The 57671-nt window shown below is 43.1% G+C and carries 38 protein-coding genes and 1 tRNA gene (2 of these 39 running past the window's edge); 33 read left to right on the top strand and 6 right to left on the bottom strand.

Annotation, left to right across the window (positions count from 1 at the left end):
• The 3 genes from KEM09_RS11220 to KEM09_RS11210 all read left to right on the top strand — a co-directional run.
• A protein-coding gene (locus KEM09_RS11220; RefSeq protein ID WP_212228358.1) for a DUF2490 domain-containing protein crosses the window boundary here: on the top strand, positions 1-726 show its 3' portion. It extends 87 nt beyond the left edge of the window; only the last 726 of its 813 coding nucleotides appear in the window; the start codon falls outside the window, past its left edge; the stop codon is at positions 724-726.
• A gap of 52 nt (positions 727-778) precedes the next feature.
• Positions 779-1675, top strand: a complete 897-nt coding sequence (locus KEM09_RS11215) for an MORN repeat-containing protein (protein ID WP_212228356.1) — start codon at positions 779-781, stop codon at positions 1673-1675.
• A gap of 289 nt (positions 1676-1964) precedes the next feature.
• Positions 1965-2420, top strand: coding sequence for a nuclear transport factor 2 family protein (locus KEM09_RS11210; RefSeq protein ID WP_212228354.1), 456 nt, complete (start codon positions 1965-1967; stop codon positions 2418-2420).
• A 106-nt stretch (positions 2421-2526) separates the two neighbouring features.
• On the opposite strand, the gene KEM09_RS11205 is transcribed toward KEM09_RS11210, so the two are convergent.
• On the bottom strand, positions 2527-3513 hold the full coding sequence (locus tag KEM09_RS11205; RefSeq protein ID WP_212228353.1) for a helix-turn-helix domain-containing protein: 987 nt from the start codon (positions 3511-3513) through the stop codon (positions 2527-2529).
• 238 nt (positions 3514-3751) lie between these two features.
• Here KEM09_RS11205 and KEM09_RS11200 point away from each other — a divergent pair, with 238 nt between their 5' ends.
• Positions 3752-5116, top strand: coding sequence for an amidohydrolase (locus KEM09_RS11200; RefSeq protein ID WP_212228352.1), 1365 nt, complete (start codon positions 3752-3754; stop codon positions 5114-5116).
• A 199-nt stretch (positions 5117-5315) separates the two neighbouring features.
• Here the strand turns inward: KEM09_RS11200 and KEM09_RS11195 are convergent, their stop codons facing one another.
• Positions 5316-6302 carry a helix-turn-helix domain-containing protein gene (locus KEM09_RS11195; RefSeq protein ID WP_212228351.1) on the bottom strand — a complete coding sequence of 329 codons (987 nt, stop codon included), beginning with the start codon at positions 6300-6302 and terminating at the stop codon, positions 5316-5318.
• Between the two features lie 479 nt (positions 6303-6781).
• Here KEM09_RS11195 and KEM09_RS11190 point away from each other — a divergent pair, with 479 nt between their 5' ends.
• Positions 6782-8089 carry a serine hydrolase domain-containing protein gene (locus KEM09_RS11190; protein ID WP_212228350.1) on the top strand — a complete coding sequence of 436 codons (1308 nt, stop codon included), beginning with the start codon at positions 6782-6784 and terminating at the stop codon, positions 8087-8089.
• Between the two features lie 65 nt (positions 8090-8154).
• Here KEM09_RS11190 and KEM09_RS11185 read toward each other — a convergent pair whose 3' ends face one another.
• Entirely contained in the window at positions 8155-9138 is a 984-nt protein-coding gene (locus KEM09_RS11185) for a helix-turn-helix domain-containing protein (protein ID WP_212228349.1), read from the bottom strand.
• 178 nt (positions 9139-9316) lie between these two features.
• Here KEM09_RS11185 and KEM09_RS11180 point away from each other — a divergent pair, with 178 nt between their 5' ends.
• A complete protein-coding gene (locus KEM09_RS11180; RefSeq protein WP_212228348.1) occupies positions 9317-11029 on the top strand; it encodes an amidohydrolase in 1713 nt (570 codons plus the stop codon).
• A gap of 204 nt (positions 11030-11233) precedes the next feature.
• On the opposite strand, the gene KEM09_RS11175 is transcribed toward KEM09_RS11180, so the two are convergent.
• Entirely contained in the window at positions 11234-12238 is a 1005-nt protein-coding gene (locus KEM09_RS11175; protein WP_212228346.1) for a helix-turn-helix domain-containing protein, read from the bottom strand.
• Between the two features lie 145 nt (positions 12239-12383).
• Between KEM09_RS11175 and KEM09_RS11170 the strand changes: the two genes are divergently transcribed.
• The 9 genes from KEM09_RS11170 to KEM09_RS11130 all read left to right on the top strand — a co-directional run bounded on the left by KEM09_RS11170 (position 12384) and on the right by KEM09_RS11130 (position 30028).
• On the top strand, positions 12384-13664 hold the full coding sequence (locus KEM09_RS11170; RefSeq protein WP_212228344.1) for a serine hydrolase domain-containing protein: 1281 nt from the start codon (positions 12384-12386) through the stop codon (positions 13662-13664).
• Positions 13665-13854: 190 nt separating this feature from the next.
• Positions 13855-14685, top strand: coding sequence for a hypothetical protein (locus tag KEM09_RS11165; protein ID WP_212228342.1), 831 nt, complete (start codon positions 13855-13857; stop codon positions 14683-14685).
• A gap of 366 nt (positions 14686-15051) precedes the next feature.
• Positions 15052-17913 (top strand): TIM-barrel domain-containing protein, encoded by a 2862-nt coding sequence (locus tag KEM09_RS11160; protein ID WP_212228340.1) that lies wholly within the window; start codon positions 15052-15054, stop codon positions 17911-17913.
• A gap of 118 nt (positions 17914-18031) precedes the next feature.
• Entirely contained in the window at positions 18032-20212 is a 2181-nt protein-coding gene (locus KEM09_RS11155; RefSeq protein ID WP_212228339.1) for a beta-glucosidase, read from the top strand.
• Positions 20213-20263: 51 nt separating this feature from the next.
• A complete protein-coding gene (locus KEM09_RS11150) occupies positions 20264-24358 on the top strand; it encodes a hybrid sensor histidine kinase/response regulator transcription factor (RefSeq protein ID WP_212228337.1) in 4095 nt (1364 codons plus the stop codon).
• Between the two features lie 143 nt (positions 24359-24501).
• Positions 24502-27318, top strand: coding sequence for a beta-galactosidase GalA (gene galA / locus KEM09_RS11145; protein ID WP_212228336.1), 2817 nt, complete (start codon positions 24502-24504; stop codon positions 27316-27318).
• A gap of 86 nt (positions 27319-27404) precedes the next feature.
• Positions 27405-28913: a family 43 glycosylhydrolase gene (locus KEM09_RS11140; protein ID WP_212228334.1), complete on the top strand. Its 1509-nt coding sequence runs from the start codon at positions 27405-27407 to the stop codon at positions 28911-28913.
• Between the two features lie 28 nt (positions 28914-28941).
• Positions 28942-29562, top strand: a complete 621-nt coding sequence (locus KEM09_RS11135; protein ID WP_212228333.1) for an SGNH/GDSL hydrolase family protein — start codon at positions 28942-28944, stop codon at positions 29560-29562.
• Positions 29516-30028: an SGNH/GDSL hydrolase family protein gene (locus KEM09_RS11130; protein WP_212228331.1), complete on the top strand. Its 513-nt coding sequence runs from the start codon at positions 29516-29518 to the stop codon at positions 30026-30028. Before KEM09_RS11135 ends, KEM09_RS11130 begins: the two co-directional genes overlap by 47 nt.
• Positions 30029-30101: 73 nt before the next feature.
• Here KEM09_RS11130 and KEM09_RS11125 read toward each other — a convergent pair whose 3' ends face one another.
• Positions 30102-30980 carry an AraC family transcriptional regulator gene (locus KEM09_RS11125; protein ID WP_212228329.1) on the bottom strand — a complete coding sequence of 293 codons (879 nt, stop codon included), beginning with the start codon at positions 30978-30980 and terminating at the stop codon, positions 30102-30104.
• A gap of 288 nt (positions 30981-31268) precedes the next feature.
• On the opposite strand from KEM09_RS11125, the gene KEM09_RS11120 reads away from it, so the two are divergent.
• From KEM09_RS11120 to KEM09_RS11055, 14 genes are all read left to right on the top strand, one after another.
• Positions 31269-32366 carry a glycoside hydrolase family 26 protein gene (locus KEM09_RS11120; RefSeq protein ID WP_212228327.1) on the top strand — a complete coding sequence of 366 codons (1098 nt, stop codon included), beginning with the start codon at positions 31269-31271 and terminating at the stop codon, positions 32364-32366.
• 35 nt (positions 32367-32401) lie between these two features.
• On the top strand, positions 32402-33592 hold the full coding sequence (locus KEM09_RS11115; RefSeq protein ID WP_212228325.1) for a glycoside hydrolase family 130 protein: 1191 nt from the start codon (positions 32402-32404) through the stop codon (positions 33590-33592).
• Between the two features lie 24 nt (positions 33593-33616).
• Entirely contained in the window at positions 33617-34993 is a 1377-nt protein-coding gene (locus KEM09_RS11110) for an MFS transporter (protein ID WP_212228323.1), read from the top strand.
• 23 nt (positions 34994-35016) lie between these two features.
• The gene (locus KEM09_RS11105) at positions 35017-37593 is read left to right on the top strand and encodes a beta-mannosidase (protein WP_212228321.1); all 2577 of its coding nucleotides are present in this window, start codon (positions 35017-35019) and stop codon (positions 37591-37593) included.
• Positions 37594-37865: 272 nt separating this feature from the next.
• Positions 37866-41030 carry a SusC/RagA family TonB-linked outer membrane protein gene (locus KEM09_RS11100; RefSeq protein WP_212228319.1) on the top strand — a complete coding sequence of 1055 codons (3165 nt, stop codon included), beginning with the start codon at positions 37866-37868 and terminating at the stop codon, positions 41028-41030.
• Between the two features lie 38 nt (positions 41031-41068).
• The gene (locus KEM09_RS11095; RefSeq protein ID WP_212228317.1) at positions 41069-42724 is read left to right on the top strand and encodes a RagB/SusD family nutrient uptake outer membrane protein; all 1656 of its coding nucleotides are present in this window, start codon (positions 41069-41071) and stop codon (positions 42722-42724) included.
• Between the two features lie 34 nt (positions 42725-42758).
• Positions 42759-43637 (top strand): hypothetical protein, encoded by an 879-nt coding sequence (locus KEM09_RS11090; protein ID WP_212228315.1) that lies wholly within the window; start codon positions 42759-42761, stop codon positions 43635-43637.
• A gap of 96 nt (positions 43638-43733) precedes the next feature.
• Positions 43734-45131, top strand: a complete 1398-nt coding sequence (locus KEM09_RS11085) for a sialate O-acetylesterase (protein WP_212228313.1) — start codon at positions 43734-43736, stop codon at positions 45129-45131.
• Between the two features lie 19 nt (positions 45132-45150).
• On the top strand, positions 45151-46359 hold the full coding sequence (locus KEM09_RS11080) for an AGE family epimerase/isomerase (protein WP_212228311.1): 1209 nt from the start codon (positions 45151-45153) through the stop codon (positions 46357-46359).
• Between the two features lie 4 nt (positions 46360-46363).
• Positions 46364-47575 (top strand): glycoside hydrolase family 27 protein, encoded by a 1212-nt coding sequence (locus KEM09_RS11075; protein ID WP_212228308.1) that lies wholly within the window; start codon positions 46364-46366, stop codon positions 47573-47575.
• A gap of 2 nt (positions 47576-47577) precedes the next feature.
• Positions 47578-48576 (top strand): cellulase family glycosylhydrolase, encoded by a 999-nt coding sequence (locus KEM09_RS11070; protein ID WP_212228306.1) that lies wholly within the window; start codon positions 47578-47580, stop codon positions 48574-48576.
• Between the two features lie 29 nt (positions 48577-48605).
• Positions 48606-49679 (top strand): glycoside hydrolase family 5 protein, encoded by a 1074-nt coding sequence (locus KEM09_RS11065; RefSeq protein WP_212228305.1) that lies wholly within the window; start codon positions 48606-48608, stop codon positions 49677-49679.
• Between the two features lie 26 nt (positions 49680-49705).
• On the top strand, positions 49706-51127 hold the full coding sequence (locus KEM09_RS11060; protein WP_212228304.1) for a DUF1593 domain-containing protein: 1422 nt from the start codon (positions 49706-49708) through the stop codon (positions 51125-51127).
• Positions 51128-51324: 197 nt separating this feature from the next.
• Positions 51325-52923: a glycoside hydrolase family 43 protein gene (locus tag KEM09_RS11055; RefSeq protein WP_212228303.1), complete on the top strand. Its 1599-nt coding sequence runs from the start codon at positions 51325-51327 to the stop codon at positions 52921-52923.
• Positions 52924-53265: 342 nt separating this feature from the next.
• On the opposite strand, the gene KEM09_RS11050 is transcribed toward KEM09_RS11055, so the two are convergent.
• Positions 53266-53340: transfer RNA gene (locus KEM09_RS11050), tRNA-Pro, on the bottom strand.
• A 174-nt stretch (positions 53341-53514) separates the two neighbouring features.
• Here KEM09_RS11050 and KEM09_RS11045 point away from each other — a divergent pair.
• The 4 genes from KEM09_RS11045 to KEM09_RS11030 form a co-directional block, all read left to right on the top strand.
• Positions 53515-54087: an RNA polymerase sigma-70 factor gene (locus tag KEM09_RS11045; protein ID WP_212228302.1), complete on the top strand. Its 573-nt coding sequence runs from the start codon at positions 53515-53517 to the stop codon at positions 54085-54087.
• 87 nt (positions 54088-54174) lie between these two features.
• Positions 54175-54348, top strand: coding sequence for a hypothetical protein (locus KEM09_RS11040; RefSeq protein ID WP_212228301.1), 174 nt, complete (start codon positions 54175-54177; stop codon positions 54346-54348).
• A 57-nt stretch (positions 54349-54405) separates the two neighbouring features.
• Positions 54406-55383: a FecR family protein gene (locus KEM09_RS11035; protein WP_212228300.1), complete on the top strand. Its 978-nt coding sequence runs from the start codon at positions 54406-54408 to the stop codon at positions 55381-55383.
• A 22-nt stretch (positions 55384-55405) separates the two neighbouring features.
• Positions 55406-57671, top strand: the 5' portion of a protein-coding gene (locus KEM09_RS11030; protein WP_212228299.1) for a TonB-dependent receptor. The gene runs 398 nt beyond the window's last position; 2266 of the gene's 2664 nt are visible here — the first part of the coding sequence; the start codon lies at positions 55406-55408; the stop codon falls past the right edge of the window.

Below are 57671 nucleotides of genomic sequence, written 5' to 3'. Positions count from 1 at the left end.
AACCTGGAAGAAACCGGTATATGGAATGGCTTGTACTTAAAGGTGCGCCTGAGTGATAAAATTGGCTACTATGGCGAGCACCACTACCGCGTGCGCAACTCCCTTGATAATGTCACATCGTTTTACGGGCGTACCAGGCAGATCTACAACCGGGCAGGTATCAACATCTTTTTCAATAAAAACTTTGAGGCGGTTATTGGGCCGACACTGGTACTTAACTATACCCCCGAGCCAGGTAACGACCAGTACGAAAAAATTACCTATGAGCCACGTATATGGCATCAGTGGCTGTTTAAAACACCTGACATGGGACGATTTAATTTATACCATCAATTCAGGTTTGAGCACCGCTGGAAACGTAATAACAACGTGGGTGATGTGCATGACTACACCAATCGCTACCGTTATAAGTTTTTTGCATATATCCCCTTAAACAAATCAACCATCACCGAAAAAACCTTGTACTTCTCGCCCAGTGCCGAAATATTTATGCATACCGGTAGTTCCATTGTATATAATCCATTGGAGGATTTCAGAACCTACAATGGCTTTGGCTATGTGCTCAATAATAATGTCACCTTTTTTGTGGGGCACATGTGGACGCTCGGACAAAAAAGTGATGGGGCCTCTTATCGATCATCGCATATCCTGCGCTTCAATATTCAGCTGGGCTTTGACCTGAGAAAGTTGGAGAAGAAATTACCACGTCCTAACCTGGGCTATTAAACCAGGCAATGTGAAGGCATTACCAAACTGTCAAAATGATAAAACTAAAAGCATGAAACAATCCCTTAAAAATATTATTGCTGGCTTTGTAATACTGGTATTTGTGGCTTTATGGCTCAATAGCCATATACAATTAAATGGACTAAACACCACCCTGATGCAGTACCGGGATGAACTGTCATTTTATCAATTGAAATCACTGGCCGATTCCTTACTGAACAGTAATGAGGATGCAAGGGCACTGGAGTTGTTCGCCGTTATCGACAGTATGGGCAGTAGTGACCATTATTCAAACAGAGCCCGTGAGATAATTGAGGCACGAAAGATGGATAATACCAGTTACACAGAGCTCGCTGATAAATTGCGCCGAAGAAGCAATGCCATCAGGCAACTGCTGGCCAATAAACATGAGCTGAACGATAGCCTGGAGAGCGTCAAATCAAGTTTGGGTACCCTGCAGCATGAGAACGATTCTATGCGGGTGTCGAATCGTTATATCAGCCAGAAAGTGAATGAGCTGAGTGATAGTATAGGAGCCATTACTCCCATGGATGCCCTGGTATTGCAAAATGCCGATGGAGTGACCATACGCTATATAGGCGGTACTAACGATGGGCAGGCCGAGGGCTTTGGCTATGCCATATTCGACAGTAAAAGTTTTTATGAGGGGTATTGGCATAGCAACCAACGGTGGGGCACTGGTAAATACCACTGGCCCAATGGCGATTTCTATGAGGGGGAGTATGCCAACGATTTACGAAATGGCTATGGTATCTACCACTTCAGCAGTGGTGAACTATACAAAGGTCATTGGAAAAATGACCTGAGGCATGGCCATGGTATTTTACTAAGTAAAGACGGCAAGGTGTTGTTTAGAGGTAAGTGGAAGGATAATGAGCCAGTCAAAAAAACAACTAACCATTTATTAAACATCAGCCTGCTTGAGTAGGATTACATCTAATTGTGTTTTGACCGGAACGGACAAGCAATTGAGTGAAAAGGGTTAAAGCTTAAAAGTAATATATCGGTTCTTTGTATTAGAAAGAAAGTAATTCATCCGATTTTTTTTAGCCACAAAAGGAAGGTGGTCTTTTAAAATGAAGTACCGTCAGCTTTTTAATAAAACAATAGCGTATATGAAACGAACATGTAAATTTTAATCTTAAAAATTGCACACAGGGTAATGATTAAAATTTCTTGAGAGTTCCATGTGGCAAATGAAAGAAAATTATAAACACATGAAAAAGTATATTTTACTAATTACAACAGCCCTGATAGGATTTACTGCTTTTGCGCAGTCAGACATCAAAGAAGAAATGGCCATTAAACGGGTCATTGAATCGGCTTACCTCGACGGCGTGCAGAATATTGGTGATATGGCAAAGATTGATGCCGGCTTTCATACCGATTTTAGGATGCAGGTGCTGGAGGAGAATGGGCGATTGAGTAATGTATCACTGGCCCAGTTTAAGCAGCGCGTGAAAAGCAACATGGTGAATGGTGTTTTGCCACGCAGGGTAGGCAAGCATGTGAGTGTAGATTACCTTAGTATTGATGTGACCGACAATGCGGCCAGTGTAAAAATGGACTATATACTCGACGGAAAATCGGTGTATATCGACTACATGCAACTATACAAATTCGCCGATGGCTGGAAGATAGTTAATAAAATATACCACACAGTGACTGATTAATACTGTTTGTACAAAGAAACTTGTTTTCATAGGCACTATGCTGCACTTCGTTGGACTAATACACGGGTGTGGTTAGTGCCATTTTTTTGCTGTATGCACAGAGGTGTTACAGCGGTATTACATCCTTCGGACTGATGCCTTTTATTTTTTTAAACATGGTGGAGAATTTCGACACATTCTGGTAGCCCAAATCATAGCCAACGGCTGTAACCGAGTAATTGCCCGATTGTAATCTGCGATAAGCCTCATCCATTTTGGCATGGGTGTAAAACTGGCTGACCGAGCAGTTATACAATGTCTGAAAATCGCGTTTAAGCTTAGAGGGGCTGATGGCAAAACGCTGTGCAATATCTTCCATATTTATCTTTCCCTCCAGTTGGGTCAATACAAAGTTTTTGATGTCAATCACACGCTGATAATCATCTTTATGCAAGCCATTCAGATCATCTTGCTTTAGTTGATTACTTAAAGCACTCATCAGCAAAACAAACAGCTCTAAGCCGCGAGCCATTACCAGCCCTTTACTTCCAAAGCTGGCGTCCTCCAGGTAAAACACATCTTCCGATAATTTTTGAAGTTCAGGGCTGACATAGGTATGATACCATTTGGGCTCATCATCAGGAAAAAGAGAATGTAACAAGCCTTTGGCATCGGGTAATATGGTTTCAAAAGCAGCCTTGGAAAACTTAACTGAAACCGAATGAAGATCGGTATGGGCCGGATAGCTGGTATTGAGCTTAAACAATCCGTTGTGGAGAAACAAGCCTGTGGCGCCGCCTGCGTCAGCCTGTTGCGTATTATTAACGTAATGGCGATCGTACTGACCTTCTTTAATGAGCGTAAGGTGAAAATAATCGGCACGTTCATCAGGCAATCGATTAACATTTAAATCTTTCTGCACATACGATCGCAGAAGTAATAATTCAAAATCAGGTAACAAGTGGTAAATTGATACTTTAATCCGGTTACCGGCCGAGTTGACTTCATAACTGTTTTCGTTACGATGGCCTCCAAATTTTTCTTCCAGGACATCCAGGTAATTTGCTACAGCTCCTTCTTTAACAAGTATGTCGTAGGTCGATTTTTTATTCATTGTCTGTAGTTCAATATATGCTTGTGAATGTAATATAAAGATACAGTATATCCAATAATTAATAAGCAGAGTACGAAGTTGCAGGAGGAACCCTGGTTAATAGCTCTATAAAACTAAATGGGAGGTCTTGTTGGTCTATTCGGGCTTCTGCCTGCGCAGGAGTAGTGCCATCTTTGCATTGTAGTTACGAATTAACGCATTATAAACATTAAATAGTAATAAATAAAAACGGAAAGTTATGAAACGATTAATTGACAAATTGATGCTCCTTAGCGTTTATGTTACTGTACTTGGATTGTTAACAACAACAGTACAGGCACAGGAAAGTACCTTACCACAGTCCATCATCGATCAGATGGAAAAAGTAGTTGATAATAAAGCGGAGTATATTCAGGAGATATACAAAGACTTGCATGCCAATCCTGAGTTACCTTTTCAGGAAGTTCGTACTGCCGGTGTTGTAGCTCGCGAGTTAGAGCAGCTGGGTTTTGAAGTACACACAGGTATTGGTATTACCGGTGTAGCAGGTGTTTTAAGAAATGGAGACGGACCTGTATTAATGTACCGTGGCGATATGGATGCCCTGGCCGTAAAAGAAGAAACCGGATTGCCTTATGCCAGTACAAAAACAGCCATTGATATGGATGGTAATGAGTCGCCAGTGATGCATGCCTGTGGTCATGATGCGAACACAACTTATGTAATTTCATTGGCCCATACCATGGTTGAAATGAAGGATCAATGGTCGGGAACATTGGTATTGATTGCCCAACCGGCTGAAGAACCTGTTACGGGTGCCCAGGCTATGGTGGACGATGGTTTGTATACCAAGTATAATGTGCCTCAGCCTGATTATTTCCTGGCACAACACACCTCACCATTTCCTGTTGGTGCATACCTGGCAACCGACGGACGATTAACAACAGGTACCACACACATCGATGTTATTTTCCATGGCATTGGTGGTCACGGGTCGTCACCGCATCATGCCATCGATCCGGTGGTGATGGCGGGTATGGCCATCGTACAATTGCAAACAGTGGTGTCGCGCTATACCGATCCGGAAGAGGTGGCAGTATTAACCATTGGAAGTGTGCAGGCTGGTGTGGAGCACAATGTGATTCCTATTGAGTCGCACCTGAAATTGAAGCTCCACTTTTCAAATGCCGAAACCATGGATAAGATGATCAAAGGTATTCACGACATTGTTAATGGTATTGCCATAGCCAACGGCGTATCAGAAGATAAGATGCCTACCATTACACAGAGCGGATTTGGACCAGCTGTATATAATGATGAGGCGTTGATGTCAACCATTCGCAGTGCAACCGATCGAGTAGACTTTGTTAATCATCGTGTTGATAACTTAAGTGTACCAGGATCGGAAGATGCATTCGCACTGATTGACGGAATTAAGAATGTTAAAGGTGCCTACCTGTTTATTGGAACGGCAGATCCTGTTATGTTTGCCAAGGCGAAGCAAGAAGGTAAAGAGTTTCCGTTTACACCTCATGAGCCTACCTACCAGGTTGACTTGGAAGGAATCACTTTTGGCTCTAAATTATCTGCTTTAGTGGCATTAGAGATTTTGCAGAAGCACTAAACCATAGTTGCTAGCATAAATAATAGCCCATCTCCAGGTATTGTGGCTGATTGACTCAGGCCCTGCGAAAGATTCCATAAAACAAGGAACTTCCGATGATGGAGGTTCCTTTTGTTACTTTCAATAAACAGAGTTTTTTTACCCTCCGCGTCCTTCTTTTACTCTGCGGTAAAAATTAACAAAAGCAGCAATCAACTTCTTATAGCGGCACCACATCCTTCGGGTTGATGCCTTTGACTTTTTTAAACATCAGCGAAAATTTAGAGATGCTCTGGTAGCCCAGGTCATAACCCACTTCTGTTACTGTATAATCGCCGGTGCGCAATCGGCGGTAGGCTTCATCCATTTTGGCTTGCGTATAAAAGGCATAAATAGTAGTGTCGTAGAGCGTTTTAAAATCGCGCTTGAGTTTTGAGAGGCTTACGGCAAACATATCGGCAATATCCTCAATATTAACCTTATCTTCGAGGTGTTGGAGCAAATAGTCTTTGACCTTTAGCAGCCGGTTATAATCATCAATATGCAATCCGTTTAATTCATCTTTATCAAGCTGGCTCTGGAGTGTTTTCATTAATAAGGGCAGTATCTCAAGTCCTTTGGCAACAGATAACGGAATGCGCCCATAAGAGGCATTGTCGTAAAAGAATAATTCATCGAGCAATCTGTCCAGCTCTTTGTTAACGGCGGTATGATACGCTTTGGGTTCCTGGTCGCCAAACAGGTCGTCAAGCAAGCCAACTGCCTCAGGCATTATCTTAGCCAATGCTTTTCTGGAGAATTTATACCCAACTGTTTGTATGTCGTTTCGTTGTGCAAAGACTGAGGTGAAAGGGAAAAGGCCGTTGTAGATAAACACACCGTTGGAGCTACCGGCCTGTGTGTACTTTAAGCTATCCTGATAATTTTGTTTTACCTGCCCCTGGTTAATCAGGTTGAAGTGGTAGAAATCGGGGCGGTTGTCGGGCTCGCGTTCAATTATTATGTCTTTATGGTAGTTGATATGCGACACAATCATATCAAACTCGTCGATAAAGCTATAAAATGAAGCTTTCATCTTAATATCTCCTTGTTCAATCAAAACCAGGTTGTCGTTTTGCTTGCCACCAATAGTCTTGTTTACCGCCTCAATATAATTAGCAGCTCCGCCCTCCTTAAGTCGGATATGAATAGCTGAATCTTGTTCCATTATAATTACCATGTTCTGATGCCTAAAAGTACAAAAATTACGGTTCTGTATGGATTAGAGTGGGTAAACTCAAGAGTTCCCCAACGGCCTTGGCTGGTAAGCCATAAAACATCGGAACAATTAAGAATTGAGTATTCTTAATTGTTTCAGTTGGAAGTCGTTGGTTTTATGAGCGTAAGCAGGCATAGCCGAAGATTTTTTTGCTTGCGTTTTTTCATCTTTGAAATTACTTTGTTATTCATGAGGATCAAAAAAGACAGACACTTCCGAATAAAAAATGAAGTCGGGGTTTGGGGTTGAAAACCCCAGCATGATAATTAAAACTATACCCACTAAATATCATATAGAGCCAAAATTACTAAAGCATCTGATTTGAACTTATTTGGATTTTAGCTGGACTTATATGGACAAAACCTCAGAGGCATTTCCTTCAACTTTGTACCTATCAAATAGTAACAGACAATTAAAACATAAACGTTATGAGAACAATGAAATTAGCAGCCATTACAGCTCTGGCATTCACTTTAGGTTTGAATACTGTACATGGTCAAACACAACAACCTGCAGACCTCTCGCCAGTTTCTGTATTGAAAGACGGCACTTCACCCGAACAAGCCGTTGAATATCGAAAAAATTACAGCAGTAGGGACTTTCTGGTAAACGGTGATTTGGGAACCTACAGTTTTATAAACATACCGGAGTTTTACAACACGGCAACAGTTTACCGAGGAGCCGGACAAGTAGCTATGCTCGAAAAAGACTTAGATCCATCCTTAATGGATATGATGACAGATACAGATTTAGGTAAAATGTCTGTTAGCGAACTTTTACAAAATGAGCAAGCCCGCATGCAAGGACTACTGGTTATTCATGATGGCAAGATTGTGTTGGAAGAATACCCGGGCATGCACGAGCTGGATAAGCACAGCTGGTTTTCAGCATCGAAGCAATTGCTAGGTCTTACTGTGCATATTCTCGAAGAAGAAGGCTTAATTGACCTGGAAGAATATGTGCCACATTACATTCCTGAATACGATAGCGATGATTGGAAGCGAATTAAAGTAAAGCATTTACTGCACCATGTGTCGGGCATGGATTATGTAGAGACCAATGCCAATTTTATGAATCCAGAGCATGCCTTATCGCAAATGACAATGTATTCACTGGCAGCACGTCATGAGGATGGTGGCCGATCGGTTTTTGAACTCATGAAAGATGTTAAAAGCTATATTGAGCCAGGTGTTAAATATGATTACGCATCGCCTAATACACAGTTACTAGGTTTTATTGTAGAGCGAGTAACCGGTAAAAAGTTTGAAGACGTAGTGAGTGAGCGTATCTGGACACAGGTAGGCATGGAAAGTGAAGGACACTATGCCCTGTCGGCTCAAGGTGAACCATTATCAGCCGGATATTTCGGGTCGCGCCTGCGCGATATGGGTCGCTTTGCAATGCTATACACACCTAGCTGGAGCAAGGTTACTGATAAACAAATTGTAAGCGACAGTTACTTTACTAAGGTAAACGACACCGAATATGCACTAGCCCTTAAAAGAGGTGTTGAAACCGAAAAAGCGAAGTTCTTTAAAGATGGCCAGTCGCATGCCACCTATCAGTGGGATTTGAACTTTACAGATGGAGACATGTACAAAGCCGGCCGTTACGGGCAAGGTATTTACGTATCGCCTGAAACCAATACGGTTATTGTATTCTTTTCAAGCGTATACATGAATCAGATTTACTTCCCTGACTTTGCCCGCCAGTTGGTGCAGCAGAACTATCGTTAATTGTCAGTAGATGGAAGTCAGTAGTCAGTAGTGTCTGGCTACTGACTTATTATTTGTGCCCGTGTTCATAAAGGCACCACATCACTCGGGCTAATGCCCTTTACCTTCTTAAACATCTCCGAGAACTTAGAAAGGCTATTGTAGCCCAGGTCGTAGCCTACTTCGGTAACCGAGTATTGCCCCGATTGCAGGCGGCGATAAGCCTCATCCATTTTAGCATGGGTGTAGAACTTGTAGATGGTCATATTAAACAGCGCCTTAAAGTCGCGGTTGAGCTTAGAGATGCTAATGGCAAATTCATCAGCAATGGCTTCTACATTAATAGAATCGGCTAAGGATGCCAGCAGGTGTTTCTTGATGCGCATCAGCCGGTTGTAATCATCAATATGCAGGCCGTTCAGCTCATCATCGTCCATTTGTTCTATTGTCTTCATCGTAATAGCCAATACCTCCAGAGCACGGGCTTTTATCAGCGCCTTAGAGGCAAAGCCTCCTTTATGATAGTGAAGAATATCATCAACCAGTAGACTAACCTCGCGCGGCGGCATAATGTGATAGGCCAGTCCTTCGGACGAGTTATACATGGTATTGATGAGCGGCCATACTTCAGGTATTAATTGCTTCAAAGCACCTTTCTCAAACTTTAATACGATGGATTTATAGGGTGTATTGGCAGGAAATTCGGCCGATAAAGGAAACAAACCGTTATAAAAGAATATGCCTTTGGCACTTTCAGCTTCCAGTTGCTGCAGCTGGTTGGCATATGCCTGGGTGTAAAAGCCGGTATGAATAATAACCATATGCAACAAATCGGGGTTACTATCGGGTATACGTATCATTTTAAAAGGCTCCGAATGAATTATCTCGGCTACCCCTAGTTCAATGCCGTCAGCTATGATGTGAGAAGAACCGGCAATTTCAGTTTTACCCCCTTTATAGTGATAGGATTCAGGCTTTAGTTCACCTCCAAAATGTTGATGGTAAGCACTCATGTAGTTGATGAATGGGCCTTCTTTAAATTTAAAAATAAGTGGTTCTCCTTGTGCCATTAGCTATGCTTCTTTATGTCAAAAATAAAGATTGTTCGTATCTGCCCCAACATTAAGCTCACTTATTAATGGCATGCCATGCAAAAAATGGGATAGTGCTTGACGAAAAAGGTGCAATCGGCCCCTGTGAATCTATATATGTTTGTATCAGAAATTACAAACAATTAAATAATTAGATATGCAGACAAGAAGATACTTTTTTAGGACCTACTTATTAGGTATTCTGATAATGATTGGTCTGACGAGTTGCGCTCAGCAAGAGACAGCAGTCACCATTTTTCATGGTGGAACCATTATGACCGTTGACAGTGACTTTTCGGAAGTGGAAGCGGTTGCTATTGAAGGTGATAAGATTGTTGCAACCGGTGATTTATCAAATCTACAGAAAGAGTTTGGGAAACAAGCCAGTATTATTGATTTGGAAGGCAAAACCATGCTGCCGGGCTTCATTGATCCTCACGCACATGTGTTGACCTTTGCGCCGGTTCGGTTTTTAACCGAAAATATAGGAGTCGATAATTTTAGAACAACCCAGGAAGCACTTGATCATTTAAAGCAAATAGCTTCAAAAAAAGAAAAAGGAGAGTGGATTGCTGCCAGTGGCTGGGACCCATCAGTTCAGGAGGGCGTATCAGCAATAACCAATAAAGAGTTGGATCAAATTTCTACCGAGCATCCCATCTTTATTTTAAATACCTCAGGTCATCTGGCTTATATAAACTCGCTGGCATTCGAAGCTGCCGGAATTGATGAAAATACGCCCAATCCTCCTGGTGCTGAATATGTAAAAGACCAACAAGGAAAACTAACTGGGGTTGTTAAAAACAATATTGCATTCTTCCCTGTATGGTTGGCGAATCCAGCAGCAAGCCAGTTAAATATGGAAGACGCCATAGTATCCTTGTTAAATGAATTCAACCAGTATGGTTTAACTACAACCAGTGAGTTCTCACTAGGTATTACCAGTCAGGGCCCCGCCGATTTTGATTTATTATTAGCTGCGGCTCAACGCGAAGATTTTACCGCACGCATAATGGCTTATCCATGGTACACCCTTGAGGAGAAATGGAATGAAGCTGGAACCAAAATGTACGATGGTAATGATTTGGTGAAAATAGTGGGCTACAAATTGGTTGCTGACGGTTCAAACCAGGGATATACAGGATTCCAGCGCGAAGAGTTTTATAACGAAGAGCAGAAAGGTAACTTAGGTAAAGAGTATATGACTGTTGATGAAATGTATCGTCAGGCTAAAATAAGAGCAGAACAAGGCTGGCACATGGCTTTACATGGAAATGGCGATGCTGGTATTGACAATGTGTTGACAGTAATGCAGATGTTAAAAGACGATGGAATAGATGTAGCAAAACTACGTCCGCGTATTGAGCACTGTTCTATTTTGCACGACGATCAGATTGAAAAGATGAAGGATCTGGGCGTATCAGCCAGTTTTTTAATTGGCCACGTGCACTATTGGGGGACTGCGATGAGAGATGAGGTGTTTGGGCCAGAGAAAGCACTATTGCTTGACCGAACAGCCAGCGTTGAAAAAGCAGGGGTTGGCTATACCCTGCATTCCGACTTTGCCGTCACAGAACCTAACATGCTCAAGCTAATTGAAATTGCGGTAACACGAACCACTTTTAAAGAGCCTGATTTTGTGTTAAACCCCGCTGAGCGTGTATCTGTCGAATCAGCTATTCGTGCTGTAACAAGTGAAGCGGCATGGCAAATGATGGTTGATAATATGGTAGGTAGCCTTGAAGTAGGTAAATATGCCGATTTCGTGATTCTGGAAGACGATCCGCGTAAGGTTGAGCCATCAACAATCTCAGAAATTAAAGTGGTGGAGACCTGGATGAATGGAAAGCAGGTTTATGAAAACAAATAATACCAAAAACCATTCAAATTGACGTGGATGCAATGCCGATAGATGATTAAAGACCAGTTAAAAGCGCAGCGCATTGAGAGGTCATTTTAATCACTAATCGGTATAGGACCTTACCATAAAGAACGTATATAGAAACAATACTACCCTGTTGCTACAGCAATGGGGTAGTAAAGTTTTATGGCAATAAGTATGATTGTTTATTATTTACAGCGCCACCACATCACTCGGGTTAATCCCCTTTACTTTCTTAAACATCTCCGAGAACTTGGGAAGACTGCTGTAGCCCAGGTCATAGCCCACTTCAGCCACCGAGTAATTACCTGTTTGCAATCGACGGTAGGCTTCATCCATTTTAGCACGGGTGTAAAACTTATAGATGGTCATATCAAACAAGGCTTTAAAATCCCTGTTAAGCTTCGATACGCTAATGGCAAACTCTTCAGCAATGGCTTCTACATTGATGGTGTCGGTTAATGAATCCAGCAGGTGCTTTTTGATACGCATCAGCCGGTTGTAATCGTCAATATGCAAGCCATGCAGCTCGTCATCTGTCATTTGTTCCATTATTTTCATGGTGATGACCAAGGCCTCGAAAGCCCGCGCTTTTATCATTGCTTTGGCCCCGTATATTCCCTTTTGGTAACGCAGAATATCGTCGACCAGCTGATTCACCTCATTGGTAGTAGGAATGTGGTAGGCCAGGCCTTCGTCTGTTGGATACATCGTTTTGAGCATTGCAGCGGCTTCGGGAATTATATCTTCGAGGCAGGATTTCTGAAATTTAAATGTGATGGCTTTATAAGGCGAGTTGGCAGGAAATTCAGCTTCTAGCGGAAACATGCCGTTGTAGATAAAGATCCCTTTGGTACTGTTAGCTTCCAGTTTCAAAAGCTCCTGCTCAAATGTTTGTGTGTACTCGCCTGTATGAATAATCACCAGGTGATAATAGTCCGGGTTATTATCCGGTATCCTTACCATTTTCAGTGCTTCAGAATGTATTGCATCAATAATCGAAAACTCAATGCCTTCTGTTAGCTGTATAGCAGTGCCATGTACTAATGTAGTGCCTTTCTTCAAATAGTAGGAGTTGCTTTTTAGCTCACCACCAAAGTGGTCATACATGGCCTTGAAGTAGTTTTCTACCTGGCCTTCTCTTAATTCAAGTAATACGGGCTTGGTGTTCTTCATAGTTTCTTTCTCGTCTTTCAAATGTAACTGATTATGTAGGGCCGAACAAGGCTAGTTGTGTTGTTTTGACGATTTTGGAATTTTACTTGAAGAAAATCAATTGCTCAGAGCCTGGCAGCTCCTGTACTTTTGTCATGTAAGTTGAAACAATTTAAAACGTAATATTATGAAACTAAGAAGTTATTTATTAATGGCAGTTGCTGTTTTAACCATGGCGAATAGTGCAGTTGCTCAATCGGGTGATACAGCCAAAGAGTTAGGATTGATGGAAGGCTATCCGGCATCTGAAGATAAGCGGGTAGACGCTACCAATTGGGCGATGTATCCCTTTAATCGTTGGGGATTTTTAAATGTACAGCGCATTCATAACACTGCGAATATTGATAATGGCTATGGCCCGGCTGTTCCTTTTGAGCGTGCAGTACAAAATCTTGATGGATTAACGGTGGGGCTTGAGGGTGATCAGTCCTTTGAACTGCGCGAGCTATTGGAGAACTATAATACCGATGCTTTTGTAGTACTGCATAAAGGACAATTAGTATATGAGCGGTTCTGGAATGATATGTCACCTTTATCTCCACACTGGGCTGCATCTACTTCTAAATCAGTAATTGGAACGGTGGCAGCTATCTTAATCGAACGAGGCACCTTGGATGCTGATGCAATGATAAAAGATATCATACCCGAATTGTCAAAAAGCGGATTTGCGAAGGCTACTGTGCGTCAGCTGTTAGATATGAGTGTTGGAACAGCCTGGAATGAAAGTATTGGTGAGTTGATGAATGAACAGTCGTTTGCCCGCCAGTATGGTGCCGCAGCCAACTCATGGCAGATAAAAGGATACGAAGGTGGTGGAGTGATGGATTTTCTGCCCGGCATTAAGCAAGACCGTAAGCATGGTGAATCATTTATGTACAACTCTCCAGCTGTTGATGTGCTGGGATGGGTGTTGAATCGTGTAACCGGCAAAACGCTTGAGCAGAATGTGTCAGATGAAGTATGGCGTCATTTAGGGGCTGAAGGACAGACTATTTATTTGCTTGACGGAGCAGGTATTGCCTGGGCAACAGGTGGTGTGTCAGCTCCGGCATATGATTTTGCCAAGTTTGGCTTATTGATGCAACAAGGCGGTATGATCAACGGTAAGCGTGTATTCTCATCAGCCATTACAGAAGACATTATCAATAATGGTAACAGAGAAGAGTTTAGTAATGGAACACATGCCGATTTGTATCCGGAAGGAACTTACCGCAACTTTTGGTGGGCAAAAGGCAATGAGGATAATGCTTACCTGGCGAAAGGTATCTATGGCCAATACATTTATGTGAACCCAACCAAAGAAGTGGTGATTGTGCGTTTTGCATCCGAAAAAACAAGTGCCGATCGTGAGCGTATGAAGCGTGTGGAAAATGCGTTTCAACAGATTACAGACTATTTAAATAAATAACACCGTAAAGACTCAATATACATGGAGGCTGGTTCTTATATCAGCCTCCATTTTTTTAACTACCTCTTAAATATATCTGAATTACTGTTTGGCGATTTTGGGGTGATGTATGAGCATATTGGATTAATTAAACCCCTGATTACACAGTAGTTTTGAATATCAAATAAGTCACCATTTATATGAGTAAGTTATGAGAGAGCGAATTATAGTTTTTGTTTTATTTATGTCTGGCTTTGTTTTTATGGCCAGGGCACAGCACGATAATAAAGTAGTTGCAGATAGCCTTTACAATGATAAGGCTGCTAAAGCAGACTGGGACATGAGCCTGGCTTTTAAGTCACAAAATGTTTTTCGGGGCTTGTTACCATCAGCCTCTCCGGCTATGGCCACGCAAGCCGGTGTTATTTGGGGCGATTGGATTTTTGGTATGTATGGAGGCGTTGGCCTCAATGGCGTTTATCAGGAAACAGATTTTATACTGGTCTATCGTCAACCACGATTTAACGTGCACCTCGAATACTATTACAACTTTACACAGGGTATTACTGATATCCCTGATCCAAGCGGCATATTTGATTTCAATAAACAAACAACCCGGGGCCTGCTCGACCTGATAGTGAATGTGCAGCTTGATAATGCCGGTCATTGGCACTTAAAATCCTCCACTTTGGTTTTTGGGCGTGATAATGAACTGGAATACATTCAGGCTGGCAACGAATTGATTAGTTACAGAGGGGCACAAAGATATACCCAATACCTGGCATTAGAATATGGTTGGTATTGGGGCGATAATAAAGTAAAGGCCCATGTTGGTGGAGCGTTTAGTTTACACGATCCGACAGGTGCTCATTTCTATGGAGCAAAACCTGGTTTCAATGATATTGGCATTGCCTTTACCCGTAAAATTAAGGTTGGAGAAAATGCTCGCTTACCGGTTAAAGTGGCGGCTGTTGTCAACCCTTTGGCTGATAGGAGTTACCTCACTTTCTCGGTCGATCTGATTCAGTTGAGTAAGTTATAAGCCAGATACTTCTTAAGGTTGTTGAATTGAAGCTCACGGGTTTCCCACCTGTTAGGCTTGTTCCGCTTCGCGGGAAGAAGGGCTGAGGAGGTTATTGATCTCTAAACAGCAGTTTATCAGTAGTCTGCGCGTTGCTTTAGGGTCACTTAATTATCAAATTATACATACATTCACATCATTAGCAACATAGCAGTTATCATTTTAACCCCTATCATTAACAATCGTTTGGTGCCGGCAGGTGCCATTGCGATACTTTTGTGATGAGTCTATTGACAAATGCCAAAGCGCCATGTGACAGCGCAATTGTATGTGGTATAAGTCAACAAATAGCGACTCTTCACACATGGAAAAAATGATAACAGCTATATGAACAGGACAACACAAAAACTAAAGTATCTCGGACAATTATTAGCGTACAGCTTTTTATTGGTGTCATGCAGTCAACCGACCTACCTGCGCCAGAGCGATGGTGTTATTATATACCCCAAAGAGCGTAGCAATGCCGATGCTCAGATGGTGCAGATTCATGCAGTGTCGGAGGGCATTATCAGGGTGGTGGCATCACCCGAAAATCAATTAAATCCACGCGAGAGTCTTGTGGTCATCCCACAGGGCGAAAATAAGGTGAAATTCACCCTTGAGGAAAAGGAGGACGCATTGCTGCTCAGCACTGCTGATGTTAAGGTGAAAGCATCATTGCAAACAGGCGAAGTGGCTTTTTTTGATAGTGAGGGCAATGCTTTGCTAAAGGAGCAGGCTGGTGGTCATAAAAAGTTTAGCCCCATAAGCGTTGACGGCTATACCGGTTATACCTTTGAGCAGGTGTTTGACTCGCCCGATGATGAGGCCTTTTATGGCTTAGGACAGCACCAGAGCGACGAGTGGAATTATAAAGGCAAGAATGAGGAATTGTATCAGTACAACACAAAAGTATCAGTGCCTTTTATTGTGTCGAATAAAAACTACGGCCTCTTGTGGGATAATTACTCGCTCTCCCGCTTTGGTAATCCCAACGACTATGGGCAGCTTTCGCAGTTTACTTTGTATAACAAGCAGGGCGAAAAAGGGGGATTAACCGCCACATACACTACGTCCGATGGCACTGTGTTTGTGCAACAAGATGAAGCAGACATCGACTATGAACACCTTGATGCTGTTAAGCAATTTCCCGAGGCATTTCCCTTTGAAAATTCGACCATTGAGTGGGAGGGGCAGATTGAAGCACCCGAAAGCGGCACCTATCATTTTAAGCTTTACTATGCCGGATACACCAAAGTGGAGATGGCCGGTAAGGAAGTGGTGAAAGAGCGCTGGCGAACGGCCTGGAATCCTAATACCTATAAGTTTACTGTTGAGCTGGAGAAAGGGCAGCGGGTACCTCTTAAGCTAAGCTGGAAACCCGATGGCGGTGTGTCGTACATCGGGCTCAAGGCCTTAGCACCCCGACCAGCTGAAGAGCAGGGTAAGCTGGCTTTATGGTCGGAGATGGGCCAGCAGCTTGATTACTATTTTGTGCATGGCCAAAACATGGATGAGGTCATTAGTGGTTACCGGCAACTAACCGGTAAAGCCACCATCTTGCCGCGCTGGGCCTATGGTTTCTGGCAAAGCAGGGAACGCTACAAAACACAGGATGAGATAGTCGGTACCTTAGCTGAATTTCGTAAGCGTCACATTCCCATCGATAATATTGTGCAGGACTGGTCGTACTGGGAGGAGGACCAATGGGGCAGTCATCAGTTTGATACCAGCCGTTTTCCTGATCCACAAAAAATGATGGATGATATACACGGTATGAATGCCCACTGCATGATTTCTGTCTGGCCTAAGTTTTATATCAATACCGATAATTACAAGGCACTGGATGCGAAAGGCTACATGTATCAGCAGGCGGTGAAAGACAGTGTGAGAGACTGGATTGGTCAGGGTTATATAGGTTCCTTCTATGATCCTTACAGCCAGGGGGCACGCGAACTTTTCTGGTCGCAAATGCGCGATAACCTTTATCAATACGGGATGGATGCCTGGTGGATGGATGCTTCAGAGCCCGATATCCTGTCCAATGCCAGCATCGATTACCGCAAGAAGCTTTGTGGTCCAACGGCACTTGGCTCATCCACTGAGTATTTCAATACCTACTCCCTGGCCAATGCCGATGCGATTTATAACGGACAAAGAAGCGTAGATCCTGATAAGCGTGTGTTTCTGCTCACCCGCTCGGGTTTTGCCGGATTACAGCGTTACGCCACAGCCACCTGGAGCGGCGATATAGGCACTCGCTGGGAAGATATGAAAGCACAGATTACAGCCGGAATGAACTTTGCCTTGTCAGGCATTCCTTACTGGACCATGGATATTGGTGGTTTTTGTGTGGAGAAACGCTACGAATCAGCCCGTGAAGGTAGTGAGGACATGGAGGAGTGGCGCGAGCTTAATACGCGCTGGTATCAGTTTGGTACTTTTGTGCCACTATACAGGGCACATGGGCAGTATCCTTATCGCGAGGTATTTCATATTGCGCCCGAATCGCATAAAGCCTATCAGAGTATTGTGGCATACAACAAGCTGCGCTATCGCCTGATGCCATACATCTATTCCCTGGCGGGTTATGTCTATTTTAATGATTACACCATGATGCGTGCTTTGGTGATGGATTTCGCCAATGACAAGGCTGTTACCAATATTGACGACCAGTACATGTTTGGGCCATCATTCATGGTTTGTCCGGTATACGAGTATGGCGCTCGTCAGCGCGAGGTGTATTTACCCGGTGGCACAGCCTGGTACAACGCTCATGACGGAGCTTTGATTGAAGGTGGTCAACGCATTATGGCGGAAGCTCCATATGAGCAAATGCCACTGTTTATCAAAGCCGGTTCCATTGTGCCAGTTGGGCCTCAAATTGAGTACACCGGGCAAAAGCCGTATGCACCTATCAAATTATTGGTGTACATCGGTGCCGATGGTGCTTTTACCATATACGAAGATGAAGGACTCAACTACAACTATGAAAAGGGACACTATGCGATGATTCCTGTTTCGTGGTCTGATAAAGAGCGGGTATTAACAATTGGTGAGCGTATAGGAACATATAGTAGTATGCCCGAGGAGCGGGAGTTTGAGGTGATTTTCGCCGGTAAAAAGAATAAAGTTGATCTCGATTTTGACCGTTTAAAAGGGCAGAAAATAAAATATTCCGGGAAACCAGTACAAATAAGTGCTGAATAATAAATGGATGAGAGGGCTCGGTGAACAAAGGTGCATCGAAGCTCTCTTTTTTATCTGTTCAGTATGAACGTGCCCTGCCTGGGGGCTTAATTGTAGTAATAAAGAAACAACGCAAAATATGAAAAATATAATCCTGTTGGCCGCCATCCTATGGTTAGGATTTAGCTCAAATGGTATGGCACAAAAGCCTGATGAAGTAGAAGAAAAGATTAGTGCCATTATTGCCCGGATGACGCTGGACGAGAAAGTGGCTATGTGCCATGCGCAATCTAAATTCAGCTCGCCCGGTGTGCCGCGCCTCGGTATCCCTGAGTTGTGGATGTCTGATGGACCACATGGTGTTCGTGGCGAAATTAACTGGGACAACTGGGGCTATGCCGGCTGGACCAATGATTCCATCACTGCCTTTCCGGCATTAACCTGTCTGGCCGCTACCTTTAATCCGCAGCTGTCCTACGAATATGGCGTGGCCATTGGCGAGGAAGCGCGTTACCGTAAAAAAGACGTGTTGCTGGGGCCGGGTGTTAATATCTATCGTACCCCACTCAATGGCCGTAACTTCGAGTACATGGGTGAAGATCCGCTGCTGGTCTCCAAAATGGTGGTGCCATACATTAAAGGGGTACAAAGTAATGGCGTAGCTGCCTGTGTGAAGCATTTCGCACTCAATAACCAGGAAAGGTGGCGCTCACACATTGATGTGCAGGTGAGCGATCGGGCACTTCATGAGATTTATCTGCCGGCATTTAAAGCCGCTGTTCAAGAGGGCGGCGTGTGGTCGGTAATGGGCGCATATAATCAGTTCAGGGGACAGTTTACCAGTCATCATGAATTACTGATTAATAAGATACTGAAAGGCGATTGGGCCTTTGATGGTGTAGTGATTACCGATTGGGGGAGTGCCCACGATACAAAAGAGGCAGCTCTTAATGGCCTTGATATTGAGATGGGCACCTGGACCAACGGACTAACCTTCTCTGAAAGTTTTGCTTACGATAACTATTTTCTGGCCAAGCCATTCAGGGATATGATAAAGAGTGGTGAGCTGAGCGAGTCTGTTGTGGATGAAAAGGTACGTCGGATATTACGACTCATGTTTCGTACCAATATGAACCGCGAACGTTCGTTTGGTCGCGCCAATAATGTGGAACATAGTCACGTTGCTCGCAAGGTGGCTGCTGATGGCATCGTCTTACTGAAAAATGATAAGGGTTTTCTGCCAATTGGTGAGCATACCGACCTCACCATTGCTGTGATTGGCGAAAATGCCACCCGCTCCATGACCAATGGAGGCGGTTCTTCGGAATTAAAGGCAAGGTACGAGGTGTCGCCACTGGAAGGGATTAAGCAACGCTTTAAAAATGCCACTATTATTTACTCAATGGGTTATGCCTCCGGACCGCCGGCCTACGGGCGCGAATTGCCTTCGGGCTTAGATGCCGATTCGTTAAGCAGAGCGGCTGTTAAAGCAGCTGCTGAAGCGGATATGGTGCTGTTTATCGGGGGGCTTAATAAGAATCACTATCAGGATTGTGAGGGCGGCGACCGTCAACATTATCATTTGCCCTTTGGTCAGGATGAGCTAATCAGGAGAATTACTGATGTAAATCCTCAAATAGCCGTCGTGATGGTCAGCGGAAATGCTGTTGAAATGCCCTGGTTACATGATGTAAAAGGACTGATTCAGGCCTGGTACAATGGCAGTGAAGCGGGCAATGCCCTGGCCGATATTCTCTCGGGCGAGGTTAATCCCTCGGGTAAGCTGCCGTTTTCGTATCCGGTGAAATTAAGCGATAACGCTGCACATCATTTCGGTCAGCTGTCCTATCCGGGTGATAGTATCAGGCAACATTATCAGGAAGATATATTGGTAGGTTACCGCTGGCATGAAACACAACAGATAAAGCCCCGGTTTGCATTTGGCTATGGCTTATCCTATACTCAATTCACTATTTCAGATGCAGGAGTAAATGCCGCTTCCTACCTGGCAGATGGAACCATTAAAGTAAGTTGCACCATTAGCAATGAGGGGCAGAAAGACGGAGCAGAAGTCGTGCAGGTCTACATTGGTAAAAAAGATTCGAAAGTAAAACGGGCCGTGAAGGAACTCAAAGCCTTTGAGAAAGTTTACATGAAAGCCGGCAGCATCACCACCGTTGAGCTGACCATACCTGTTGAACAATTAGCTTTCTACGATGAAAGCATAGCCGGCTGGCATATCGAGAAGGGACGCTACCAGCTTTATGTGGGAAATGCGTCAGATAATTGCGTTTATCAAACACAATTCAGAATAAAATAGTATTTTTTGGGGTGGCATAGGTCATTTATGAATAATGCAATTGAAAAATCAATGAAGATAATCCTGTTCAGTTTCGTCCTGTTGTTCTTGCTATCATCTGGTGGACAAGCGCAAAAGCAGTACTCCTTTATAAGACTAGGCAACGAAGATGGTTTGGTCAATAATCAGGTGAATTGTATTCATAAAGATCATCAGGGCTTTATATGGATAGGAACAGTGGCCGGTTTAAGCCGCTACGATGGTGTTTCATTTGTTAATTTTAAGCACAACTCTGCTGATTCCAGTTCCATTGATGACAATTACATCATCAATATCCAGGAGGATTATAAGCATAATTTATGGCTTGAAACCTCGCAAGGGTATGAGGTGTATGATGTTCGTCAGGAGCGTTTTTACAGTGATCCTAACGAGTACCTGAAGAAAGACACCTCAATTATCAATATCGATCGGGTGTATTGTGATAATGACCAGCAAATATGGCTCAAAGATTACAATAAAGATTACTACCAGCAGCTGGACTCCGCCACGCATGAATTACGGTCTGTTTTTCCGGATAATAGTAAAACAGGTAGTTATCTGGTTGATTTCAAGCATGCCAACGGCTATCTGTATTGCTTGTTTGGCAATGGTACGCTTGAATGTTACAAAGACACTGGTACACAATTAATCTTTAGCGATGATTACCTTGCTGATAAGATGGGAACAGATAGCCTCAATGCCGAATTGTTTATTGATGCCGAAAACGATGTTTGGTTTTATGGGAATAACCTGGGCGCTCATCATTATAACGCCTTAACACAACAATGGAGTAATTACTCCATGACCAGTAACAAAACCCAGCTGACCAGTAATATAATCAGGCGCATTGTACAGGATGATAAGGGACTAGTTTGGGTGGGTACCGACCATGGAGGGATTGACATCATCAATAAATATTCTGGTGAGATTCAAACCATATACCATCAACCGGATAATGATAAGAGTGTAGCACAAAATTCCATCACCGATTTGTATATCGATGATAACAATATTATTTGGGTGGGCTCCTATAAAAACGGATTTAGTTATTATCACGAAAGCATCCATAAATTCCCACATTTTCATCATCTATGGTCCGATCCTCATAGCGTACCATTTAGTGATATCAACTGCTTTGTGGAAGATAATAAAGGCAATCTGTGGATTGGTGCCAATGGTGGCGGTCTGATTTATTTCGATCGTCAGAAAAACAGGTTTACCCAATACCTGCACGATAAACATAATCCTTATTCGCTGAGTGGTAATGTGATTGTGAGTACATATATCGATGTTCATGGTGATGTGTGGGTGGGCACCTATGCGGCTGGTCTGAACCGTTTCGATGGGAAAAAATTTACCCGTTATCAGTGCGAAATTGATGGTGGCAGGGGACTAACGAACAATAATATCTGGTCAATCATTGAGGATGATAAGCATAACCTGTGGGTAGGTACCTTAGGCGGGGGCATCGTGACATATGATCGACAGACTGACCAATTTAAGCCTTTGCCCAATAATGGCACAATTGAACCACCGGGTCCGGTTATTAACCAGATTTTCAAATTGTCGGATGGCAATATGTTTATCGCAACAGCTAACGGTGTGGCATTTTACAATATTGAAGAGCAGCGTTTTAAATACCATCCTACCATTAACCGGACAGAGCCCTTTGACCTTGGCAACAAAGCAGTTAATGCAGTGTTTGAAGATACGCGCGGTTTTTTGTGGATTGCCACACGCGAAGGCTTGATTATGCTCGATCCGCAAACCGAATACATCAAGCTTTTTACTGCCAATGATGGATTGCCTGAGGACATTATCAATTGCATAGAAGAGGATGAATACCAGGCCATATGGATTAGTAAATCAACTGGTTTGAGTCAAATAGTGGTTAATAAGCTGGTGGCCAGCAATGAATATGATTTTCATATATATGACTTTACCAGGGAAGATGGTTTGCAGGGGAATGAGTTTAACCCGAATGCCAGTTGCAAAACAAGCAATAATGAGCTGATATTTGGAGGTGCCAATGGTTTTAACCTGTTCAAGTCCAAAGATATTAAGTACCCCAATGTGCAGCCTAAAGTAGTGTTCACCGATTTGCAGGTGTACAACCAAACGGTGGTGCCCGGGCAAAAAGTACATGGGAGACAGCTGTTGAGCCAATCTATATCATTAACCGATGAGGTGGTTTTAAAGCACTCAATGAATGTATTTTCCATAGGCTTTACGGCGCTTAACTTTTTCATCCCCGACAAGATCAGGTATCAGTATCGCCTGCATGGTTTTAATGAACAATGGTTGCCTTTGGACCCCGACCAAAAGCTGGTCACCTATACCAACCTAAGTGCTGGCGACTATGTGTTTCAGGTGAAGGCCACTAATGCCGATGGTTCGTGGAATACTCAGTACTCGGAATTGCGAATAGAAGTGCTGCCTCCCTTGTATGCTACTACCTGGGCGTTTCTGCTTTATTCGTTAATCATTCTGCTTGCCATGATTTATTACCGCTATTCGATGCTGCGAAAAGAGCGTTTAAAGTTTGAGATGGAGCAGGAGAAATTGCAAATCAACCGCAATAGGGAGATGGATGAGATGAAGCTGAAGTTTCTGACCAATGTCAGTCACGAGTTCAGAACCCCATTGACGCTGATCCTAACGCCTTTACACAAGCTGATGCATGAAGCTACTGACAAATCTAGCCGCAAGCTGCTGGAAGTGATTGATCGCAATGCCAGGCAGTTGCTTGAGCTGGTCAACCAGCTGCTCGACTTTAGAAAGCTGGAGCTACATGGCCTGAAATACAACCCTTCGTATGGTAATATTGTTGCTTTTCTGCAGGAGGTAAGTAATAATTTTGAGGAGGCTTTTACCAAAAAGCAAATAAGCTTTACGTTTACCCACGAAGTTGATCAGTTCATGCTCAACTTTGATCGTGATAAGCTTCAAAAGGTATTGATGAACTTGTTGTCCAATGCCTTAAAGTTTACCCCGGAGAATGGAGCTGTTGAGCTTTCGCTTCAAATTGATAACAATGAAGAATTAGTGTATATATCGGTAAAAGACAACGGTATCGGTATTAAGCCTTCGGATATGGATAAGATATTTGTTCGCTTCTTCCAATCTGAACACAATAAAAAGCTAGGCCTTTCGGGCAGCGGCATCGGACTTAATCTGGCACGCGAAATGGTGCAGCTGCATAATGGTACCATTCATGTTGAAAGCACGGAGGGTAAGGGTGCTACGTTTAAGGTAGCTCTGCCTGTCACCAGAGAGGTTGATAAGGTAGAGGAAACCGCTGTGGAGATGAGCATTGATGAGCAGGAGCAGCCCGAATTGCACATCGACGCCAAGGGCAAGGCATCCATCTTGCTGGTGGAGGATAATCACGATTTCCGCACGTTTATGAAGGAAACCCTGGAGGACCGGTTTAACATCTATGAGGCAGCTGACGGGCAGGCTGGTATTGAATTGGTGCACAAGGTTATTCCCGATCTGATTATAAGCGATGTAATGATGCCCCGTGTGGATGGTTTGGAGCTTTGTCAACAGCTGCGTAAAGATATACGTACGAGTCATATACCAATTATTTTGTTAACAGCCCGAACAGCTGATGAAGATAAAATCAAAGGGCTGGAGATAGGTGCCGATGATTATATTACCAAGCCATTTAATATGGATTTGTTGGTGTTGCGACTGAATAAACTGCTAGAGAAACGGAGTAAGATGCAAAAGCAGTTTCAAAAAAACGTGGAGATACAACCCAGCGAAGTGCAGATCACCTCGATGGATGAAAAGTTGATAAGCAAAGCGGTGGCCGTGGTCGAAACCAATATTGCCGAATCCTCTTTTTCGGTGGAGGACTTGAGCAGGGAGCTGGGCATGAGCCGTGTCTATTTGTATAAAAAACTGGTGTCAATTACCGGCAAATCGCCCATTGAGTTTATCCGCATCATACGACTGAAGCGTGGTGCGCAATTGTTGCAGAAAAGCCAGATGAATATTTCAGAAATTGCCTATGAGGTAGGCTTTAATAGTCCGCGTTATTTCAGTAAGTACTTTAAGGAAGAGTATGGTATGTTGCCAACGGCATATATGAAATCGTTCAATACAGAAGATAATGCATAGTGGTTGAAGCCTCAGGTTTCTGCGTTTTTTGCAATTAAACCTGGTGAATTAACATTTATGCGGGTGATAAGAAACAAATGGACACCTACTGGCAATTGCTGGCACCTACCTTTGTTGCTGAAAACAACAGCAGTTCTATAATTATGAAAAAATCCTGGCTAATTCTTGTAATCTGTCTGACTGGCTTTGTGGCTTTGGGACAAACAGTACGTGAACGTATAAATTTTGATGATGACTGGTATTTTGCTTATGGCCATCCCTTTGATAAAACAAAAGATTACCATACTGGAACCAGTTACTTTACCTACCTGGCCAAGGCGCGCTATGGCGCTGACGGGGCGGCAGCAGCTGACTTCGACCATAGGGCATGGCGACCTGTAAATTTGCCCCACGACTGGGCAGTGGAAGTACCATTTGATGCCAAAGCCAGTCATAGCCATGGTTATAAAGCTGTTGGTCCCGGTTTCCCGGAAACATCGGTTGGTTGGTATCGCAAAACATTCTTTATTGACAGTACAAAACTGGGCCATCAAATCTTCCTCGATTTTGATGGAGTATCACGCGATACTAAGGTATGGGTCAATGGTCATTACCTGGGCAATGAACCCAGCGGATACCAGAGTTTCAGTTATAACATATCTGACATTATCAACTATGGAGCGGATAATGTGGTAGCTGTTCGTGCCGATGTAAGCATGGAAGAAGGCTGGTATTACGAAGGGGCTGGCATATACCGCCATGTGTGGTTGCGTACAACGCCCGCATTACACATCCCGAAAGATGGACTATTTGTACACAGTGAGGTCACAGATAGTCATGCGCAGGTATTTATCGAGACAGAAGTGGACAACAAAGGTGATGTAGAGCAGCATTTTAGTGTCATGCACCGTGTGCTGGATGCGGCAGGTAATATGGTAGTTCAGTCTGCTGCCGAAACGGCTGTACTTTTGCCAATGGATAATGCCTTACTGAAGACAAGTGTGCAGGTAGAAGCGCCGCAACTGTGGGGCCTCGATGCACCATATATGTACCAGTTAGTGACAGAAATTTGGGCAGATGGGCAATTGATGGATCAGTATCAGACATCCTTTGGCATCAGAACCATCCATTTTGATGCCGATAAGGGCTTCTTCCTAAATGGGAAACGTACTAAACTTAAAGGGACCAATAATCACCAGGATCATGCAGGAGTGGGCTGTGCCATGCCCGATGAATTAATTCGATGGCGTCTGCAGCAACTCAAGAATATGGGAAGCAACGCCATTCGTAGTTCACACAATCCACCAACTCCCGAATTACTCGATTTATGCGATGAGATGGGGATATTGGTCATCAACGAAAATCGCTTAATGGGCACCACCAATAAAGCTTTACACGAACTGGAGCGCTTGATAAAGCGCGATCGGAATCATCCATCGGTTATTGTGTGGTCCATTGGTAACGAGGAGTGGGGCATCGAATGGAACGAAATAGGTGCGCGTATGACCCAAACCATGCAAAACTTTGCCCGGCGTGTTGATCCCACCCGACCGGTAAATGTCGCCATCAGCGGGGGCTGGGGGCAAGGTTCATCCACTACTGTGGAGATAATGGGGTATAATTACCTGGTACATGGCGATACCGATAAGCACCATAAGAATTTTCCGCACCAGCCATCAATAGGTACCGAAGAGGGTTCGACATTTGCTACGCGTGGTGTTTATTTTGAAGATAATGAGCGTCAATATAAAGTGGCGTACGATGTTAAGCCAAGGCCCGATTGGTTTACCATACAGGAGGGCTGGAAGCATTACGCCGAAAGAGATTACCTGTCGGGCACGTTTATATGGACCGGATTTGATTATCGTGGAGAATCAACACCATATACTTGGCCATCGGTCACTTCTTATTTTGGTATGATGGATGTATGTGGTTTTCCAAAGGATAACGTGTTTTACCTTAAATCGTGGTGGCAGGATGAACCGGTGTTACACCTATTGCCGCATTGGAACTGGCAGGGGCAGGAAGGTGATACCATCGATGTGTGGGTATATAGTAATTGCCAGGAGCTAGAACTGCTACTGAACGAACAATCATTGGGCAAAAAGACAATGCCGTTAAATGGCCATTTGTCGTGGAAAGTACCTTATGCTCCCGGAACCATTAAAGCGATAGGGTATAACAAAGGCGAGCATGTGTTGACCAAGGCGCATACAAGCACCGGTGCACCGCAGCAAATCAACTTAAAGGCACATCAGGCGGGCTTAAAGCAACAGAATGATCTGGCGGTTATAACGGTGGAGGTGCTGGATGAGAAGGGGCTTCATGTACCAACTGCCAATAACCTGATTGAGTTTGAAATAGATGGTCCGGGAAAAATAATTGGACTGGGCAATGGCAATCCAACATCGCATGAAAAAGAGGTGTTTATTGATGATTATCAGCAGATAGAATTGCCTGAAACCAACATGCATAGCGTGACTGATACTGAGTTAGCTGGGCAGCTGACAGTATTAAAAAAGAAGGAGCAAAAATACATTAAGCAATTGGAAGCAGAGAAGGCCTTGGTGACTGAGTTCATGTTGACAGAAACGCCAAACGAAAATCAACAATATACCTGGTATTATACCCATGTTGGCCATCAGCAACGCATCTACCTCAATGGGCATCTCCTGAGCGATCAGCTCAGCGCCAACGAACAGAGTGCAAGCTTTGTAATTGACAACAGTTTATTAAAAAAGGGCCGCAATCAGGTGCTGGTGATAACCCAGCCATTTGAGCCACAAAACGAGTGGGATAAGCCCAATCGTAAGGTAGGTGTGATACAGGTAATCACTCAGGCAGAGTCGCCCAAACGCCGACTGTTTAATGGCTTAGCTCAGGTGCTTGTGCAATCGACCGGTGAGCCGGGGCAAATTACCTTAAAAGCTAAGTCAGAGGGATTGCAGGCAGGAGCAATACGTCTAGATATTGTGCCCTAAAGTGAGATATTTTCTATTAAATGCTTTAGCCTGATTTGTTCCATGGCTACTCGAATCAATTGCTCATTCATATTAATTCTTCATTGATGAAAAAACTCGTATTAATTCTTTCCTTCATAGTATTTTACAATATAGTGAGTGCTCAGAGTCAGCCAGATTCGCAACTGGCTGCACAAGGCTCGTTTATGAATCCGATATTTGCCGGAGATTATCCGGATCCCAGTATTCTGGTTGATGGTGACAACTTTTGTGTTGTTCATTCATCCTTTGAATATTATCCCGGTTTAACGATTTGGCATTCGAGAGATTTAGTAAACTGGACACCGCTTGTCAATGCTCTGACGGAATATGTAGGCTCTGTTTGGGCCCCGGATATAGCCAAGTATGATGGAAAATACTATATCTATTTTCCGGCTAACAATACCAATTACGTGGTTGTTTCAGAGTCTGTTGAAGGGCCGTGGAGTGCCCCGGTTGACTTGCATATTGGTAATATCGATCCGGGAAATGTGGTTGACGAAGAGGGTAATCGTTTCTTATACTTTAGCAACGGTGGCTATGTGCCTTTATCTGCTGATGGCTTATCGGTTACCGGTGAGCTTAAACATGCCTATGATGGCTGGCCCATTCCGAGAGACTGGAGTATTGAGTGTTTTTGCATGGAAGGACCAAAGCTATTTAAGCGAGGCGATTACTATTACTTACTAGTGGCGCAAGGCGGTACAGCTGGTCCGGCTACTGGCCATATGGTGGTTGCTGCGCGTTCAAAGTCGGTCACCGGTCCATGGGAAAACTCCCCGTATAATCCCATTATTCGAACTAAGAGTAAGGATGAAAAGTGGTGGTCGGTGGGTCATGCAACGGTGTTTGGCGATGCACAAAATGATTGGTGGATGCTGTTTCATGGCTATGAAAAAGACCACTACAACATGGGGCGGCAAAGCTTGTTAATGCCTGTTGAATGGACCGCAGATAATTGGTTTAAGGTACCCGATAATGTGCAAGTTGATGAGCCGATCAAACTACCAGTTTTAGCCGGGAGCGAAAGTGCATTTGAGTTGAGCGACTCGTTTGATGAACCACGTTTAAATGCACAATGGAAATTTTTTAGGGGCGATGATTCCTTACGATACAAATTGGATAATGGCCTGGTCATTAGCGGAAAAGGACATAATATAGCTGAAAGTGAACCATTATTATGTGTGCCTCGTCATCACTCATATACTGCTGAGGTAGAGCTGGAAATAGAAGGTGATGCCATTGGAGGTCTTGTTCTTTTTTATAGTCCCAAGATAGCTTCAGGAATTTTGGCTGATAGTTCCAATGTTTTAGCCAATTTAAGAGGCTGGCAATTTGTCACCGAAGAAAATGTACTGAACAACCGGGTCTGGTTAAAGCTGAAGAATTGCAATAATACCGTTGATATGTATTACTGTTGTGATGGGACGAACTGGTACAAGATAGAAAACTCAGCTGAAGTTTCGGCTTATCATCATAATGTGTTGAGCGATTTTCTTAGTTTGCGGATTGGTTTGGTGTCAATGGGAGCAGGGCAAGTCACTTTCAAGAATTTTAAGTACACACCAATAGAATAATAAATACAAAAGATAATTGATTCACGCGATGAAAGAATTGACTAAATACTTTATTGTTATAAGTTTGATGTTTCTTGGCTTTTGGGCATGTCAGCCACCTATGACCAGTTTGTTATTTAGCGATGCCGATATCACTTATGAAGGGCGTATACTCATGCGCGATACGGTGGCCGAGTTAATATGGCCTGGCACCAGCGTATCCATCAGTTTTAAAGGCACCGGATTAACAGCAACCTTGCAGGACCTGGATACAGCCAATTATTATAATGTCATTATTGATGATGTACCGACAGCGGTGATACATACCGATACCACAAAGCAACACTATGTATTGGCTTCTGATTTGAAGAAAGGGGTACATACAGTGCAGCTGTTTAAACGTACTGAATGGGATAAAGGTAAAACACTGTTTTATGGTTTTAAGCTCCACGAAGGGGGTAAGGTCCTTTCGCCACCAAAGCCTAAAAAACGGAAAATTGAGTTTTATGGTAATTCAATAACCTGTGGATATGGCAATGAAGACACCAGCGATCAGGACCGGTGGTTTGGCTATTTTCAGAACAATTATGAAACGTATGCGGCCATCACGGCCCGCCATTTTAATGCACAATACCATTGCATTGCCAAGTGGTATTGGCATAACGGTTAGCTGGTTTCCAATGGTGATGCCTGAGATGTATAATCGATTAGATCCCACCGATTCTACATCTGTTTGGGATTTTAATAGCTATGTACCCGATGTGGTGGTCATCAACCTATTTCAAAACGACTCCTGGATTGTGACTGATCCTAACAACGAACAATTCATCAATCGGTTTGGCGAACAGGCTCCCACTGATACAACTATCATACAGGCATATAAAGATTTTGTAGGCTCCATACGTGGTCAATACCCTCATGCGGCCATTATTTGTGCCCTTGGTAATATGGATGCCACCAAAAGTGGTTCTGCCTGGCCAGGCTATGTTCAATCAGCTGTTCATCAACTCAATGATCCGGATATCTATACCTGCTTTTTTCCTTATAAAAATACGGGAGGCCATCCTAAGGTTAATGAGCAGCGGCAGATGGCTAGTCAACTGATTGAATTCATCGAAGCGAATATCAATTGGTGAAAAAAGAATAGCACTGAGATAAAATGCAATGGCAGTGGTAAAAAGTATCACTGCCGTTTTGCTTTAGCCATGGCTAATACACGTTTTTAGTACCCGTGAAATTTTTACGGAATTCAGAAGGAGTATAACCTTGTTTCTTTTTAAATATTCGGTTAAAATTAGAGATATTGTTAAATCCACACGAATAGCATATTTCACCCACGCTTTTATTGGTTTCAATCAGCAGGCGTGTAGCATAACCTAATCGTATTTCATTGGCAAAATCAACAAACGATTTGCCGGTTCTTTGTTTAATAAGGCGACTGAATGAAACAACTGTCATATTAACATGCGCAGCAGCTTCTTCTACCTTAAGCTTCTTTTGATAATTAGCTTTAATAAAGGCATAAATGGATTCAATACGTTCGCTGTTATGGAAATCACTATTGCGCAGAAATGAAATGTTGGTGAGTAACTGCTGATGACGCGAAATGGCTAAATCATAGAGCAATGACTGAAACTCCAAAAAACTATCATAGCCTCGCTTCTCTGTTATGCGCTTTATTCTGGGTTCAACCAGAGCTATGGTGTCACTTGAAAAACGAATACCCCTGTTGGCATTGACAAAGAGCTCTTTAATGGGTTTCATTATGTTACGATCGAGCATGTTCTGGTCAAACAGTTCACGCGGAAACTGAATAGTAATTTCATGATATACTCCATTATTGATATTCTGAAAGTTTTCCCACCCATGGTATAGGTTAGGTCCAACCATTACCAGTTCCTTTTCGGTGATAATACCGATGTGGTCGCCAACAATACGCTTGCCACCCTGTGCATTGGTAATGAAATTGATCTCAAATTCGGGATGAAAATGAACAGGAAAAGAAAAGGCTTTGCGCTTTCTGTCAAACACCAGAAAACAATCATTGTCTTTTAAGGGTGTTATTTCACGATGTATTTGATTTTCCATAGCCTTAGATTTAGATTCTACAAGGTAATTATGTTGGTACTATTATATATGCTCGTTTGATAAAATATTGTGTACGATTTGTTAATAAGGTTATTAACAATCATTTTAAACTTAGTGTAAGGTGCTGTTTGATAGGTGTTATGGTGTTTTTGGTGATTGCTGTGTCTGCTTGATCTTTGACTTATTTGCATTGATACAATAATATCAAATAGTGATAGAATAAAGGTTGTTCTGGTTACGCACTGCCTATACATTTGTATCGTTGAATGCTAACTTAAATCAGTTGAAATGAACAGACTTTTCTCAATGGTCTTTGTTTTGCTTATACTTTCCTCCTGCAAAACAAATAAAGAAACTAATGATAATGCCAAGGACGAATTACGCTCAACGCTAATGGCGCTCAAAGGAAAGGGTATCCTCTTTGGGCATCAGGATACCTATGCCTATGGTTACTATTGGAATGATGTGGAAGGCATGTCGGATGTGAAACGCGTAACGGGCGATTATCCGGCTGTATTCGGGTGGGAGCTGGGTGGCATTGAGAAAGGTGTGAAAGCCAATTTGGATACTGTAGCCTTCGATAATATTCGTAAATATGCCCTTAAAGCCTATCAGCAAGGCGGCATTAACACCTTTAGCTGGCACCCGTTTTCGCCTATCAACCGGGCCGACTCGTGGGATACCAGCACCCGGGTAGTGGAGCATATCATACCTGGCGGTAAGTACCATGAGGCTTTTAAGAAAGATTTAGATGTCCTGGCCGATTTTTTAAACAGCATTACAACCAATGATGGCGCCAAAGTGCCTTTTATTTTCAGACCATGGCATGAGATGGATGGCACCTGGTTTTGGTGGGGCATTAACAGTTGTACACCCGAAGAACTTATCGAGCTATTCAGGTTTACGGTCTCTTATTTGCGTGATGCAAAAGGGATGGAACAGATGCTGGTAGCCTACTCGCCCGACCGTAATTTTGATTCGCTCCGTGGATATCTGAAATGGTACCCGGGCGATGAATATGTGGATGTTATCGGCATGGATAATTACTACGATTTATACACCGATGGATTATTAGATGAAGCCATTGCCAAGTTGCATATTGTTATCGATTATGCCAATCAAACGGGTAAGTTATCTGCCTTAACCGAAACGGGTTATGAAAATATTCCTGATTCAACCTGGTATACCAGTAAGTTGGGAACAGTACTTAATGATAGTGTAGTGGCAGCCAATATCAGCTATACACTGGTGTGGCGAAATGACCCGATGAAACACTTCTTCTTTCCGTATCCTGAGCATCCTTCGGCTAAATACGCCAGGCAGTTGTTGGAACAGAAGAATATCTGGTTGTTAAATGATTTGGTAGAGTTTAAAAAAGATAGATAAGAGGGAATAATAGAGTATCTCCTGAAGAATAGATTATGATGGAACAGAGTTTTGAAAAGCGATTGGATAAGATTAGGAAAACATACAATAAGAAAATAAAACGCCGAAATAAAGCGTTGTTTAGTTTGAATGGATGGTATAACAGATACAAACGGCCTGTGCTAACACGCGAACATGTGCCCCTCCATTGGCGATATGATCTAAATAAGGAAACGAATCCGTTTCTGATGGAGCGTATCGGGTTTAATGCCGCTTTTAATGCCGGAGCTATCAAATTAGATGACAAATACCTTCTGGTTGTTCGTGTGGAAGGCAACGATCGAAAGTCTTTCTTTGCAGTGGCTGAAAGTGATAATGGGGTGGAAGGTTTTCGTTTTTGGGACAAACCCATTACATTGCCTCAAACAGAAGTGCCTGACACAAATGTATATGACATGCGCCTGACTCAGCACGATGATGGATGGATATATGGTGTGTTCTGCACCGAACGCAAAGACCCCAATGCAGGTGAAGGAGATACGAGCAGTGCCATTGCGGCAGCTGGTATAGCACGCACTAAAGACCTTATTCAGTGGGAGCGGCTGCCTGATTTAATTTCGACCTCGGGTCAGCAGCGCAATGTGGTACTTTTTCCTCACCTGATTGACGGACAATATGCGTTTTATACTCGCCCGCAGGATGGTTTTATTGATACCGGTAAAGGAGGAGGCATTGGTTTTGGTTTGTCAGAAACAATTGAACAACCCGAGGTGAAAGAAGAGGTGATTGTGGATGCAAAAACCTACCATACGATTTACGAGGTTAAAAATGGATTGGGGCCGGCACCTATTAAAACCTCACAGGGCTGGTTGCAGCTGGCACATGGCGTTCGTAACACAGCCGCCGGATTGCGTTATACCTTGTATGTGTTCATGACCGATTTGGAAAAACCATGGGAGGTTACACATAAACCACATGGGCATTTTATTGCACCACAAGAGGCTGAGCGTGTTGGTGATGTATCCAATGTGGTGTTCTCAAATGGCTGGATAGCCGATGAGGATGGTACCGTTTATATTTATTATGCATCATCAGATACGCGGCTGCATGTAGCTACCACCACTATAGACCGATTGGTTGATTACTGTCTGCATTCTCCACAAGATAAATGGCATTCACATTTAAGTGTAGAAACCATCAACGAATTGATTGAGAGTAATAATGATTTTATGCATTTAATCGATTAGGAAGGTATTAAATTGTATATTGATATGACTGATAAAGTTACATTAAAGGAGAGAATTGGTTATGGTTTTGGCGATGCAGCCTCTTCCATGTTCTGGAAAATCTTCTCCATTTTCTTGCCCATCTTCTACACCGATGTATTTGGTATATCAGCCGCAGCTGTCGGCACCATGCTACTGGTTACCCGCATTTGGGATGCGGCTAATGATCCGTTGATGGGCATTTTATGTGACCGTACCAATACAAGGTGGGGAAAGTTCAGACCTTATTTATTGTGGATGGCCGTTCCGTTTGGTGTTGCCGGTTTGTTGATGTTTACAACGCCAGACTTCGGACTGACTGGTAAACTTATATATGCTTACCTGACTTACACGCTAATGATGATGGTTTATACGGCCATTAATGTGCCATACGCCAGTCTGCTGGGGGTAATGTCGCCGGTATCCGATGATCGCACCTCCTTTGCATCGTATCGGATGGCCTTTGCTTTTGCAGGCAGTATTTTAGTGGTATTGATTTATCAGCCTTTGGTAGATGGCTTTAAAACTGTCTTTGCCGAAACAACTGCATACCAGCTAACCATGTTGGTGGTGGGGAGCATTGTTATTGGCATGTTTTTATTGACTTTTAGCTGGACACGGGAGCGAATTTCGCCACCCAAAGGACAGAAAAATAACCTGAAAGAGGATTTGAAGAATTTGGCAGGTAACATTCCCTGGTTTATTCTCCTGGGGGCCGGGGTGGCCACACTGGTATTTAACTCGGTGCGCGATGGCGTAACACTTTACTACTTCAAGTATTTTATAAGCGATGATGTGGCCCTTTCATGGACCAATGCGACTTTTACGTTTAGCACGTTGTACCTGTTCCTGGGGCAATCAACCAATATGATTGGCGTAATAATGGCCAAGTCGGTTTCATCGCTCTTAGGCAAACGCAGAACCTTTATGTATGCCATGTTTGGCGCTGCCATATTAAGTGCCTGCTTCTTTTTTGCCGGTAAAAATCAGTTGTGGCTGATATACACGCTTCAGGCACTGATAAGTTTCTGTGCCGGTATTGTTTTCCCATTGTTGTGGTCGATGTATGCCGATGCAGCCGATTATTCGGAGTGGAAAACAGGAAGACGAGCAACCGGTTTAGTGTTTTCGGCATCAAGTATGTCACAAAAGCTGGGATGGACCATTGGGGGCTCCATTACCTTATGGCTGCTGGCCCTTTATGGTTTTGAAGCCAATGTGGAGCAGTCATCAGAAACCATTCGTGGCATTAAATACATGATGAGCTTCGTTCCCGGTGTCGCAGCGCTTATATCCGGCCTGGTTATGATGCTCTATCAGCTTAATGATAAAAAGATGCTGGCCATTAACCTTGAGTTAGAGCAGCGAAGAGCCGCCGAATAGTTTGTCAACCAAATCAAAAAGCTATGAAGAAATTATTAATAATGCTATACAGTTGCTTCGTGCTTATGGCCTGTCAGCAACCAAATCGTGAAAACATGACTGTTCAGGTAATCAATAAGGGATGGACTTACCAGGAAGTGGATGGTGAGCACAAGGGAAATGCTACCGTGCCTGGCACAATTCATACCGATCTACTCAACGAAGGGCATATAGAAGATCCATTTTATCGGAATAATGAAGCCAAGCTGCAATGGATTGATAAGCAAGACTGGGTTTATACAACCAGTTTTGATGTGGATGCCGGAACGTTGAAAAAAGACAGAGTAGAACTACATTTCTATGGACTCGATACCTATGCGGATATCTACGTGAATGGGCATCTGCTCAAAGAGACCAATAATATGCATCGTGAATGGTCTGTGGATGTGAAAGAATATATTCATTTGGGTGCAAATCAACTGAAGATATATTTACATTCACCCATCAAAAAAGGATTAGCCTTATACGATGCAGCTGCCTATGCTTATCCGGCCACTAATGATCAATCTGAAAATGGCGGTTTAGGTGATAAGAAGGTGTCGGTATTTACGCGTAAGGCCGGCTATCACTATGGATGGGATTGGGGACCTCGCTTTGTAACTTCAGGCATTTGGCGTCCTGTTGAGCTACGTAGCTGGAATGATTTACGCCTTCAGTCGGTATACATTCAACAGCCTCAAGTGACAGCAGAGCTGGCTAAACTAATTGCGGACGTGAATATCGAATCTGAAAAGCAGATGCAAGTAAAGCTTAGGGTGAAGCATCATGAAAAGGTATTGGCCGAACAAGTGGTTGCAGTTGAGCGGGGTATAAATAATGTCACTCTGCCCTTTGAAATAACTAAGCCTAAGTTGTGGTGGAGTAAGGGACTTGGCGAAGCCAATATGTATGATTTTAAAATCGAAGTAAAGAACGAAGAAAACAGTATGATAGCCAAACAAACGCTATCTACTGGTTTGCGTTCTGTGCGATTGGTGCGTGAAAAAGATGAAGCGGGAGAGTCGTTCTTGTTTGAATTAAACGGTGTGCGCGTATTTGCCAAAGGGGCTAATTACATCCCCAACGATAGTTTTTTACCGCGAGTTACCAAAGCAGACTATGAAAAAGTAGTGGCTGATGCGGTTGACGCCAATATGAATATGTTGCGCATATGGGGTGGTGGCATTTACGAAGATGATTATTTCTATGAGCTGTGCGATCGAAATGGCATCATGGTTTGGCAGGATTTTATGTTTGCCTGTTCCATGTATCCGGGTGATGAGGCGATGCTTGATAATATTAAGCACGAAGCCATTGATAATGTAAAGCGTTTGCGCAATCATCCTGCCATTGTGCTTTGGTGCGGCAATAACGAAATAAATACCGCCTGGCATCATTACGGCCAGGGTGGCTGGGGCTGGAAGCAACGCTACGCAACAGAACAACAGGAGGGAATTCAGAAAGCTTACCTGGATATTTTTCATCGGGTATTGCCAGAAGTAGTGGAAGAATACACGAATAGTATCGATTACTGGCCTTCGTCACCACAGGCGGGTTATGAACCGGATAAACATGCCGGGTATGATACCAGCTCGGGCGACATGCATTACTGGGGAGTTTGGCATGGTTTGCACCCGTTTAGCGACTTTGATCAATACCAATCACGATTTATGAGCGAGTATGGCTTTCAGTCGTTTCCCGATTTTGAAACGGTGAAGACCTATGCCGAGCCCGGTGACTATAATATCGAATCGGATGTGATGGCTGCACATCAGCGCAGTGGTATTGGCAATTTGCGTATTAAGGAGTACATGAGCTGGTATTATGAAGTGCCTGATGATTTTGAGCAGTTCCTGTATATGAGCCAGGTTTTACAGGCACACGGAATGCGCATGGGAATTGAAGCCCATCGTCGCGCCATGCCCTATTGCATGGGTTCCTTGTATTGGCAGATTAACGACTGTTGGCCAGTGGCCAGTTGGAGCAGTACCGATTATTATCATAAATGGAAATCCATGCACTATGCTGTGCGTGAAGCCTTTAGTCCAGTCATGATTAGCGCAATAAATTCAGGAGAAGAGGTAGAGGTATATGTTGTGTCTGACTTGTTGGAGAATAAACAAGCAATCCTCGAATTAAAGATTATGGATTTTAATGGTAATCAGGTCTATAAGGCATTCAGGGACATTACCATTAATGCCAATGCAAGTACAAAATTACCAGCCATCAGTATTAATGATATCGAAGGCTTGAATGTAAACTACAATGTTTTGGTCTTAAATGTGGTGGATGAAACCGGTATTCTTTGTTCAAAAAATCACTACTTCGCAAATGCAAAGGACTTGCTTTTGCCCAAAGCTGAGTTAGATATTTCAGTTTTAAAAGAAGGAGATGATACCTATTTAGAGGTACACTCAGATGCCCTTATTCGCAGTTTATACCTGTATGATAATCGCTCAGGATTGGTACTAAACGATAACTATTTTGATGTTTTACCTGGTGAAACAAAGAAAGTGAAGGTTTTAAGTTGCAGATATCCAGTCGAATATAAGGAGGTTAACTTTAGGCACATAAAGCATTAACATTTGAACACACCTTTTGGTAAAAAAGAACAGACATTTGATGTTGCAATAGATCAGCTTTGGTTTGGAATGTATAGAAAACAAAGTTCAAATAGATAGAATTTTATAAACGTTTGCTTAATCACTAACACACACATTACACTTCGCTTCGAAAATACAAGGTATTGATTCAATAGTATTAACGATGAATTAGTAAGGTGTTTAAATTTGTTAAAAATTCAAAGTGTAGAAAATACAATAAGTAATCTAATCAATTAATTAAAACAATTTTTATGAATTTAAATCTGCGATTAGTTAGTGTTATTGTCATTTTTCTGATGGTACATATCATGTACTCCCAGGAGAGGACCTTAACAGGAACAGTAAAGGATGATATAAATCAGCCTTTGCCGGGTGTTTCCATCATTATTGAAGGAACAACTCAAGGAACAATTTCTGATGTAGAAGGTAATTTCTCACTCAAAGTGCCCGAGGGAGATGTTAACCTTGTTTTCTCATTTATCGGGTTTCAACGCCAGGTAATTAATGTGACAGGGCAAGCAACTGTAACTGTTCAGTTATTGCCGGATACCGAAGATCTGGACGAGGTAGTGGTAGTGGGTTATGGTACGACTAAAAAGAAACTGGTAACCGGTGCCAATCTGAATGTAAAGGGCGAAGAACTGGAGGCTTTAAATACAGCCAATGCGCTTGATGCTATGAAGGGTATTACACCAGGTCTGAACATTGTACAAAATAACGCACAACCAGGGGCTGGTACCAAGGTGTATATTCGTGGTATTGGTACAACTGGTAATTCTCAACCTTTATACATTGTAGACGGTGTGATACAAGGCAATATTGATTACCTGAGTACAAACGATATTGAAAGCGTGGATGTGTTAAAGGATGCCGCTTCTGCAGCTATCTATGGTTCACGTGGTGCAAATGGTGTGATTTTGGTAACCACCAAAAAAGGTCGTAAAAATATGAAGGCAACTGTCACCTATGATGGTTACCATGGATGGCAAAATATATACAAACGCCCTGATTTATTAACAGCTCAAGAGTACATGTTGATAAAAGATGAAGCCCGTGTTAATGACGGTTTGCCGCTTTTTGACTGGGCTAATAATATACCTAATTACGACCAGATTGTAAGTGGAGAATGGAAAGGGACTGACTGGTTTGGCAAAGCGCAAGTTGATAATGCTCCAATTCTGAACCACTCATTAAATATTTCGGGTGGTAGCGATAAATCCGTTTATTCGCTTGGTTTTTCTTATTTCAGTCAGGATGGTGTTATGGGTAAGCAATCCGACTCGTACTACAACCGATTCACAGTTAGGTTAAATACCGAGCATACCCTGTTTTCAAATGAGCAAAGGGATATTGTAAAAGTAGGTCAGAACCTCACTTACTCAAAATCAAAAAATAACTCGATTCGTACAGGTAATATCTATTGGAACGACGTGGGTAACTTTATTCGCATGCATCCTATTATGTCGATTTATGATGATAACGGTGATTATTCCTATGCCAGCGGGTTTGCTCCTCAAACAGCTAACCCAATCGCCTTAATGGACTACCTAACCAAATATGGCGAAAACGATAATAATACAATGGTTGGTAACGCTTATTTACGGATAGAGCCAATAAACAATCTGAGTATTCAATCACGTATTGGTTTTAATATGTGGTGGGGTGGTGGAAGAAGCTGGACGCCTGCTTACAACTTAAGTTCGAATGTTACAAGTAGTGAAGATCAGGTCACTCAAAATATGTGGTCAGGCTATTCATACATCTGGGATAATACGGCCACCTATGATTTTACTTTAGAAGATCACAGTTTTACCATGATGGCAGGTAATAGTGTTGAATATACGCCAATTGCCTACAACCTGAGTGCAACAGGTAAAGAAACGTTATTCAATAAATGGGATAATGCTTACATAGATAATTCACCAACCATTGTTTCTGCTTCAGGTAATGATGATTACGGCATGTCTATTATGTCATATTTTGGCCGTTTATCGTGGAATTACAACGAAACATACATGTTCTCAGCCATGTTAAGAACGGATGGTTCAAGTAACTTTGCTAAAGAAAACCGTTGGGGTGTATTCCCGTCTGTATCGGCCGGATGGGTGATGAGTAACGCCTCTTTTATGGAAGGTGCATCCAACTGGTTAGATTTCTTTAAAATCAGAGCAAGTTGGGGACAGGTTGGTAACCATGCTATCTCACCATTTTTATATTCTTCAACCATGGGTTATTACGATTCAGATGCCGAATACTATGACGCATCGTATGGTTTTGGTAGTGATAAAGGTTCCAGTGACGGTTCAAGTACCCGCCTGACCGGTTCGTACCCAACGCGCATTCCTAATGAAGATATTACCTGGGAAACATCAGAACAGCTTAATATTGGATTTGATGCCAATTTCTTGAGCTCGCGAATGAGAGTTTCGTTTGATTGGTACGATAAAACAACCAAAGACTGGTTAGTTTGGACATCAGTACCAGCTTCTAATGGTATTAGTGGACAGATGATTAATGGTGGTGATGTAAAAAATACCGGGGTTGAATTGTCACTGGGCTGGAATGATAATGTTGGCCAGTTCAAATACGGAGCAACGCTTTCATACTCCTATAACAAAAACGAAGTAACATCCATTGCCAATACTGAAAAGATCATTCACGGGCAATCAAATGTGATGACTCAGGGAAGTGGTGAAATGTATCGTGCCCAGGAAGGATTTCCTATTGGCTATTTCTGGGGCTATCAAACAGACGGGGTTATTCAAAATGAAGCCGAAGCCAATGCATACGTAGCACCTGCAGGTGCTGATAATGCAGGTGAGAAATATTTTGAAGATCAGGTGCCGGGCGATTTACGCTTTGTTGACCAAAATGGCGATGGTCTTATTAATGATGAGGATAAAGTGATGTTAGGCCAGCCAATGCCCGATCATATCGTTGGTTTACAGTTAAACTTCGAATACAAAGGCGCATTCTTAAATGTTACAGGTAATGGTGCTTTTGGTCATCAAATTGCACAATCTTATCAATCGGGTAACTCAGAATGGGATAACACCACAACGGCTGTTTTCGATCGCTGGTACGGAGAAGGTACATCTACTAAAATGCCACGCCTGACGGCTAGTTTGCATGAGCGCAATGACTTGTATATCTCAGATATCTTTATTCATGATGCCGATTATTTTAAAATCAGCAACATTACCATTGGCTACGATGTGAAACGACTAGTGCCTGACTTTAAAGTGCTATCAGAAGCTAAGCTATACTTCACGCTTCAGAACTACTTTACATTCACCAAATACGATGGAATGGATCCGGAAGTAGGTTACGGACCTGATGGTTGGTCTTCTGGTATTGATCTGGGATTATATCCTGCTTCTAAAACAATGATGGTGGGCTTAAACCTTAAGTTTTAATCAATAGATACATCAATTAAGGCTTAAAAAATAGAAATATGAATAAAATACTTTATATATCGATTATAGCAGCTTCACTTATCTTAATGACAGGATGTGGAGATGAATTTCTGAATAGGGAAAACCTATACGAAAAGAACCTGGAGACTTATTACGAGACGCCAAAAGATGTGGATGAAGCGCTGATTGGTGCCTACTCGCGCCTGACGGTTGATGCGGGTATCAATCACCCGATGCTATTGGCTAATGTTTTATCAGATGATTGTTACTCTGGTGGCGGAACAGGTGATGCCGAGGCCTGGGATATTGACCAGCAAAAGAACAGGGCTGAGGATAGATACTTACATATTTATCAGCGATCATACTCAGGTATCTATAGCCTCAATATGTTGCTAAATAATTTTGATAAAGCGGTTTATGAAGACGCTGTTCTTCAAAAGCAACACAAAGGTGAAGCTCAGTTCCTACGAGCCTATTATTACTTTCGTCTGGCACAGCTGTTTGGCGAAGTGCCTTTAAACCTGGGAACAGAATTAGCATATCTGGGCAAGGCTTCTCACGAAGAGCTTTATCAGCAGATTGCAAGTGATCTTAAAGGCGCCATCGAAAATTTACCTGATGAAGCCTGGACAGAAGGCTGGGCCAATGAAAACAGCGGACGTGCTACCAAATGGGCTGCAGAAGCGCTAATGGCTCGTGTTTACTTGTTTTATACGGGTTATTATAATGCCTCAGATTTGCCAGGAGGCATCACCAAGGCCAATGTAGTTGAGTGGATAGAAGACTGTATCAATAATAGTGGTCATGGTTTGTTAGACGATTTCCGCAGTAACTGGCCCTATGCACATTTGTTTGTCGATGAAGATGATAATGGTGTAGACGATATCCCATGGCCGGGAGATGGTCACAAAGAAACAGTTTGGGCCATCAAATATACCAACCAGGGGCATTGGGCCGGACCAGGTAACCCAGGACGTCTGGCGTATACCAACCAGCAAGTGTTGTATAATTCAATGCGCGGTGGCGTCGATTATCCTCCTTATGGACAGGGTTGGGGCATAGGTCAGGTGAGTACTTTACTGGATGCCGCCATGTTGGGTGACCCACGACAAGAGATGACCATTATTGATGTAACTACCGATCCGGCTTTAGTTGGTTCGCATGAGTGGGGTGCCTGGCAGTTCAGAGACGAAACAGGTCTTTACAACAAGAAATACTCGGCCATATTAACCGCAACCACCAATGACGCCGGGCAAACGGTTTATAAGGGTATGTATTATAACCTGTTTGGTGGTTTGGAAGAAAGCTATCAGCTATGGAATATGCAGGATGATATTATTATTCGTTTTGCCGATGTATTACTAATGCATTCAGAACTGACTGGTACAGCTGATGGATTGACTGAAGTACGTGCTCGTGTAGGCCTGGATGAAGTGGCCTATTCACTGGATAACATAAAGAAAGAGCGTCGAATTGAGTTAGCCCTTGAAGGTGTAAGGTATTACGATCTGTTACGTTGGGGAGATGCAAAAACAGCTATTGAAGCAGCCAATGGTGCTCCGGTGAAATTATTGGGTCTTGATGATGTGTATAGCGTAAATTTTGATGAAGCGAAGGCTTTTCTGCCACTACCTGAATCTGAAATTAACTTGTCGCGAGGTAATTTAATTCAGAACCCGGGTTGGGCCAAGTAACCTGTTTTATCAACTGTGAAAAAAACAAAATAAGATGAAGAAAAATATATTATATATTCTGACTTTGGTCACAGTGGTATTATCTGCCTGTGATGCAATTGAAGACCGACAATCATTGGCGCCTGCCAGAGATGCTGGTGAATTGAAGCAATCAATTTCAGTGGAGGTTGTGGGTAACACGGTTACCTGTTCAACAAGTATTAAGGACTTAACTGTAGCATGGAGCTCTTCAAATGGATGGACAAGTTCTGGCACCAGTGGAACATTCGATGCGCCATTAAAAGGCGACTATACGCTCACTACCTATTTCCTTGGTGGCGATGAGCGCGTTGAAGTGACCACTGATTTTAACATACCAGCTGATGATCCTGAGTTTTTTGCGCATCCATATTGGGCTTTAATCGCTCAGCACGATGGTGCCCGTGAAAAGACTTGGGTATGGGCCGATGATAACGATTATGCCGGCGGCAACGTGTGGGGTAACGGCGGTTGGAGAGCCAGTCGCAAAGGTGAATGGTGGACGGTTTCCATGGATTGGTTTGCCGAAAACAAAGGCGCCTCGCCCATGGATAAGCTGACATTCAGCATGGACGGTCAGTTAAACTTTAGTACTGAAATGCCTGGAGTTGGTCAGCCCGGAACAGGTTCTGGTGCCTGGATTATGGCTTTAGGAGGTGAGAATATACTGGATGATGCCGACGGAGCAGAATGGTCACAAGGGTCCATAAAGCTAACCGGCCACAGTATTCCTTGTGGTATTATTGGAAGTGATGTGATTCAATACGAATTCTGGATTGTTAAACTAACCGAAGATGAAATGGTATTGTGCGCACCAGAAGGTGGGGCAGGAGCTGATCCTTGGAGTGGAGCATGGTTTTTCCATTATAAGCGCGAAGGATATGAGTATCCATAATCAGAACAAGTGGATTGAAACATAAATTAGAGAATAAGTGGGGTTGTGAAGGATACAGCCTCACTTATTTATTAAAAAACAGAAGATTTCCCGACAATGAAACCACTAAAACTACTAATAGCGATTGTTTTAGCTGCCTTTATGGGGCAACAGGCTAAAGCCAATATTGCACTGCCATCTATTTTTAACAGTCACATGGTGCTTCAGCAAAACAGTGAAGTTAAGTTATGGGGCTGGGGCAATCCTACCGAAAAAGTGGCGGTGACTACCTCGTGGAGCACTGATACATTACACACCGTGGCCAGCAATCAATGCAGTTGGTCAGTGGTGCTTTCTACCCCTGAAGGCAGCCATCAGGCGCATACCATTACCATACAGGGCTACAACACAATCACTTTATCAGATGTGCTGATGGGAGAGGTGTGGCTCTTATCCGGGCAATCAAATATGGAATGGAATGCCCGCTTTGGCTTTGATAATGCGGAGGAGGAAGTGAAAAATGCCCATCACTCCAATATTCGCTTATTCACTGTTGGGCGGCGGGCTTCAGAGTTTCCTAACCTGGATGTACAAGGCAAGTGGTCGGTATGCTCACCTGAAACTATGCTCGATTTCAGTGCCATCGGATACTTTTTCGGACGAACACTGAAAGATTCATTAAACGTGCCAATAGGCCTGATTAACACAGCCTGGGGAGGCTCACCCATTGAAATATGGATACCCGAAGAAAAAATAACTCAGCACGAATATTTGCTTGAGGAGTCGAAGAAAATTCAAGAAATGAGCTGGAGTGCCCGTGAGCCCGGCCGGGCCTATAATTCCATGATACATCCGTTGATGCCATTAGCCATAGCAGGGGTGCTTTGGTACCAGGGCGAAACCAATGCGGCCAATCCCAAAGCATACACGCAAATGTTATCCACATTAGTCAATTCGTGGCGGGATGGATTTAATAACGTTTTTCCATTTTACTATGCGCAAATAGCACCTTGGAATGGCTATGGACCCGTTTCTGGAGCACAGGTACGGGAGGCGCAGAGAAGAGCGTTGGACGTCATCGAAAGCACCGGCATGGTGGTGGTCAGCGATATTGGCGATACCATTGATATTCATCCGCGAAATAAATTAGAAGCCGGCATTCGATTTGCCAACCTGGCGTTAAACAAAACCTACGGACTATCAAACTTACCCGTTTCCGGCCCTATGTATCAATCCTTTTCTACTAAAGGCAAAAAAGTCATTGTCAACTTTAGCCATGCCGAAGGCTTGCATGCCAAAGGCGAGGCTTTAAAGATGTTCGAGCTTAAAAACAGCGATGGGAAATGGTATCCGGCCAAAGCACGTATTAAGAAAAATATGGTGGAAGTGTATGCCTCAAAAGTGAAGGAGCCAGTTGAGGTGCGATTTGCATGGACCAGCAGCGCCACACCCGGTTTGTTTAACGAGCAACACCTGCCGGCTTCCTGTTTTTCATCAAGCATTGATATGGAATAGTAAGGATTGAGTCGATAGTATGAAAGATTTTTCGATATATATCCGGATAAAGGCCGAGATGCAGGAGGAACTGAAGCAGATGCTTGGTTTTTGGGAGGCCAATGCCATTGATGAGGCGAATGGAGGTTTTATAGGTGAGATGGATAGTGAAGGAAAAGTAATTGACAATGCAGAAAAGGGGGCTGTTCTTAATGCCCGTTTGTTATGGACCTTTTCGGCTGCCTATAATTTCACCCGGCAAGCTGAATACCTGAAGCTGGCGCAGCGTGCCTATGATTATTTGATTAACAAGTTTTGGGATGCAGAAAATGGCGGTTTATTCTGGTCATTAAATGCCAACGGAACGGTCCATAATAGCCGCAAACAGGCCTATGCTCAGGGATTTGGGATTTATGGTTTTTCGGAGTATTTCAAGGCATCAGGCCATCAAAAGAGCCTCGATTATGCCATTCGGCTATTTGAGTTGTTGGAAGCGCACTTCCACGATTCAAAATTTGGCGGCTACATTGAGGCTTTGGCCATCAATTGGCAGCCTTTAAAGGATATGCGACTGAGTGAAAAGGATGCCAATGAGCCCAAATCAATGAATACCCATTTGCATATTATTGAACCCTATACCAACTTATATCGGGTCTGGCCCGATGTCGGTCTGAAAGAAAAAATACGCGATTTAATAGCAGTGTTCAGCGATAAAATAGTGGATAAAGCAAGCAGTCATTTTAAGCTATTCTTTGAGATGGACTGGACTGTGAAATCCACTATTGTATCCTATGGGCACGATATTGAAGGCGCCTGGCTGCTCACCGAAGCAGCTCATATCATTGAGGATATCCATTTGCTCAGGCAAATGACGGCACTGGCCGTAAAAATGGTGGATGTCACCATGGTTGAGGGCTTTGATACCGATGGCAGTATTTTCTATGAGCGGGATGCTCAGCATCTGGATACCGATAAGCATTGGTGGCCACAGGCTGAAGGCATGGTGGGACTTTTAGATGCTTATCAGCATACACACAACACGAAATATTTATCTGCGCTCGAAAAAATCTGGCGTTTTATACAAAAGCATCAGCTTGACCGGGCAAAGGGCGAATGGTACTGGAAAGTGAGCCAGGAAGGAGTGCCCGACAGGTCATTGCCCAAAGTGGGCTTTTGGAAATGTCCTTATCACAATTCAAGGGCCTTGATGGAGGCCATCAGCCGGATTAATGAAATCACTAATAGATAGTTTTATGAAGACATTTTGTAGTTTAATGGTAATGATGATGATCATCGTATCATCATACGGACAAAAAGCCGAAAACCTGGCCTTGACGCCTCCAATGGGATGGAATAGCTGGAACACCTTTGGAACGGATATTAATGAACAGTTGGTTAAAGATATAGCTGATGCCTTTGTGGATTTAGGCCTGAAAGATGCAGGCTATGAATACATTGTGCTGGACGATGGTTGGATGGCCATGGAGCGTGATGAGCATTACAACCTGGTGCCGCATCCCGATAAGTTTCCCAACGGCATGAAGGCGGTTGTTGACTATGTGCACAGTAAAGGGCTGAAATTTGGTATTTATAACTGCGCCGGTGCCACCACCTGTGCTGGTTATCCGGGTAGCCGCGGGTTTGAATACATCGATGCTAAATTATATGCCGAGTGGGGAGTTGACTTTCTGAAATATGACTGGTGTGATACCGAAAACCTGAATGCGAAAGGCGCCTACCAAACCATGCGCGATGCATTGCAGGCCTCCGGTCGACCTATTCTTTTCAGTATTTGTGAGTGGGGCGATAATGAGCCATGGAAATGGGGCGAGGAAATGGGACATATGTGGCGTGTTACCGGCGATATTATCAACTGCTGGGATTGCACAGTGGGCCATGGCACTTGGTCATCTTTGGGTGTGTGGCCCATCATCCGCTTGCGTAAAGATATTCGCAAATATTCGGGACCCGGCCATTGGAACGATTTTGACATGATGGAAGTGGGCAATGGCATGACACCGGCCGAAGACCGTGTGCATTTTGCTATGTGGGCCATGCTGGCATCGCCTTTAATCATGGGTAATGATTTGCGTAGCGCCTCTAACGAAACCATAAAAACGCTTACCAATAAAGAAGTGATAGCCATCAACCAGGATGCACTTGGCATACAGGCCTATTGCCATACTAATGAAGGCGACATGGAAGTGTGGGCAAAGCCCCTGGCCAATGGCGAATGGGCTATCGCTTTCATCAACATGGGGCAGGAAACCCTTCAACTTGATTTCGATTGGGCATGGCATCCTGTGAAAGATGATTTATCGGGCCGCGAAATGTCGGTTAATGCCATTGAATATACCATAAGAGATGCTTACGCTCATAAAAAACGGGGAACAACCAAGGCTAAATTAAAGGGCGAGATAGGTGCACACGACATCATGCTGCTACGTTTAACACCTAAGAAGTAGTGATGATGAAACTAAGTGTGTCCATATGGATGGGTGTGTCCATGCTGACCATCGCATTGTTGTGCGGATGTGCTTCAGAGAATAAAAGCATAAGGTCTCATGGGTTTACAACCGCTGCCGGGCGCTTGCTCGATGCCAATGGTCAGCCTTTCATCATAAGAGGTGTTAATGTGCCACATGCCTGGTTTGAAGAACCATCCTATGAGGCCTTAAGCACCATTGCGGCTCATGATGTAAACTGTGTGCGCATTGTGTGGGAAACATCGCTGCCACCCGCTAAGCTGGAGCGCATCATTCAGCGCTGTGGCGATCTGAAGATGATCCCTATACTGGAACTACACGATGCTACGGGTGATACATCCGCAATGAAGCTATTAAGTCTGGCCAGGTATTTTACATCCGCAGACATGATGCAGATGCTAAAAAAATATAAGCGCTATGTGATGGTGAATATTGCCAATGAGTGGGGCGATCATTCAGTCACAGGAGCGGTTTGGTCCGAGGCTTATCGGCCATGTATTAGCTTTTTGCGCGAGGCCGGCTACACATCCACCATTGTGATTGATGCCCCCGGATGGGGCCAGAACATACAGCCCATTATTGACTATGGACAGCAATTGGTGGAGCTTGACCCGCAGCACAACCTGTTGTTTTCCATTCATATGTATGGCTCGTGGAATGATGAGCAGGTGATTGAGCAAAAGCTGAAAGAGGTGAGTGCAGCTGAACTGCCGCTTATCGTAGGTGAGTTTGGCTATTGTTTTAATAACGGCGACAATAACCTGGGTTGTATGGTGAACCATCGGCAGATAATGCAGTGCTGCGAGGACTTAGGCATGGGGTATCTGGCCTGGTCGTGGACCGGAAATAATGCCGAAAACAAGTGGTTGGATCTGGTTGAATACACCGATTGGGAAACACTTACCTGGTGGGGCAAGGAGGTATTTGATTCGCCACATGGAATCCGCTCAACCGCACAGCAAGCCTCGGTTTTTAAATGAATGTAAATCAGAATAAATCCTAACGAAATATGAAAACTATCTTAGTGTGCCTTCTGCTGATTGTGAGTATTACAGCATGTAGTTCAGAGGTAAATCCGCAAAATGATGATAATGAATTGACTGCAAAAGCCCTGGTCGCCGATATGGGGGTGGGCTGGAACTTGGGAAACACCCTAGATGCCAAAGGAAAAGACGAGACGGTTTGGGGAAATCCAATAGCCACAAAAGCCCTGATAGATGCGGTTAAGGCCAAAGGGTTTAAAACATTGCGCGTACCCGTAACCTGGCAATACCATATTGGTCCTGGCCCCAGCTATACCATTTCGGACAGCTGGCTCAGGCGGGTTGAAGAAGTAGTGAATTATGGTTTGGATAATGACATGTACGTCATCATTAATATCCATCACGATGAAGAGTGGTTGATACCAACTTACTCCAAAGCCGACCGATCCAAACAGCAATTGGAAAAGGTTTGGGCGCAGATAGCCGATCATTTTAAAGCCTACGGCGGGCAGTTGATATTCGAAACACTTAACGAAACCCGTTTGAAAGGCTCACCTGAAGAATGGACAGGTGGCACAGCAGAAGGACGCGACTGCATTAACCAGTTTCATCAAGTGGCCGTGGAGGCTATCAGAAGTTCAGGTGGTAAAAATGCTAATCGCTATATCATGGTGTCCTCCTATGCTGCATCATCAAGCCAGGTGGCTATTGATGGTTTGGTCTTACCCGATTCGCACAACCTGCTTGTTTCAGTTCACAATTACTTTCCCTACCACTTCGCATTGGCTGAGACGGACTTTGTAACCAGCTGGGGAACCGATGCCGAAAAAAAGGCCATGGATGCCGAACTGGATCGATTGGTGACACGGTTTATCTCAAAAGGTATTCAGGTGGTGATGGGCGAATGGGGAAGCCTCAACCATAATAATATGGAGGACCGAAAAAGGCATACCGCATACTTTGCTCGTGGCTGTTTAGAAAGAGGCATTTGCCCAATCTGGTGGGATAATGGAGGTGCCGGTCAGTTTGGGATTATTAACCGCCGTACCTACGATTGGATGCATCCTGAAGTAGCCGATGCCATTATTGATGCGCAATAGTTTTTTGATTAACGATTATTTATAGTATGAAAGTATTACTGTTTATAGCTTGCTTAGTTGGGGTGTTGGGACATGCACACGCGCAGGAGAAACACCGCGTTGTTGTTTTAACAGATATTGAGGCCGACCCGGATGATACACAATCACTGGTAAGGTTGCTTTTATATGCCAACGAAATAGATATTGAAGGCATTGTAGCCACTACTTCGTGCTGGATGAGCAATGAGGTACATCCTGAATCCATTATCAAAGTGTTAAAGACTTATGATAAGGTGCAAGCTAATCTGGTACAGCACCACCCTGATTTTCCTCAGGCCACGGTATTGTATTCTTTGGTAAAAAAGGGTTTGCCGGTATATGGTATGAAAGGAGTAGGTAAAGGCATGGATTCAGAAGGCTCTGATTGGATTATCAAGATGTTAGAAAAAGAAGATAAACGTCCCTTATGGATTTCAGTATGGGGTGGCTCTAATACGCTGGCACAAGCGCTTTACACTATTCGTAAAACAAAAAGTAGAAAAGAAGCCAAACGCTTGATGGCTAAATTACGTGTTTATACCATTTCGGATCAGGATGATAGCGGTAGTTGGATTCGTCATAACTTTCCTGACTTATTTTATATCGTTAGTCCGGGAGATGACTATGGCAATGCCACCTGGACCGGTGTAAATGCCAGCTACATTAATGGGATAAATAACACGACCATTAGTAACCGCTGGCTGGCTGAACATATTCAGCAGGGGCATGGTCCGCTTGGAGCCGCTTACCCGGATGTGGCTTGGAGCATGGAAGGCGATACGCCGGCTTTTCTGTCATTAATACCCAATGGACTTAATAGTGCTGAGCATCCCAATTGGGGCGGATGGGGCGGTCGCTATGAGTTGTATCTGTCCGATTTTTCTCAACTCAAAGAGGGGGGCTCAATTGTTGTCAATGAGCCGGAAACCAGAGCTATCTGGACTAATGCGATTGATACGTATACGCCATATGTGTACAATGAATATGGACGTTCGGTAAAAAAAGGTGAGCAGACATTTAGCGGATTCAAGGAAACCATTATTCGGTGGCGCGATGATTTTCAGAATGATTTTTCGGCTCGCATGGATTGGTGTCTGAAGACCTATGATGAAGCTAATCATGCACCTGTCCCGGTTTTGTCACACCCCGAAGAGATAACAGTTCAGTCGGGCACGCATTTCACGCTGGATGCTTTTAATACCTTCGAACCGGATGGGGACAGTGTTAGTTTCCTGTGGTTTAATTACCCCGAAGCCGGCAGCTATAACGAAGTGATTGCGGTCAATGGAGCCGAAAATGTTTACAAAGCCCACTTTACTGCACCTGAAGTAGATAAGGAGGTAAGCGCCCACTTTATTCTAAAAGTAACAGATAGAGGTCAACCACAATTATCGGCCTATAAAAGAGTCATCGTAACAATTAAACCCTAGAATGGATTAAAGCTTGCAAGACAGGCTCATACATCTTAATCGAAGAATCAAACAGTGGATTAGCATTGATAAATTGATTGGTCCATGTGGTAAAAACATAATCATATGAAACGAGCCATGAGAGAAGTTTTCTCACACAGGAGCATGACTATTCTGGCGAGTTCCATGTGACCATTAAGAAATAAAATTTTAGACACATGAAAATAACAATCATCAGTACATTAATAGTAAGCTTCTTGGCAGTGCAAGTTGCAGCTCAGGATGCACCCTCAAAATTTCAAAATCCCATACTTAGTGGTTACCATCCCGATCCATCCATTTGCAGAGTGGGCGACGATTATTATCTGGTCAATTCAACCTTTGTATGGTTTCCCGGATTGCCCATTTATCACAGTAAAGATCTGGTCAATTGGCAGCTAATTGGTCATGCCATTGACAGGCCTGAGATGGTTGATTTTAGCGGCCTGCCCGATAAACTGGGATTGTTTGCGCCAACCATCAGGTATCACGATGGCATGTTTTACATCATCAATACCTGCGTGGCTTGTGGGATGAATTTCTATGTGACAGCCAGCGATCCTGCCGGTCCCTGGTCCGATCCTGTCTGGTTACCTGATGCTCCGGGCATTGATCCCTCTTTGTTTTGGGACGACAATGGCAAATGCTACTATACAGGCATGCAGGGTGTTGAGGATGAAGAGTGGCCCACTCAGACGGAGGCTTACAACCAGGAATTGGACTTGGAGCAGCAACAGCTGGTGGGCAAACGCCATAATCTCACCTATGGGCATGCCAATAATGCTTCCTACACCGAAGGGCCTCATTTGTATAAAATCAATGGCCAGTACCTGCTGATGGTGTCGGAAGGAGGAACCGGTATGTATCATGCACTCACTGTTCATCATAGCGATTCGGTTAACGGGCCTTACATAGCTGATTACATTAACCCGGTTTTAACACATCGGCACATGGGAGAGGATTACCCGCTGCATGCCATCGGTCATGGCGATTTGGTGCAAACACAAAATGACGAATGGTGGTGTGTGATGTTGGGTAAGCGTCGTATTGAAAGGGAAACCATCCTTGGCCGCGAAACCTTTCTGGCCAGGGTTGAGTTTGAAGGGCAAACACCGGTATTCAATCCGGGGCATGGTAAAGTGCTAATGGAGCAGAAACGTCCTGATTTACCATGGTCACCGCTTGCATTAATACCCGTGCGAGATAATTTTGAAGGCGATAAGCTTGACTTAAAATGGTGCACCATCCGTACACCACATGAGCCATTTTACACAGTTTCAGGTGGTCAGTTAAAAGTACAATTGCGCCCCGAAGTAATGGATAGCCTGGTTAATTCGTCCATTCTTGTTCAGCGCATACTTCACCATCAGTTCGAAGCAAAAACACAAATGCGTTTCAAAGCTTCCAAAGGCCATGAGCAGGCTGGCCTAACTGTATATCGCACCAACCAAAATCACTATAAACTATTGAAGGATAATGATTCGCTTGTGCTTATCAAATCATTTAAAGGGCGGGCAAGCGAGATAGCAAGGGTGCCCTATTCGAATGATGAGGTGGTGCTGCACGTAGCTGGCAGTGGCTTAGATGTACAGTTTAGTTATGGGGAAACAGAAGATGATTTGCACCCCGTTGGTGGCACTCAAAGCCTGCGGGTTATTGCTGATGGCAATGGCAACCAGTTTAATGGTCCAGGCGTGGGCGTGTATGCCACAAGCAATGGCAAATTGTCCAAACTAATGGTTGCTTTTGACTGGTTTGATTATAAAGGCATGGATTAAATTCTCAGGTTGAAAAGGCAGCTTGATATTACTTGACTGGTGTTGCCTTCTTTTTTAACATGTTGAAGTTATCATCGCTTAAATGCAGGTTGGTAATGCTTGCATATTAAAAATTGATTGGAATATTTGTGGTCTTGAAGTTGATATCACAATCCTTCGAAATCAGCATAATAGCAAAAGATGGAAGACCTAAAGAGGGTGTGATTTTAAAAGTAGATTAGTGGCTAAACATACAAACTTCAATGGTGCAGCATAAAATTTTCAGGTTGCACTATTTTTGAACTAATGAGTTTCATCATAAAAGAAAAAGCACTCTTTAATAGAGTGCTTTATTTGTATCTGTCGGGATGACAGGATTTGAACCTGCGACCCCTGGTCCCCCAGACCAGTGCGCTAACCGGGCTGCGCCACATCCCGAAAATGATAGCGCAAAGGTAATCAAAAACCGTTTGTGAACAACCAGTGTTATCCAAAAAAAGTTAAAACAGTATCTTGTTTAAGATATTTAAGTAGTCAATAGCATCAGTATTAGTGGTTAATTTATATTTTTGCTAGCGCACATTCGACATCACAATAATTCATAAAATCCAGGTGACTGAAACTGATCTATTACTAGGCATTGAGAAGGGGAGCGAAGCAGCTTTTAAAGAGTTGTTTCTGAAATATTATACACAGTTAGTTGTTTTTGCCAGAAAAGTGGTTGTTGATGACGATCTGGCAAGAGAGTTGGTTCAGGATGTGATGGTTAACTTCTACGAGAAGCGGGGAGAGATAAAAATTCATTCGTCGCTAAAAGCGCATTTATATCAGAGTGTACGTAATCGTTGTTTAAACCAAATCAAGCATACCCAAATTCGTCGTGATCATCATGCCAATATTTACATCTCACACAAAAACGACGAAGCTTATATTGATGATAAACTAGAGGAAACAGAGCTGGAGCAGCGTATCTTCTCTATTATTCAAACTTTACCAGCTCAGTGTAAGCGTATTTTTGAGATGAGTCGGTTTGATGGACACACCAATCAGGAAATTGCCGATCAGTTAGACCTTTCGAAAAGAACGGTAGAAACACAAATAAGTAAAGCATTAAAGACATTAAGAACACAATTGGCCGGGTATCTTGAGACTTGGATTTGGTTGTTATTGTTCTTTTTTAAATAAAAATACAATTACAACTACGTGTGTCGTGAAGCTTAGTTGTCATAGTATACGACACAAAGAGTTTGTAACCTTAAAAGGCATTTAGAAATGGAATTTGTATTTCAAATATTAGCAGACTTGCTTTCTCCGGTAGATGAGAAACAGGTGAAAGCCGAAGCGAAACAAATAGCTGAGCAGCCAGTAAAAGAACCTGTTGCTGAAAAGGTGGAGGAAACTCAAGCTGAGGTGCCAAATATTTTTGGTGTGATGGATTTTCATTAATGATACTGTCATTGCAGAAAGCAACGATGTAATTGTTAATGATGAAACTGAGAAAAAATGAATGAGCAAAATAAGCATATTGACGAACTGATTGTTAAGTATCTGGCTGAAGATATTTCAGCAGAGGAAGAGCATGTGTTAGCAGATTGGCAACAACAGTCCAGCGATAATGCTGCCTACTTTACCCAAATGCAAAAAGTTTGGGATAATTCTTGTGCTCTGGCCGCTTTTCGCTCCCTAGATGTGGACTGCGATTTTGAGAAATTTAAAACCAGGGTAGGCATGCAATCAAAACTTATTAAGCTTTCGTTTAAGCGTAAGCTGATGAGGTTTGCTGCTGTGATGATACCAGCTCTGGTTATTATTGCTGCATACACTTTGCATCAATCAGTACCGGGTTTTGGAAAGTGGGAGGCTTTTGTTACTGATGGTGAGGTAGATAGTATTGTTTTAATTGATCAATCAGAAGTTTCATTAAATAAAAATAGTTATCTGGCATATGAAAAGGATTTTGAAGGTGAAGCCCGTAAACTTAAACTTCGTGGAGAAGCTTATTTTAAAGTGGCCAAAAATCCAGAGAAACCTTTTGTTGTGAAAGTAGGAGATGCGGAAGTTAAAGTGCTGGGGACTGAGTTTAATATTGATGAGAACAGGCGTAACAATACTGTTACTTTATCGGTCACCGAAGGTCGTGTAATGTTTACTTCCGGAACAGATAAGGTTGAGGTGTCTGCTGGTGAAAGAGCAGTGCTGTCTAATGATAAAATAGTTAAGAGCCCGTTGTATTCATCGAACTGTATTGCCTGGAAGACTGGAACAATAATTTTCGATAAGGCCTCATTGGATGAAGTGTTGGAGACTGTTGTGGACCACTTTTCGGAGTTGCATGGTTTTGAAAATAAGGCATCTGAAAGTGATTTATTCATTACCACTCGCTTTACTAATCCTTCGCTAGAGGATGTATTAGTTGAGTTAAGAATTCATTTCAAGAAAAAAATTGAGATTAATGATAACAAATTGGTCATCTCTGATTAATTTCGGAGGTGATTAATTTTTTATGCCAATAATCTTAAACCATATTTATAAAAGCACACTTCTTGTTTTGCTCATTCTGCTGGTTAACCCCAGTTTGAATGGGCAAAATGTTTTATACAAGCAGGTTGAATTATCTACAACAACCGGCTCTACCCAATATTTCTTGTCAGAAATAGAGCGGCAAACCAACATTGTATTTAGCTATAGTAACCAGCTGTGCTTTCAAGAAGAACATCAGTTGACGATGCAATTGCCAACTGTTCGTCAGCTGCTGGATGCCTTGTTTATTAATTGTCCATCTAATTATATTGTCAGAGGCTCTAAAATTATCATACAACCAATCGATGGTGAGCCTCAAAAGTTTGTAATTAAGGGCTATGTATTGGATAGTAGCTCGAAGGAAGCCTTAATTCAGGCCAATGTATATGAGCCTGAATTGCTGTTAGGTACTATGAGTAATAACTTTGGATTCTTCAGTATAAGTATGCCAAAGGGTTTTGTGCATTTAAGCAGTTCTTATGTAGGCTATAAAAATGGTCATCATTACATAAATCTGGAAAGAGATACAACTGTTTACTTTATGATGGAACCAAAGGCCGAATTAGACGAAATTGCGGTAGTTGGCGAGCGAGTGCCCGGAGCTGTTAAAAGTACACGTACCGGAACGATTGATGTGCCTATTGAACAGATTAAAAAGGTGCCTGTATATCTGGGCGAGGTTGATATAGTAAAAAGTATTCAGCTTTTACCCGGAATTCAGAGTGGAGGTGAAGGTTTTAGTGAATTGTATGTACGTGGTGGTGGTCCTGATCAAAATTTGGTACTAATGGATGATGTGCCAATATACAATGCCAGTCACTTACTTGGATTTTTCTCCATCTTTAATGCTGATGCGGTTAATAATGTAAGGGTCATCAAAGGTGGGTTTCCGGCACGATATGGCGGACGTCTGTCATCAGTTATTGATATACGAATGTACGATGGTAATAATGAAGATTTTAAAGGTGTGGCAAGTATTGGGCTGTTGTCGAGTAAGTTGGCGGTGGAGGGGCCGTTGATTAAGGATAAGTCATCATTTTCGGTCTCGTTAAGACGCACATACTTTGATGTGCTGACCAGTGTATGGCAGCTGAAGGAGGTCGATAAAAGCCGTTACTATTTTTATGATTTCAATACCAAACTAAATTATAAACTTTCTGATAATGATCGCTTGTATTTTAGTGCTTATCTTGGCAAGGATCAGTATGGTATATCCTATAATGAACAGTTTATTCCGGTAGAGTCACCTGATGGAAAGCAAACTGAACAGACAGTAAAAACATATGATGAAAGTGACATTGGATGGAGGAATTATGTCGGTTCAGTTCGTTGGATTCATACCTTTGGTAATAAGCTATTTGCTAATACCACTTTGGCTTATAGCGATTATCGATTCTTTATTGATCAAACCCTAAACTATATGTCGGATGGTGTTTGGAGTAAAGGTAGTCAAAACTATTATAGTGGTATTCGTGATTTAAGTGCCAAAATTGATTTGGACTATATGCCATCACCTAAGCATTATGTGCGTTTTGGCGGCAGTGCAATTAGTCACACATTCTATCCGGGTATAGATGTGGTGTTGAGAGAAATTGCTGGTTCAACACCTGTTGATACTACCTTTGGAGGTACGGCCATGCATCGTCCTGAGTTTCGCTTTTATGTGGAAGATGATTTTCATTTGCTGCCCAGGTTAAAGGTGAATATGGGAGGGCATTTTTCCTTATTTCAAACAGAAAGCGGTAAGTATTATTGGTCTGCCGAGCCACGTTTATCAGCCCGGTTTCTCATAAAAGACAATTTTTCAGTTAAGATGGCTTACAGCCAAATGACACAATATATGCATTTGCTTCGTACGGCAACAGTAGCAATGCCTACTGACTTATGGCTGCCTGTATCAGATCAAATTGCCCCAATGCGCGCTACGCAAAATGCACTTGGTTTTGAGTATGAGATTAGTAAAGGATTTAATGTGTCATTAGAATTATATTATAAAAAACTACAGGATATACTTGCTTATAAAGAAACAACTGGTTACTTCGATTTTGCTTCTGATTGGCAGAGTAAACTGACGGTTGGCAATGGCGAGTCATATGGTTTTGAGTTGTTGGTTCATCGTAAAATGGGAAATTTAACAGGTTGGTTCGGCTATACTTATTCGAAATCTACCAATCAGTTTGATGAACTAAATAATGGTAAGGCATTCCCAGCTAATTTTGACCGGACGCATGATATTTCCATCTATTCAA

The sequence above is a fragment of the Carboxylicivirga mesophila genome (assembly GCF_018271975.1).
Classification (GTDB): Bacteria; Bacteroidota; Bacteroidia; order Bacteroidales; family Marinilabiliaceae; genus Carboxylicivirga; species Carboxylicivirga mesophila.
The sequence above is the reverse complement of the archived record's forward strand: the minus strand, read 5'-3'. Positions and strand labels throughout refer to the sequence as shown.

Coding starts and splice junctions, on each gene's coding strand:
- KEM09_RS11185 (WP_212228349.1), bottom strand. CDS start 9,138: ATGGCACAAGGAGAACCACTTATTTTTAAATTTAAAGAAGGCCCATTC.
- KEM09_RS11070 (WP_212228306.1), top strand. CDS start 47,578: ATGATGAAACTAAGTGTGTCCATATGGATGGGTGTGTCCATGCTGACC.
- KEM09_RS11035 (WP_212228300.1), top strand. CDS start 54,406: ATGAATGAGCAAAATAAGCATATTGACGAACTGATTGTTAAGTATCTG.
- KEM09_RS11130 (WP_212228331.1), top strand. CDS start 29,516: ATGCACAATACCATTGCATTGCCAAGTGGTATTGGCATAACGGTTAGC.
- KEM09_RS11095 (WP_212228317.1), top strand. CDS start 41,069: ATGAATAAAATACTTTATATATCGATTATAGCAGCTTCACTTATCTTA.
- KEM09_RS11215 (WP_212228356.1), top strand. CDS start 779: ATGAAACAATCCCTTAAAAATATTATTGCTGGCTTTGTAATACTGGTA.
- KEM09_RS11055 (WP_212228303.1), top strand. CDS start 51,325: ATGAAAATAACAATCATCAGTACATTAATAGTAAGCTTCTTGGCAGTG.
- KEM09_RS11105 (WP_212228321.1), top strand. CDS start 35,017: ATGAAGAAATTATTAATAATGCTATACAGTTGCTTCGTGCTTATGGCC.
- KEM09_RS11180 (WP_212228348.1), top strand. CDS start 9,317: ATGCAGACAAGAAGATACTTTTTTAGGACCTACTTATTAGGTATTCTG.
- KEM09_RS11115 (WP_212228325.1), top strand. CDS start 32,402: ATGATGGAACAGAGTTTTGAAAAGCGATTGGATAAGATTAGGAAAACA.
- KEM09_RS11110 (WP_212228323.1), top strand. CDS start 33,617: ATGACTGATAAAGTTACATTAAAGGAGAGAATTGGTTATGGTTTTGGC.
- KEM09_RS11200 (WP_212228352.1), top strand. CDS start 3,752: ATGAAACGATTAATTGACAAATTGATGCTCCTTAGCGTTTATGTTACT.
- KEM09_RS11090 (WP_212228315.1), top strand. CDS start 42,759: ATGAAGAAAAATATATTATATATTCTGACTTTGGTCACAGTGGTATTA.
- KEM09_RS11120 (WP_212228327.1), top strand. CDS start 31,269: ATGAACAGACTTTTCTCAATGGTCTTTGTTTTGCTTATACTTTCCTCC.
- KEM09_RS11140 (WP_212228334.1), top strand. CDS start 27,405: ATGAAAAAACTCGTATTAATTCTTTCCTTCATAGTATTTTACAATATA.
- KEM09_RS11065 (WP_212228305.1), top strand. CDS start 48,606: ATGAAAACTATCTTAGTGTGCCTTCTGCTGATTGTGAGTATTACAGCA.
- KEM09_RS11080 (WP_212228311.1), top strand. CDS start 45,151: ATGAAAGATTTTTCGATATATATCCGGATAAAGGCCGAGATGCAGGAG.
- KEM09_RS11085 (WP_212228313.1), top strand. CDS start 43,734: ATGAAACCACTAAAACTACTAATAGCGATTGTTTTAGCTGCCTTTATG.
- KEM09_RS11190 (WP_212228350.1), top strand. CDS start 6,782: ATGAGAACAATGAAATTAGCAGCCATTACAGCTCTGGCATTCACTTTA.
- KEM09_RS11100 (WP_212228319.1), top strand. CDS start 37,866: ATGAATTTAAATCTGCGATTAGTTAGTGTTATTGTCATTTTTCTGATG.
- KEM09_RS11210 (WP_212228354.1), top strand. CDS start 1,965: ATGAAAAAGTATATTTTACTAATTACAACAGCCCTGATAGGATTTACT.
- KEM09_RS11135 (WP_212228333.1), top strand. CDS start 28,942: ATGAAAGAATTGACTAAATACTTTATTGTTATAAGTTTGATGTTTCTT.
- KEM09_RS11150 (WP_212228337.1), top strand. CDS start 20,264: ATGAAGATAATCCTGTTCAGTTTCGTCCTGTTGTTCTTGCTATCATCT.
- KEM09_RS11165 (WP_212228342.1), top strand. CDS start 13,855: ATGAGAGAGCGAATTATAGTTTTTGTTTTATTTATGTCTGGCTTTGTT.
- galA (WP_212228336.1), top strand. CDS start 24,502: ATGAAAAAATCCTGGCTAATTCTTGTAATCTGTCTGACTGGCTTTGTG.
- KEM09_RS11160 (WP_212228340.1), top strand. CDS start 15,052: ATGAACAGGACAACACAAAAACTAAAGTATCTCGGACAATTATTAGCG.
- KEM09_RS11060 (WP_212228304.1), top strand. CDS start 49,706: ATGAAAGTATTACTGTTTATAGCTTGCTTAGTTGGGGTGTTGGGACAT.
- KEM09_RS11155 (WP_212228339.1), top strand. CDS start 18,032: ATGAAAAATATAATCCTGTTGGCCGCCATCCTATGGTTAGGATTTAGC.
- KEM09_RS11195 (WP_212228351.1), bottom strand. CDS start 6,302: ATGGAACAAGATTCAGCTATTCATATCCGACTTAAGGAGGGCGGAGCT.
- KEM09_RS11125 (WP_212228329.1), bottom strand. CDS start 30,980: ATGGAAAATCAAATACATCGTGAAATAACACCCTTAAAAGACAATGAT.
- KEM09_RS11040 (WP_212228301.1), top strand. CDS start 54,175: ATGGAATTTGTATTTCAAATATTAGCAGACTTGCTTTCTCCGGTAGAT.
- KEM09_RS11205 (WP_212228353.1), bottom strand. CDS start 3,513: ATGAATAAAAAATCGACCTACGACATACTTGTTAAAGAAGGAGCTGTA.
- KEM09_RS11075 (WP_212228308.1), top strand. CDS start 46,364: ATGAAGACATTTTGTAGTTTAATGGTAATGATGATGATCATCGTATCA.
- KEM09_RS11170 (WP_212228344.1), top strand. CDS start 12,384: ATGAAACTAAGAAGTTATTTATTAATGGCAGTTGCTGTTTTAACCATG.